Raw genomic sequence first — 53663 nt, 5'->3', positions numbered from 1 at the left:
CTCCACTTCGGCGCGGATGAATTCGGCACCGGCCCTGGTCTTCCCGAAGCCGCGCCCGGCCAGCACCAGCCAGCCGTGCCACGTTCCCTCGGGCGGCAGCTGGCTCGGCCGCGCCCAGAATTCCCAGTCGTAGAACAGCGCCTCGGCCTCACGCCGGCTCAGGCTCCTCAGGAAGTCCGCCCGCGTCTCGGCCGACAGCGAGGCGAGACAAGCGGCCCTGAAGGCGCTCGCGGATTTCGGCGCCGTCGCCATCCTGCTCCCCCGCTTGGTCGCTACGGTCGAGGCCGAAGGCCTGGCGTTCCAGGCGGATCAGCCGTTCGGCGGTGGTGCCGAGGGCGCGCACCAGGCCGGCCACGGTCTCGGCCCCGGCGGCGAAAGGCCCCTCCTCCGGCGGCCCGGTCGGTGCCGCCAGGTGATCGCGAAGGCCCTGCTGGACCTGGCCCAAAGTCTCGCGCAGGTCGGCGAGCAGGCGGCGATGCGCCCGCGCCACCTCGAAGCCGCGCCGCGCGGCGAGGTCGGCGTCACCGCCGCCCCGGATCCAGCCTTCGTCCTTCGCGCGCCGCCGCAGGGCAGCTTCCGAGAGGCCGTAACTCTCGGCGATTTCGGCCAGATAGAGCTGGCCCAGGCGATAGTCCCGCTCGACGCCGCGCCAATCGATGGGAGCGTCGCTCATCGCTATGCCTTTCGGGGACTGTAGTGATTATGTACCCATAATGTGCACAATGAGCCCAATAGTCAAGCAGATTTTGTGTCCTAAATGCGCGCGACGAGGGCATCGATGGCAGCAGCCACCTTTTCCGGCTGTTCCATCGGAATGAAATGGCTGGTCCCCGGCACCTGTTCCACCACGGCGTCCGGATGCAGCACCTTGAGCGCCCGCGCGCCGTCGGCCCGCAGGGTCGACTGATGCTCGGCATAAAGCGCGGTGATCGGGCAGGTCACCCGGGAAATGCGGCGCCAGAAGGCCAGCGAGATGGTCGAGAAGGTCCTGGCTTCCCAGGCGGGCGTGCAGGCGAGGCGCACCGTGCCGTCCTCCTGCTCGACCGTGCCGCCCTGGACATAGGCATCGAGGAAGCCGGGCGTCCAGGTCTTGAAGGCGCCGCGCCCGCGCCAAGCCTCGATCATGGCCTCGCGGCTGGCCCAGACGGCCCGGCGCCGCGCCGCCCGCTCGGCCAGCGGCATCCTGCCTGCAAGGCCGGTCGCCCGCGCCAGCGCCATGGCCGGCACGGCGGCGCGCGGCACCACGGCGGGATCGATCAGCAGGAGCCCGGCCACCAGATCGGGATGCAGCGCCGCCAGTTCGGCGCTCACCGCCCCGCCCATGGAATGGCCGGCCAGAACGGCCTTCTGCCCGAAGCCCTGGAGAATCGGCACGAGATCATGGACATAGCGGAGCCATGAGCGGAGCCGGCCCGCCTCCGCCGGCACGGTGCTCAAGCCATGACCCCGGAGATCGACCGCCCGGACCGTAAAGCGGTCGCACAATTGCGCCAGCAGCGGCGCATAGGTCTCGGCATTGAAGCCGGTCGCATGGGCGAAATGGATGAGTGGTGCCTGCCCCATCGGCGGCCCCCCGGCCAGGCAGGAAAAATGGCCGCTGCGCGCGGGGATTTCGATTCGGGCGAGTGGGGACAAGCGGCACATCCTCGTTCTGTTGCGCGCCATCCTGGAGCAAGCCATGCGCCGCCGTCCATCGACGGCGATGCTGCGATGCGATAGATTGGCCGTCACACAAGGGCCACAAAGATCGAGTCTGCTCCCGCCATGGTACGCCGTCTGACCGATGAACCCCCGATGCGCGGGCTCGAGCCCGAAGCCGTGCGCCCCGGCGCCATCGGCCGGGTCGAGCCCATAGGCCTGCGCCCGCCGCCGCAGCGCCGCCGCGGTCCCGACTGGGGCCTGGTGCTGATCACCCTGGCCTTTCTGGGCGGGGCCGGAGGCCTGCTCTATTTCGGCTACCTCAGGACCAAGGACGGCCTCCTCGAGGCGGGCGAGACCCATACGATCGCCGGCCGGCCCGACACGGTGATTCCCGACAATAACGGCACCCCGCCCGCCACCCGCCCGGGTGCGACCGGCGCCAGCGGTACCACCACCGGCACCACGGGGGGCACCGCCGCCCCGCGTGCGCCGATGCCGAGCGGCAGCGGCTATTCCCTGACCGACCAGGGTGTCCAGGGCGGCGACGTCTCGACCCGGCCCGGCGCCCATTCGGCGCCCGAGCCCCAGGGCCGCGAAGCACCCCGGCCGACCTCGTCGGCCCCGGGCACGCTCCAGGCCCCGCCGGGCGTGAAGCCGGTGAAATAGAGCTATAGACTGCTTGCGCATCGCCGCCGCCTGTGGCAGTTTCCGCGCCCTGACCGGGAACGCTGCTGTAGCTCAGTGGTAGAGCACTCCCTTGGTAAGGGAGAGGTCGACAGTTCAATCCTGTCCAGCAGCACCAGTCAGTCGAAACGGCCGCCCACCCGGGCGGCCTTTTTCATGTCTGGGCCAATAGGGCGCGAAAGCCGTCCTCGTCGATGATGCGGATGGCATGGCCCTGGGCGGCCATCGCTTCGGCGCGGAGTTGCTTCGAACTCTTGCCCCCCTCGTCGGCGCCGACCACCAGGAAGGTGGTGCGTGGCGAAACCGAGCTGTCGACCGCGCAGCCGGCCCGGGCCGCCAGGTCGGCCGCCGCCTTCCGTGCGATCGAGAGGGTGCCGGTAAAAACCACCACCTGGCCCGAGAGCGGCCCGGTGGGATCGCCCAGGCGGCGCACGTCCTCCCGCCGGCGCGATCGGATGGGAGCACTCGGCGCCGCCTGAAGCGCCAGCCATTCCTCGATCCCCCGGCCCGACTCGGCCAAGGCCGCCAGCACCACGTGGCCGGCCGCCTTGGCATCCTCCAGCGCGTGGTGATGCTCGAAGCGATAGCCGATCATGGCGGCGAGCGGCGCCAGGCCGAAGCCCCGGCGCGCGCAATGGGCCCAGGTCCGCCTCGCCATGCGGGCCGAATCGAGCCAGCGGCATTCGGGCTCCGCCACCCGCCAGCGCGCCGAGGCCCGTTCGGTGGCGACCCGGTCGAAGGCGGTATGGGTGGCGACCACCGTGCCGTCCAGCATCCGGTTCAGTTCGGGTGCCAGTTCCTCATAGGTCGGCGCGCCCCGCACCATCTCGGGCGTGATGCCGTGGATGGAGATGTTGAAGGCGTAGAAATCGTCCCGCGGGTCGATCAGCGAATAGAATTCGCCGGCCAGCTTGCCGTCCTCGAAACGGGCGATGCCGATCGAGCAGATCGAGCCCGTATCGCCATTCGCCGTCTCCACGTCCATGGCCAGGAAGTTCATCGAAGCGGTACCCCTTGGCACCCCGTGCCGACGCGAGCAGAATGCGTGAAATACTCACATAAAATAGGTGGGGGGACGCGCCATGGCCAGGGGCCTTGCGATCGACATGAAGAAGCGCCCGCGCCAGCGCCGGGCGGAAGCGACGGTCGAGGCCATGCTCCAGGCGGCGGACGAGCTGCTCTGCGCCCTGCCCTACGACAGGGTCACCACGAACCGGATCGCGGAACGGGCCGGCGTCGGCATCGGCTCGCTCTACCAATATTTCCCGAACAAGGAGGCGATCGTCGCCCGCGTCGTCACCCAATGGGTCGACGCCATGCTGGCCGAGGTCGGTGAGCGGCTGGCCGCCAGCGCCCAGCTCGAACTGGCCGCCGCGGCCCAGGCCATGGTCTCCGCCCTGTTCGAGGTCGTCGACCGGCATCGGGTCAAGGTCCGCCTGATCCTCGAGGTGATCCCCTTCGCCCTGCAGATCCCGGCGGTCGCCGAACTGCCGGCCAGCCTGATCGCCATCTCGGCCGCGACCCAGGCTTCGATCCGTGACCGGCTGAATTTCGCCAGGCCCGAAGCCGCCTCCTATGTCCTCATGGTGATGTCGCGCGCCTCGATCATCGAGACCGTGCTGCATTGTCCGCGCCACATCGACCGTGCCGACATCGAATATACGATCGCCGATTTCGTCGCCCGCATCATGCTCGGCAACGCCCCTCCCCCTCAGAACTGATAGGTCGCGGCGATGCCGATGAAGTCGCGGTCGATGAAGGGATTGCGCGAGCCGTTGGGCCCGCCGCCCGCCCCGAAGGACTTGAAATAGTTCAGGGTGACCGAGAAGCTCTGCGAGAATTCACCGCGCAAGCCGAACAGCATCGAGGTCATGCCCTTGGTGAAGCCCGGCAGCGGCGCCGGCGTGATGCCGAAGAGGCCGGTCGAAAAGGCCACCGAAGGCTGCAATTTCACCCCCGGCACCAGGTCCGGATAATCGAAGACGAAGAGGCCCTGCACCCCACCGGACCATTTGGTCGGGGTCTTGCCGGTGTTCCAGAACGGATCGCCCAGGTCGGTCACCGGCACCGGGGGCGAGATCTGATTGTCGCCCGGCAGGCCGAAGGAACGGCTGTAGAAGCCCGAAAAGCCGTTCTGGCCATAGGCACCGTAAGGATAGCCGTCGCGCAGGTCGACATGGAGCGCGCCGAATTCGACCAGGGCGATGACCGAGGTCGCCCCGATCAGCGAGGCGATCGGATCGGTGCCGCCGAAGATCTTGGTCAGGCGCAGCGCCGCCTGCCAGACGTCGTGCGGCTCGTCGGCATAGACCCGGCGGCCGGGGACATGGCTGTCGTCGAAGGTCTCGCCCGCCGGGCCGTCGGCGATCGGCGCGATGCCGAAATTATTCACATAGACAGGACCCAGCGGCAGGGTCTGGCCGCCGATCGTGGGCTGGCCGATCGGCAATTTCGCATTGGCCGTGCCCTGGTCGATCGGGATGCCGCCCACCTGGTCCAGCGACTTGGCGAAGAAGGCCGGGGCGGAGATGAAGATCGGCACGTCGTGTTTCCACGAAATCTCGCCGTTGATGGCGAGGCCGGTCCAATTCTCCGTCGTGTTGAAAGCCATGCCCAGCATCTGGAGATTGTCGGGGTAATAGACATAGAAGGCGCTGTTATCGAGATTCTTCAGCACAGTCGAGCGCGGCAGGGTGCCGATCGGCGGCTGGATCGCCGCCCCGGCCACGGGACCGATCAGCGGGTTCAACAGGTCGGAGGCGAGATTGCCGCTGGTCACGAAGCCGGGCACCAGGGCGCCGAGCGCCGTGGTGATCGCCTGTTGCTGCTGGAGCCCCAGGGTGCCGACCAGGGAACCGAGGGCACCCGCCTGGGCCTGCGCCAGGTCGACCTGGCCGGTGCCCTGGGCATAGCTCTCCGGCGCCTGGAAATAGAGCGAGGGCAGCCGGCTCCGGTACTTCACATAATAGAATTGGAACTCGGTATTGTTCAGCTCGGGCGCGAAATAGCGCATGGAGAGGCCCCAGTCGCCGGCATGGGGATCGTCCAGCCGGTGGATCGGGATGCCGACGGAAAGGGCCTGCGGCCCGCTGCCATAGGGCGGGGCCGGATTGTCGTAATCGGCGGCATTGTCGCGCCCGACCGTATATTCCCGCCGGTCGCCGAAATCGGTGAAGACCGAGGTGCCCTTCGCCCCCTCGCACAGATTGTCGTTGAAGGACAGGAAGCTGCCGCAGACCGGCAGCCGCGCCGGCTCGAAATCGAGCTGATAAAAGGCTTCGAACGACGGCCCGTCGTTCAGCTCGTAGGCGAGCTTGATCAAGGGCACCGGGATCAGCGCGTCCTTCAGCTCCGCCCCCGGGGTCAGAATCTTGGTGACGTCGATCGGATTGATCACCGAAATGCCGTTCAGGGTGAACAGCGCCTCGCCCCAGTTCAGGATCTGACTGCCGATCTTGACCTGGAGATTGTTGTCGAACAGGTTGAAATTGCCGCCGACATACCATTCGCGGAGCGTGGCGTCCCAATTCGCCTTGTCCAGGGCATTGGGCGAATAGCGGCCACGATAGGGCCGCTCGGCCGGGCCGTTGGCCGCCAGGTGATTGTTCAGCGCGACCGAATCGACGAAGGCTTCGCCGCTCACCGTGGCGAAGAAGTCGCGCCACTTCAGGCGTGCCTCGCTGCGGATCGTGGTGATCTGCGAGATCAGGTCGTATTTGTCGAAATTCAGGTTGCCGTCGTCTGAATCGGCGGGCGTGTAACTGCCACCGTTATAATAGCCGACGTTGCGCGGGTCGCGGTCGGCCATGCGCATCTGGGCGCCGATCGAGAGCGTGGTGATGACGCTGCCGGTGACCTCGTCGCCCAGTTCGAAGTCATAGGCGGCGGCGGAGGTCGCCATGGCGGTCAAGCCGGCGGCGGCGAGCAGAAAGCGGCGGCGAGCCATGGTCCGCGCCTCCTATTGCGAACCCATCCGTCGCACGGCATCGGGCGAGAAGACCGCGGAATCCAGGTCCTTCGGCTCGAAGTCGACCGGCCTTTCCTCGTTCACCATGCCGAAAGTCAGATATTTGCCCGATTGCAGGTCGTAGGAAATCTGCACGGCCGAGGAACAGAGCGGCACCTCATAGGCGCTCAGCAGCGGGCCTTCCTGCATCCGCCACAGCGCGCCATGGGTGTCGTAGGCGTCGATCATGACGATGTTCCAACTGTCCTCGTCGAGGTAGAAGCTGCGCCGCCCGTAGATGTGCCGGGTGCCCTCCTTCAGCTTCGATTCGACCACCCAGGCCCGGTGCAATTCGTAACGATTGAAGTCCTGGTTGATGTGGTTCGGGGTCAGGATCTGCTTGTATTTGTATTTGTCCGAGGCGAGCTCATAGGCGTTGTAGCCCATGTAGAGCTCGCGCTTGGGCTGGAGCGTGAAGCTGAAGCGGTCGGTCGCGCCGTTATACATGTCGAAAGTGTCGGCGGGGGCGAGGCCGTCGGTCTGCGGCGCCGGATTGTCATAGGCGATGTCGGGGGCGCGCAGCAGGCGCCTTGTGCCCGGGTTGTAGATCCAGGCCTGGCGCGGCAGTTCCTTGGCGTTGATCGTGTCGAGCACCAGGACGATGGTCCCGGCCGAACGCGGCGGATAGGTGATGAAGTTCAGGTAGGAGATGGCGATGTTGTCGAGCTGCTTGATGTCGCTCACGTCGCCGATCTTGTTCAGGCCCGGGCCGTTGTAATGGGCGATGCCCTCGTCGTGGCCGCGCACCAGGTCGTAGCTGCCGTCGCGGGCCACCAGGGCGGCGGTGAACCAGCGCCGCGCCTTGAAGCCGCGGTAGCGCAGCCGATGGTTCCAGATCGCCTCGACCCCCGATTGCGGAATCGGGAAGGGATTGCCCAGCAAGGCGTCGTTCAGGCCGTTGTCGTCCTCGGTCATGGTCGCCGTGACGGCATTCCGCTTGTTGGCGTCCAGCACCCGCTGCGGCAGGGTGCAGCTGCGCCGGCTCTGGTAGACCGGCAGCTTGTAGGTCGGATAGAGCTTCAGCAGGGCGATCTGGCCGGTGGTCAGGCGCGCCTCGTATTGCTTCAAGTTCTGGCCGGTGATGGTGAACAGCGGCTTGTCGTCGGGAAAGGGGTTCGGGTAGTGCATGCCCGGCTTGTAGCCGGCGGGCGGCGCGGTCATGCCGCCGGTCCAGGGCGGAATCGAGCCGTCGGCATTGCCGGCGCGCACGGCGCCCATCGGCGTCAGGTCCTTGTCCAGCCGGTCCGCCTCGGACTGCGCCACCTTGGCCGCCGCCCCCTCGACGGTGATCGCGCCGAGCAGGCCCGCCAAGGCCCCGACCAGGACCCACGCCTTCATCTTCATGCCCTTCCCCCCTGTGGCCGGTCTCGTGGCCTGCCCTTGCCGGGCATGGCCTTCGCCGGATTTCCGACTCCAGGTTGAACAAGCCCGCCGCCCTTGTGAATTCGCGTTCCCGCCGCCGCAGCCGCCGGTCCGCAGGCGCCGGAATCCCGGGCTTCCTGCCCGCTCGTTCCGGGCAAATGTAGAATTCGACTGCGGCTTACTCGCAAATGCCCCCGGGCCGAAGCCCGGCCGGGCGGCGAAAAACCCCTCTGATCAGAGGGGGGCGGCAAGTTGCGGGGTAGCGCACCCTTGATTCTCTCTTGCGGGCACGGGAGGCCATGGTGGCGCTGGAATTCGATCTCTCTCTTCTCTCTGCGGAACGCTCCGTCGGCCAGTGGCTGCGGGGCCTGCGCGCCGTGCGCGGCTATTCGTCGAATCTGGTCGCGGAACGCGCCGGGCTCGCCGTCGAACGCCTGGAAGCGATCGAGGCGGGAACCGCGGAACGGCCGGAACTGCGGGAAATGGCGGCCATCCTGCGCGCCATCGACGGCCGCCTGGTCGAACGCCTGGTGCAATTCGCCACCACCCTCGGCGCCTCCGCCGTCTCGATCGACGACGCCAGCGAATTGTCCCATCTGGCCAGCCGCATCGTCGCCGCCTTCGGCTGCGTGTCCTCTACCGCGACCCGCGGTGCCGTCGCCGATCTGCTCGAGGCGGTCGCCGGCTATGGCGCGGCGCACCGGCTGAACGCCTGAAGCGTCCAGAAATCTCGGAATCCCCTCTGATCAGGCAGGAGAAACGAACAAACTAAAAATTGTCTCATGAACCGTCACAACTTGGAGACGTTTCATGATCGATGTCATCGGCCCTTGGAATCGCGCCCATCATCAGGCCACCCTCGACGCCATGTTCCGCCTGCGTCACCAGGTTTTCGTCGAGGAATTGGGCTGGCACCTGCCGCTCGCCCGGGACGGCATGGAAAGCGACCAGTTCGACGGTCCACGCACGGTCTATCTGGTCTATCGCGACGCGCTCGGCCGGGTCGCCGGCTCGATGCGCCTGATCCCGACCACCGATCCCCATGTCCTGGGCGACGTCTTCCCGCAGCTCTGCTCAGGCCCGGTGCCGCGCAGCCCGGCAATCTACGAAAGCAGCCGGAGCTGTATCGCCGGCTTCGCCCGCTCGGGTGATGCCCAGGGCACGATCTGGGGAGCCCTGACCTGCGGCATGATCGAATTCGCCATGCTGCGCGACCTCGACTGCATCACCGCGGTGATGGAGCGGCGCATGGTCGCCATGGCCAAGGTGGCGAACTGGGAGCTCGAGGTGCTGGGTCCGGTGCTGGAAATCGCGGGCACCGATGTGGTCGGCGTGCGCATGCCGATCGACCCCGCCGCACTGGACACCGTGCGCCGCCAGCGCCGGGTGCCCGATCCCGTGCTGCAGCTCCGTTTCGCCGCGGCCGCCTGAACGGCCCGGACGGCGTGCCGGACCGGCGATCAGGGGGCGACTTCGCCCATCTTGATCGCCATCATCAAGGCTACCGTCCGGCTGGCGGTGCCGTATTTCTTCTTGGCGTTCTCGATGTAGTAGTGAACCGTCGCCTCGCTCAAGCCGATGATCTGGCTGATCGCCCAGTCGGACTTGCCGGCGCTCACCCATTGCAGGCATTCGCGCTCGCGCTGGGTCAGGGTCGGCAGGTCCGGGGTCTGGGCCGCCCGCACCAATTGGTGGGCGCGGCCCAGCACGGCCAGCGACAGATGGGAAATCAGGCGGCGCACCCGGGGATCGCCGTCCACCTCGGTGCCGGCGAAGGTCAATTCCGCCCGGTAACCGCCCGGCCCGTGCAGCGGCACGGTCAGGCCGTGGCGCAGGCCGAAGTCGGTCGCCTCGTTCATCACCCGGCGCGCCGAAGGCTTCACCCCCTGCGACGCCTCGGCCCAGGTGAAGGGCAGCAATTCGGTCGCCGCGCGGCGGAACACCGGGTCCACCACGGCGAAATTGCTGGCCACGTAATGGTCGACCCAGGGCTGCGGCATCCGCAGGATCATCAGGGCGTCCGCGGGCAATTGATTCACCCGCGGGATTTCCATGCAGGCGCCCGACTCGTAGCCGTAGCGCCGCGCCACTGCCGCCGCGATCTCGAACGCTGCCGTTGCCGACTGCGTCCCGTCGACCCTGGCGATCAGATCCAGTAAATCATCATTCACGTGCAAGCCCTGCCCGGCTAATGCCCGCGACGATTGTCCCTCGCTTCGCGCATTTCGCCAAGAGTGCGCACGTCGTCCAATAGTCGATTCATGGCTTCAATGCCATGGTCCCGGCGGATTCTTTCAACCAGGAATATCAGCATCGCCTCGAGATCGCCGATGGGTAGAGGGCGCAGGTTATGCCCGCGCTGGGTCGAGCGCCGCCACTCCTCCTCCAGGATCAGACGGAGGACACCGTCCCCATGGTCGGCCGCGATGGCCGAAGCCACCGCCCGCAGCCGTTCGGCGGCTGTCTTCTCTTCACCCGCCGGAGCCGTTTCGACGACCTCTCGGGGTATCGTGCCGCGGTTCATGGGACACCTACCAAAGGTTATCATTACAGATACACGATCAACCCCAGCGGGATCAAGGGATAGAAGACCAGCCCGCCGGCAGGCTGCCCGCGTCGCGCCAATAACGCAGGCAGAAACTCCAGGCCCCCCGCGCTTCGGCGGCCGCGATTTCGAACAGCAGCCGGCGCAAACCGTCCGCCACCGGGCCGAGACCGGTGAGGGCGAGACACCGCAACACCCGCGTCAGCCGCAAGTGATTGTGGTTGGCCGACCCCAACCAATGGTCGTATGGTCCCGGAAAATCGGCGCCTCGCGCGAATTCCGTTCCCTGGCGGACGATACCGTAGAGCCGCATCAGCGCATCGGTCGAAACCAGCAACGAATCCTGTAACGTGGGATCCGCGGCGATCCTGCGCGCCTCCGCCTCGCTCAGCGTAGGCGCGCCGGGATTGGCGCCGCTGACCTCGGGCAGGGGAAAGAGCCATTGGATGAAATCGTGCCGGGCTTCGAGCCAGCTCGCCGGCTTGGCGCGGATTTCGTCGATCAGGCGCCCTTCGTCGTCCGGCGCCCGGCCAGACAGGAAATCTGTGAGCAACGTCACTGTCCGAGCCCTCCCCTTGCGACAGCATCACGGAATGAACACCATGCCGACCTGATGCCACCATGCTTTCAAGGCAAAGCTGCGGCATTCGTGAACGGGGGAAACCACCATGCATTTCCGCACCACGCTCAGGGCGCTGCCGCTCCTGGCGACCGCCGCCTTCGGCGCTCCGGCCGGCCTCGGCTTCGGGGCCGCCGAAGCGGCCGACCTGACGCTCGACCGGGTCATGCTGTCGACCGGCGGCGTCGGCTATTTCGAATGGGAAGCCAAAGTCGACGGCGACGCCACCCTGACCCTCGACGTGCCGCTCGACCAGGTCGACGACGTCCTGAAGAGCCTGGTGGTGTTCGACGACAAGGGTGGCGTCGGCGGCATCGAACTGCCCGGCCAGCAGCCGGTCTCACAGCTTTTCCGCGACCTGCCCTTCGGGCCCGAGGCGCTCGAATCACCGATCGCCCTGCTCAATGCGCTCCAGGGCTCGGAAGTGACCGCGACCGGCGCCCGCACCCTGACCGGCCGCCTCCTCAAGGTCGAGCCGGAGACCACCACGCTGCCCTCCGGCGCCACCGTCACCCGCAACCGGGTCAGCCTGATGACCGCCGCCGGCCTGCAGCAACTGGTGCTGGAAGACGCCCAGTCGCTCGCCTTCACCGATCCTGCCCTGCAGGCCCAGGTCGACAAGGCGCTGGCCGCGATTTCCGCCGCCCATGCGCGCGATCGCCGCGGCCTGACCATTGCCGCCCGCGGCCAGGGCTCGCGCACCGTGCGCGTCGCCTATGTCGTCGCGACTCCGCTCTGGAAGACGTCCTACCGGGTCAGCCTGCCGGCCGATCCCGAGGCCGCCGCGGCCCGGCTCCAGGGCTGGGCGGTGGTCGAGAACATGAGTGGCCAGGACTGGAAGAATGTCGAGCTGACCCTGGTCTCGGGCAGCCCGGTGACTTTCCGCCAGGCCCTTTACGCCTCCTATTACGTCGACCGGCCGGAAGTCCCGGTCGAGGTCGTCGGCCGCATCCTGCCCAATGTCGATACTGGTGCCAGCCTCTATGTGGCTGGCGGCGGTGCCGCCCAGGACGACACGCGGAGCTACGACCGTTCCCGCGGTCTTTCCGCCGCCTCGGTCGGCGGCGCCCCGCCCTTGCCGGCAGCGGCCCCCGCCCCGATCATGGCCTCGCCCTATGCGGAAGCCGAGGCCAAGGCGGCAGAGCCGAGCGATTTCGCCCCCGCCTCGCCCGATGCCTCGGCCGCCTCGACCGAAGCCCTGACCCAGATCGTGTTCAAGCTCCAGGCGCCGGTCTCGGTCGCCGCCGGGCGCTCGCTCTCGGTCCCCATCATCGACCGCGACGTGCCGGCGGCCCGCCTCGCGCTCTATCAACCGGGTGTGCACCAGCGCCATCCGCTGGCCTCGATCAAGCTGAAGAACGACGGCGCCACCGGCCTGCCCCCGGGCATCCTGACCCTCTATGAAAAGGGCGAGGACGGCAGCTTCTCCTATGTCGGCGATGCCCGCCTGTCCGCCCTGCCGGCGGGCGAGGAGCGCATGATCTCCTACGCCCTCGACCAGAAAGTCCGCGTCGACCGCGCCGATACCGACGATTCGAGCTTCACCTCGGGTACCATCTCGCGCGGCGTCTTCACGGCGCAGAGCGTGGCGCGCCGCACCATGACCTTCAAGGTGGCCGCCCCGGCGCGCGAGAGCCGCAGCCTGATCCTGGAACTGCCCAAGCTCGCCGGCTATGCGCTGGTCGAGCCCAAGTCGGGGGTCGAGGAGACCGACCTCTACTGGCGCATCCCCGTCAAGCTCACGGCCGGCAAGACGGCCGAGGTCAAGGTGGTGGCCGAACGCCCGGGCACGACGACGATCGGCATCGCCGACCTCAGCGATGCCCAGATCGCCTATTATTCGGCGAGCCGGGCGGTCGACGCCAAGGCCAAGGACGTCTTCACCAAGCTGGCCGCCCTGAAACGGACCCAGGCCGAAGCCGAGCAGACGGCCGAGGCGCTGTCGTCCAAGCTGGGCGACCTGACCGAGGAACAGGCCCGGCTGCGCGCCAATCTCGACGCCGTGCCGCATGACAGCGATCTCTACCGCCGCTACCTGAAGAAGCTCGACGAGCAGGAAACCGCGATCGAGCAGCTCCAGTCCAAGATCGCCGACGCCAGGGACGTGGCCGAGGCGGCGGACAAGAAGCTGGCCGACTTCATCGCCGGCCTCTGAGCCGGCATCGTCCCGGGGGACCCGGCCGCGACCATTCGCCGGGTCCTTCCGCTGTTGCCCACCGCGGCCGGGCCGTGGATCATGCGACCATGTCGCCCGCCCGCCACCGTCTCCTCTCCGCCGGATTTTTCGCCCTCGGCATGGCCGGGGCGGCGGTCACGGCGGTCGCCCTGGTGGCGGCGCGGGAACACTGGACGGCGGGGGACTGGCCGGCCACCACCGCCGAAGTGGTCGACGCCGTGGCCGCCGGCCCGGCCGGCGAGACGGCCGCCTATCGCCTGCGCGTCCGCTTCCTGCCGCCCGGCCACGCCATGGTCGAGGCCGAGACGGTGGACGAGATCGGCGAACGTCAGCTCGCCCTCTTGCGCGAAGTGGCACCCAGCCCGGGCGGCACGGTGAAGAATCCGACCGCGCTGGTCTATTACAGCCCCGAACAAGTGGACGAAGTGCGCCTCGGCCCGCCCGGACGGGGCGACCGGCTGGCTGCGCTGGGCTTTGCCCTGGCCGGGCTGGCCGGCCTGACCGCGTCGGTCGCCGGCTTCCGCCGCGCCGCCGACTTCGTGGTCAGCCCCGCAGGATCCCGACCATCAGGAGGAACTGGCCGACGTAATAGCTCGCCCAGATGATGTGGTGGATGCCGCCGAAGGGGGTGCCGAAACGCGCCACCGCGATCAGCGCGTCCGAACCCATGAAGAGCAGGGCGCCGGCCGCGATCCAGGGCGTCGTCGCCGGCACCAGCAGGGCGCCGGAGACCATGACCAGGATCACCGCCATATAGACGCCGACCGGCCCCGCCAGCTCGCCCATCTGGCCCTTCAGCCCGACGAAGAGACCGACCGCCAGCAGGACCGCGACACCGATCACGGCGAAGCGCCAGAGCTCCGCCTGCATCGGGAACCTGGTCATCACCAGGGCGAAGATCGCGGCATAGGCGACATGGGCGCAGAGGAAGGAGCCGAGGCCGGGCACGAACCATTTCTTGTCGTCTTCGAGGGCCAGGAAAACGTCGCCCGCGGTCGACAGCACCAGGGCCGCCAGCAAGAGGAGGCCCAGCGGCGAATTGAGCGGGATCGAGATCAGCACCAGCACGGCCAGCAGGCCGACCGGCACCGCCTTCAGATAGGGCATCAGCGGGTACCAGCTCTCGCCCGCCCGCCCGAGATAGAAGATCGAGGCGAGCAGCGAGACGAGGAAGAGCCCGTAGCGGATCGCATCGAGATCGTCGCCCTTGGGGCCCAGCATGGGAACGGACAGCATCTCAGCCTCTTTCTTTGGTTTCGGCGCGCTTCGCCAGGGGATGGCGTGCCGCCATCCGGCGCAGCACGAAGCCCGGCAGATATTTGATCAATCCCGCCGTCGCCTTGTTGGCGGTGCCGTTGACCAGCACGCTCTCGCGCCCGGCCATGACGGCCGCGACCGCCTCTTCGGCGACGACCTCGGCACTCTGCCACTGCCAGCCGGGGATCGCCTTGGCGACTTCGGCGATGCCGGCGCTGGCGTGGAATTCGGTTCGCGTGAAGCCCGGGCAGGTGGCCAGGACATGGACGCCCTTGCCCCGGACTTCCGCGGCCAGGAATTCGGAGAAGCGGACGACGAAGGATTTCGCCCCGGCATAGAGGGTCGAACCCGGGATCGCCGGCACGAAAGCCGCCAGCGAGGCGACATTGAGGATGCGTCCCCAGCGCCGCGCGATCATGCCGGGCAGCAGGCGGTGGGTCAGTTCGGCCGGCGCCGTCACCATCACCTGGATCAGGTCGCGCTGGTCTTCCCAGGTAGTGTTCTCATAGGCCGGCGGCACGCCGAAACCGGCATTGTTGACCAGCATGTCGACCTGGATGCCGCGCGCCGCGATCGCCGCGACCAGGTCGGCCGGCGCCTTGGGATCGGCCAGATCGGCCGGGATCACCTCGACGGCGACGGCGAAGCGTTTCCGCAGATCTTCGGCCAGGGCGTCGAGGCGGTCGGCCCGCCGCGCGGTCAGCACCAGGGCGAAACCGCGTTTGGCCAGGGTTTCCGCGAAGGCGACGCCGAGCCCCGCCGACGCCCCGGTGACCAGGGCGGTACGCCCCTTGCCTTCGGCCTTCGCCATGTTTCCCCCGGGTCTGTGTTCCGCGCCCCCGGGCGGGGGCGGGGACGATGGGGGGCGGCCGAAACCGCCCCCCGGCAGTCGTTACAGGATCTCGAACAGGCCGGCCGCACCCATGCCGCCGCCGATGCACATGGTGACGACGCCGTATTTGGCGCCGCGCTTCTTGCCTTCGAGCAGGACGTGGCCGGTCATGCGGGCACCCGACATGCCGTAGGGATGGCCGATCGAGATGGCGCCGCCCGAGACGTTCAGCTTCTCCATCGGAATGCCGAGGCGGTCGCGGCAGTAGACGACCTGCACCGCGAAGGCTTCGTTCAGTTCCCAGATGCCGATGTCGTCGACCTTCAGGCCATGACGGGCGAGCAGCTTCGGCACGGCGAAGACCGGGCCGATGCCCATTTCGTCCGGCTCGCAGCCGGCGACCGCGAAGCCGCGGAACACGCCGAGGGGCTTCAGGCCGCGCTTCTCGGCGACCTTGGCTTCCATCAGGACGCAGGCCGAAGCGCCGTCCGAGAGCTGCGACGCATTACCGGCGGTGACGAAATTGTCCGGGCCCTTCACCGGCATCAGCTTGGCGAGACCTTCGATCGTGGTCTCCGGCCGGTTGCCTTCGTCCTTCACCAGTTCGACTTCGACGTCCGAAGTCTGGCCGGTCGCCTTGTCGAAGACCTTCATCACGGTCTTCAGCGGCACGATCTCGGCGTCGAAGGCGCCGGCCGCCTGGGCCGCCGCGGTGCGCTGCTGCGACGACAGGGAATATTCGTCCTGCGCCTCGCGGCTCACCTTGTAGCGGTGGGCGACATTGTCGGCGGTGTCGAGCATCGGCATCCAGAGCGAGGGCTTGTGCTCCATCAGCCAGTCTTCGGTGAAGTAATTGACGTTCAGATTGTTCTGAACCAGCGAGATCGACTCGAGGCCGCCGCCCACCATGATGTCGGCATTGCCGGCCATGATGGTCTGCGCTGCCAGCGCGATCGCGTTCAGGCCCGAGGAGCAGAAGCGGTTCAGCGTGGCGCCCGAGACGGTGACGGGCAGGCCGGCGCGGATCGCCGCATTGCGCGCCACATTGTGGCCGGTGGCACCTTCCGGCAGGCCGACGCCGAGATAGACGTCGTCCACCTCTTCACCGGCGAGGCCGGCGCGGGCGACCGCGTGTTTGATCACATGGCCACCCAGGGTGGCACCGTGGGTGGCGTTGAAGGCGCCCCGGAACGCCTTGCCGATGGGCGTACGGGCGGTCGAGACGATGACGGCTTCTCTCATGGCACTGGCTCTCCTCAGCTCGGGCGCTTGTCCGGCCCTTTGACTGCGCGGCCTTGATAGCCTGCGGCTTCGGGCGCGCAAACAGGAAATTTGGCCTCAGGCCCGCCGATCGCGGTGCAATTGCGCCATCCACGAAAACAGCTCGACCACATTCGGCGGATTGGAATCGCCCGAGAATTCGCGGTAGAGCGTCGCGACATTCACGGCGATCCGCTCCGCCTCGCCCCAGTCCGACCATTGGTCGAGGGCGATCGAGCGCGCCGCCTCGAAAGCGCCGAGGCCGGCATCGAAACGCGCCTTCGCCTCGTCCCTTATATGGCCGAGATAATCGCGCAGCCGAGCGACATGCGCCTTGGTCGCGAGCGGCCCGTGACCCGGCACCACGGTCTCGACGTCGAGGCCCAGGATATGGTCGCAGGCATCGATCCAATTGCCGACCGGCCCGGCCCACATCACCGGATGCCCGCTCGAAAACAGCAGGTCGCCGGTGAACACCGTCTTCGCATGGGGCACATGGACGATGGTGTCGCCCTTGGTATGCGCCGGCCCCAGTTCGACGCATTCGATGGCACGCCCGCCGGCCGCCAGGATGCAACGGGCGCAGAAGGTCTTGGTCGGCGGGCTCTCGACGACGCCGGCGAAATCGAAGGCGCCGAAAATCTCCTTGAGATAGTCGCCGAGGGGCCCGAGCTCATTCGCCGCCGCCATCATGGAGGCGAGCATGGCGGGCGGCACTTCGGCCATTTCCTCGGCGCTCGACCGGCTGGCCACGATCTCGGCGCCCTCGACCAGGGCATTGCCCCAGCAATGGTCGCCATTGGCATGGGTATTCACGACCGTGCCGATGCGCGCGCCCGGCACCGCATCCTTCATCGCCGCCAGCATCTCGGCGGTCAGGCGCTGGTCAAACAAAGTGTCGACCAGCACGGCCTCGCCGCCGTCGGCGATCAGCCCGGCGTTGGACCAGCCCCAGCCGCCGTCCGGTTGCAGCCAGGCATAGAGCCCGTCACCCAGTTCGTGCAGTCCCCGGCGATAGGTCGCAGCCATCGGATCCCCCCTCTTCGGCGGCGCGGATTGTCGGGGGGCTTGCGTCATGCGGCAATGCGAAATTGACTGTTCCAAACGCCGTCCGCGCTCTCTATGAAAATTGGACGAATTGTCATGTTCTGGGGTGATCGGATGTCTGTTGCGGAACCCGTCGTTGTCGATTGGCCCGGCTTCCTCGGCCTGATCGGGCCCGTGCGCACGGAAAAGCCCGACGGCGAGCGCTGGCTCTTCTCCTTCACCGTGGGCGAGCAGCATCTGAACCCGGGCAATGTCTGCCACGGCGGCATGCTGATGAGCTTCGCCGACCATGTGCTCGGCACCGTGGTCTGGGAGTCGATCGGCCACCGGCCCTGCTCCACCATCACGCTGAATTGCGACTTCGTCACCGCGGCCAAGCTCGGCGACCTGGTCGAGGGCGAGGCACGCATCACCCGCTCGACCCGCTCGCTCATTTTCGTCAACGGCTTGCTCACGGCCGGCGGCAAGGTGGTGCTGCAGGCGAACGGCATCTGGAAAGTGCTGGGGGCGTGAGCAAGCGGCCGGATAAGGGACCGCGCGGTCTCTATCCCGGCCGGCCCCCGACGGCCGACGAAAAAGCCCTGCTCGACGCCGCCATGTCCGGCGTCAAACCGATGAAGCGGGCGACGGTCACCCCCGCCCTGGCGCCCCTGCCCGGCGCCCGCCCCCGCCTCTCGGTCACCAGGATCGAGCATCCGCTCTCGGGCGAGGCGCCGGCCCCCGCCCATCGCATCCACGACATGGATGGCCTCAAGCAGCGCCGCCTGATGCGCGGCGAATTGAAGGTCGAAGCCCGCCTCGACCTCCACGGCCATACCCGCGACTACGCCCACCGCGCCCTCGACCGCTTCCTGATCGACAGCCACGCTGCCGGGCTCCGCACCGTGCTGATCATCACCGGCCGGGGCCGCGGCCCGATCGACCAGGCCCCCGACGGCGTGCTCCACCACATGGTGCCGCGCTGGCTCAACGCGCCGGAGCACAATCACCGCGTCCTCGGCTGGCACCCGGCGCAGCGCCGGGACGGCGGCGAAGGCGCCCTCTACGTCGTACTGCGCCGCGCCCGCGACTGAACCTTCTCAATCGACGATCGGCGGCGCCGTCGCCTCGGCCACGCCCTTGGCCGAGAGCCGTTCCAGCGTCGCCGCCAGCCCGGCCGTATCCGGGCAGATCAGCAGGCTGGTCGCCCGCCCCCAGGCCAGGCGAAGCACATGGCAGCCGCGGTTCCAGGTCCGGACTCCGTCCGTGCCCGAATTGCTCTCCCGCCATTCGGCCACCACCAGCGTGTTCCAGGGGCCGCCGGCGACCTGGATGCGCCCGACCTCGAAGCCGATGTCCGGCATCAGGCGATAGAGCCGCTCGTACCAGGCCCGCGTCGCCCCCAGGCTGCGCCGGACCCCGCCCAGCGCGCTCTCGCCCAGGAAGCCGTGCTCGAAACGGGGCGCGAAGGCGCGCAGCACGGGCTCCGCATCGCCCCGGCTGACCGCCTCGAAGAGCTGCCGCACCTTGCGGCGCACGATCGCGTGATACACGGCCACCTCCATTCAATGATTGAACTGACAATAGCGCCTTCAGTTCAATCAAACAACGGACTAGAGTCGCACCATGCAGAGAACCAGCTTCGCCCCCATGCATTGCTCGCTCGCCCGCGGCCTCGACCTGATCGGCGACTGGTGGACGCCGCTCATCGTGCGCGACCTCTTCCTCGGGCTCACCCGCTTCGACGAGCTGGCGGAAGACCTCGGCATTTCCCGCAATCTGCTGACCCGCCGCCTGGCCGCCCTGGTGAAGAACGGCATCGTCGAGAAACACGCCTATTCGAGCCGGCCACCCCGCTACGACTACCGCCTGTCGCCCGCCGGCCTCGACCTCGTGCCCATCATCGTGGCGCTCACCGCCTGGGGCGACCGCTGGGCCCCGCGCCCGGAAGGCCCGCCCGTCCTGTTCCGCCACATCCCCTGCGGTGCCGTGGTGGTGCCCGAGATCGCCTGCCCCGCTTGCCACGGGCGGATGGCAGCCGATACGATTCAGGCACTGCCGGGGCCGGGCGGCGCGATCGCGCCGGGCACCCGGGTTCTGGCTCGCCGGCTGGCCGGCCAACAAACAGAAGGCCGGCACACCGGCCTTGGGGGGAGTGGAAAGACGACATGAGCAACCTCGGCCCTTCCTCGCAGCGCTTCTACAGCCAGGGCCTGCGGCTCCATTACGTCGACTGGGGCAACGAGGAGGCGCCGCCGCTGATCCTGGTCCATGGCGGCAACGACCATTGCCGGAGCTGGGACTGGGTCGCCCAGCGCCTGGCCGACCGCTTCCATGTCATCGCGCCCGACCTGCGCGGCCACGGCGACAGCGACCACGCCCCGGGCAGCCATTACCCGACCCACGGCTTCATCCTCGACCTCGCGCAATTGATCGAGCAGCGCCGGCTGGCCCCGGTCAACATCCTGGCCCATTCCTGGGGTGGTGCGGTCAGCCTGCTCTATGCCGGGATCTATCCCGAGAATGTCGCCAAGCTGATGGTCATCGAGGGCTGGGGTCCCTCACCCGCGATCCTGGAAAAACACGCCAGCCTCGCCCCGCACGAGCGGCTGCGGCAATGGATCGAAGGCACCCGCGCCGTCGCCCGCAAACAGGCGCCGCGCTATGCCTCGATCGAGGATTGCATCGCCCGCATGAAGGCGGCCAACACCCGCCTCTCGGACGAACAGGCCCGACACCTCACCGTCCACGCCGCGGCCCAGAACGAAGACGGCAGCTATTCCTGGAAATACGACCCCTATGTCCGGGTGATCAGCCCGGTGTGGAATTCGCCCGAAGAACTGGGCCGCATCTGGTCGCGCATCGACTGCCCCGTGCTGCTGCTCCGCGGTACCGAGAGCTGGGCCAGCGACCCGGTGGCCGACGGCAAGACCGCCTGGTTCGACCAGGTCCAGGTCGAGACCTTCGAGAATGCCGGCCATTGGGTCCATCACGACCGGCTGGACGATGTCGTCGCCCTGGCGCGCCGGTTTTTTGACACTCGAATTTAGTAATAAGAAAATCAGCTTTTGAATTTCTTGTGGAATACTTGACCTCGCGTCGAGTCGTCCTATATTCGAGCCATCCGCCCTGAACCGGCGGCGCCTGGTCCCCGAGACGGACCCGCGGAATTTGATGGGAGCAGCTTGCGCCGCGTCATCCCTGCTAAAGCGCCACGACGACGGTCGTGGTTCCCCGATCTGGAGGAGTGAACCGATGAACTGGCCGATGACGACCGCCCGGACGATCCGAAAATCGCGGGCTCTCCGGCGAATGCACAACTTCTGTTGTCGCACCCGCTGAGCCCCCGTACCGACCCGAGATTGTCACGGTCCCGCGTTACAAGTGCGTGGGACGCCAGGAGAATGAAATGTCTTTCGTCACCAGCGAAGGCGTCGATTCGACGCCGGCCTTCACCATCGAAGTCGATGACGTCGTCGCCGGGCTCGCGCTCCGCGAACGCAGCGGCTTCAGCTTCGTCGCCGCCGATCCCCGCTTCCGCCTGCTCGACGGCAGCCGCTTCCGCCGCCTGCATCAGATCGAGGCGGCCGCCCGCAACGTGCTCCGCGCCAGCCTGCCGCACCGCCGGCTGCACGCCGCCTGATTCCCTGGAACCCTGCCGGCCGATGGTCCGGCCGGCCTGGGTTCCTTCCGCCGAATGAATTCATCCCCCATCCGGCGACTTTCGGGCGGCAGCAATGCCGCCCGATTTGTTTAGACTGCCGCGCAAGGCGCGGCCCGCGGCAGCAATGCCGCCCGATTTGTTTAGACTGCCGCGCAAGCGCAGCCCGCGGCCTCTCCGAGAGAGCAGTCACACGCGATCGGCGCGGTCCCGGTAATCGGCCGCCGACGCCCCGCTCGCGATTCCGGCGAGCGCCTCGCGTTTCGGCGCCGAACCGGAACCACCCACCCCGAAAGCCGGCGGCTTCAGCGGATTGATGCCGTCCTTGCGCAGCGCCGACCAGGTCCAGAGCGCGCCCAGGAAATCCGGCACCACGAAGGCGATGTAGAAGGGCCGCATGCCGAAGACCAGGATCAGGGCGACGAAGACCGGCACGATGAGGATGCGCATCTGCACCGACCAGCAGAAGAAGGGCACCACGCCCGCGCGCCCGAGGTTGCAGTAGTAATAGCCGACGATCAGCACGACGACGCCGAGGAAGCGGATCCAGTCCAGCCCCTCGATCGGAAGCTGGAGGAGGCCCAGCACCAGTTCCGGCGCCACCACCATGGGCAGGCCCGCCGCGAAGACATAGAAGGAAAAGAAGAAAATCGTCCGGGCCGATGCGCTCATCGGGGCCTCCCTCACAGCAGGCCGGGGATCACGGCCCGGCGCGATTTCGGATAGTCGGGGAAATGCTCGCGGTACCAGCGGTGATGGGCGAGCGCCCGCGGCATCAGATTGGCCAGGGTGAAGAAGACGAAGACGGCGAAGGCCGGCGTCCACACCATGAGCCCGAAGCCGCACCACCAGACGATCTCGCCGAAATAATTGGCGGCCGAGACCCAGCGGAAGGCGCCGCCCCGGGGGATGCGATAGCCGGTGAAGCCGTCACTCCTGAGGTTGATCAGGATGGTGTCGGCCTGGAAATTCACCACCCAGCCGGCGACCGCGATCACCAGGCCGACGACGAAACGGGGGTCCGAAAACCACGCCGCCGTCATCAGGTGCTCGGCATGGCCGACCGCATAGGCATTGGCGAAACCGTTCAGCAGGTTGAACAGGAAACCCATGACCACCGCGATCAGCGGGAACTGCCGGTGCGTGTCGCGCATCCGCAGGGGATAGATCAGCCCGCGATAGACATAGTGGCACTGCCACAGCCCGAAGACGAAGAGCATCACGGAAGAGGGCGAAGCCGCCGGCGGCGCCAGCAGCCAAAAGGTCAGCGCGAAGGAAAACCACTGCGGGCTCTCGAACAGGAGCCAGGCCGGCCGCGCCTTCATGGTGAAGCGCTGGCCCGGCGTCATGTGCCGACCGTAAGGCCCGGCCTGGCGGAGCGTGGTCGCCAGCGTGCCGATACCCATCAGCACGATCACCGCGAGTGCGGCCCAATAGGCGGTTTCCATCGACCGTCTCCCCCCGATCGGTTTACAAGGGCACGGTACTTGTGAAGACGAATTTGCACAATATCCTGAATTTGTGCAAATCGCGGGAATTGCCATGGCCGTCTCGAAGCGCGACCTGATCCTCCACCATGCCGCCGCCTGTTTCGCGGCCCAGGGGCTCGGCGCCACGATGAACGACATCGCCGAGGCCGCCGGCGTCTCGCGCCGCACGCTCTACAACCATTTCCCCTCGCGCGATGCCGTGCTCTCCGCCCTGGTCGAGCGCCAGTCGCTGGACTTCCTGGCCCATCTCGCCGCCGTGGTGCCACCCGCGGCGGATTTCCCCGGTTTCGTGCTGGAGTGCTGCTGCGCCATCATCCGCGAATCGCCGAAACAGCCGCTCGCCTTGCTCCACCTCGGCAACGAGGCGGGCCGGGCGGCCACGGCGCTGCATTTCGGCTCCCCCCGCCTGATCGAAGCCTGGCTCGGCTTCTTCGGCCCGCCCTATGTCGAGGCCTTGCGCCGGGGCGAGATCGATGCCGCGATCACCCTGCCCGAGTTGCTCGCCTGGGTCGGCCGGATCGTGACCTCGTTCCTGCAAGTCCAGCTCCCGGGCGAGGACGAGGCCGGAATCCGCGCCCAGATCGAGCGCTTCTTCATCCGCTCGCTGCGCCCCGCCGGGGCATGATATATATCGACCAGATGTATATCATCGGGAGACGACCACCATGCAGGTCTCGAAATGGGGCAACAGCCTGGCCATCCGCCTGCCGGCCGCGGTGGTCGAGGCGCTGGCCCTGAAGGAAGGCGACGACATCGAAGTCGTGGTCGAAGCCGAGCGGCGCTTCGCCATCGCCCGGAAGCCCGGGCGGGCGGAATTCCTGGCCCGGCTCCGCGCCTTCCGGGGCCGCCTGCCGGAAGATTTCGTGTTCGAGCGGGACGAGATCGTTGAGCGCTGACTTCCTCGACAGCAATATCCTCGCCTATACCGCCTCGGCCGATCCGGCCAAGGCCGCCCGGGCGGAAGCGCTGCTGGCGGCCGGCGGCACGATCAGCGTTCAGGTCCTGAACGAGGTCGCCCATGTCGCGCGCCGCAAGATGGGCCTGAGCTGGGCCGAGACGCGGGATTTCCTGGAAGCGCTGCGCGGCCTCCTGGGCCCGGTTGTCCCGCTCGACCTGGCGACCCATGCCGAGGCCCTGGCGCTCGGCGAGCGCTACGGCTTTTCGGTCTATGACGCCTTGATCGTGGCGGCAGCGCTCCGCGCCGGCTGCGACCGCCTGTGGACCGAGGACATGCAGGACGGCCTTCTGGTCGAAGGCCGCCTGCGCATCGCCAATCCGTTCAGAGAATGAACTTGGAGAGGTCGGTATCGGCCGCCAGCGCGCCGACATTCTTCGCCACATAGGCGGCGTCGACGGTCACGCTCTGGCCGGCGCGGTCGCTCGCGGAGAAGCTGATCTCGTCCAGCACCCGCTCCAGGATCGTGTGCAGCCGCCGGGCGCCGATATTCTCGACCGCGGCATTGACATCCGCCGCCACCTTGGCGATCTCGGCGATGCCGTCCGGGGTGAAGTCCAGCGTCACCCCCTCGGTCGCCATCAGCGCCACATATTGCCGGATCAGGCTGGTCTCGGGTTCGGTCAGGATGCGCTCGAAATCCTCCCGGCTCAGCGCCTTCAGCTCGACCCGGATGGGCAGCCGGCCCTGCAATTCGGGCAGCAGGTCCGAGGGCTTGGCGATATGGAAGGCGCCCGAAGCGATGAAGAGCACGTGGTCGGTCTTCACCGCGCCATGCTTGGTCGAGACCGTGGTGCCCTCGATCAGGGGCAGCAGGTCGCGCTGCACGCCTTCGCGGCTGACGTCGGCGCCCTGGCGCTCCGAGCGGGCACAGATCTTGTCGATTTCATCGATGAAGACGATGCCGGCGTTTTCGGTGATGCGGATCGCTTCCTGGGTGACCGATTCCTGGTCCAGGAGCTTGTCCGACTCCTCGGCCAACAGGATGGCGTGGCTGTCGTGCACGGTCATGCGCTTCGGCTTGGTGCGCCCGCCGAAGGCCTTGCCCAGCATATCCGAGAGATTGAGCATGCCGACCGAGGCCCCCGGCATCCCGGGAATATCCATCGAGCCCAAGGGCGAGGCATTGTCCGCGACCTGGACCTCGATCTCCTTGTCGTCCAATTCGCCGGTGCGGAGCTTGGCGCGGAACTTCTCCCGCGTGTCCTTCGAGGCGGTCTCGCCCACCAGGGCGTCGAGCACCCGGTTCTCGGCATTGAGTTCGGCTTTGGCGCTGACGTCGCGGCGGCGCTTTTCCCGCGTCATGGCGATCGCCACTTCGACGAGGTCGCGCACGATCTGCTCGACGTCGCGGCCGACATAGCCGACCTCGGTGAATTTGGTCGCCTCGACCTTGAGGAAGGGCGCATTGGCGAGCTTGGCCAGGCGGCGTGAAATCTCGGTCTTGCCGACGCCGGTCGGCCCGATCATCAGGATGTTCTTCGGCAGGACCTCGTCGCGCAGGTCGTCGGGGAGCTGCTGCCGGCGCCAGCGGTTGCGCAGCGCGATGGCGACGGCCCGCTTGGCCTCGTGCTGGCCGACGATGTGGCGGTCGAGTTCGGAGACGATCTCGCGCGGGGAAAATTCGCTCATGATTCGATGACTTCGACGGTGAGATTGCGGTTGGTGTAGACGCAGATGTCGGCCGCGATTTCCAGCGCCTTGCGGGCGATCACTTCCGGGTCCTGCTCGTAGGGCATCATGGCGCGCGCGGCCGAAAGGGCGTAATTGCCGCCCGAGCCGATCGCGGTGATGCCGTCCTCGGGCTCCAGCACGTCGCCGGTACCGGTCAGCACCAGGATGGTCGTGGCATCGGCGACGATCAGCATGGCTTCGAGCCGGCGCAGATAGCGGTCGGTGCGCCAGTCCTTGGCCAGTTCGACGCAGGCCCTGGTGAGCTGGTCCGGGAAGCGTTCCAGCTTGTTCTCGAGCCGCTCGAACAGGGTGAAGGCATCGGCAGTGGCGCCTGCAAAGCCGGCGATCACCTTGCCGTTGCCGATGCGGCGCACCTTGCGGGCATTGCCCTTGATCACGGTCTGGCCCAGGCTGACCTGACCGTCGCCCGCCACCACCACCTTGTTGCCCTTGCGCACGCCCAGGATGGTAGTGCCGTGCCAGGTCGGAATCTCATCGCTCAAGGGAAGATCCTTCGCGTTTTCTGTCGGCTCTTATGTAGCGATCCGGGTCGCCGCCACAAGTGACCCCTGCATAAGCCCCCTGTACAGGCCGCCGTTTGCCCGCCAGCGCGGCTCTGGCAGACTGCCGCCATGTTGACCGAGATTCTACCCGGCCCTCGCGGCCCCTTCATGACCATCGCTTACGCGACGCCGGACAATATCACCGGCCGGCCGATCTATGCCCGCGCCGCCTGCTTCCTGCATCCGAAAGCGGCCGAAGCCTTCCTGCGCGCCCAGGCGGCGGCCCGGGCGATCGGCCTCGAGCTGCTGATCTTCGACGGCTTCCGCCCGACCGAGGCGCAATGGGCACTGTGGGACGCCCTGCCGGACCCGACCTTCATCGCCGATCCCCGCCTGGGCTCGACCCATGGCCGCGGGGTCGCCCTCGACCTCACCCTGGCGACGGCGGCGGGCGAGGCGCTCGACATGGGCACCGGCTTCGACGACATGACGCCGCTCTCCTATCACGCCGCCCCGGTACCGGCGGCGGCACGGCGAAACCGGCTCACCCTGCTCGGCCTCATGGTCGAATCGGGCTTCGTGCACAATGAATTCGAATGGTGGCACTACAATCTGCCGCGGCCGGAGCGCTTTCCCCTGCTCTCCGATGCCGCGGCCGGCACCGCGATGATGCCGTAACGACAAGAGGAGACCGTCCATGCGCCTCGCCCCCCTCGCGGGCCTCGCCCTGCTGCTCGCCCCAACCCTCGCCCTTGCCGAGGAGGCGCCGCCGCGCGAAATCGCCACCGGCGCCGATTTCATGGCCGTCTGCACCGATGCCGGCCGCGCCCTGTCCAACCCGCCGGGCGACGGCAACCGCGCCGCCGCCCGCCAGTGCAAGGATTGGATGCGCAATTTCTTCCAGATCGAGGCAGCCCGGCCGACCGTGCCCAACGACCAGGTCATGTGCATCAACGGCAGCCTGAAATGGCAGGAGATCGCCGACGAAGTGCTGGGCTGGGGCAAGGGCCGCAGTGATTTCGACGCCCGGCCGGCCGATGCCCTGGTGCGCGCCGCCATGCGCGCCCGCCACCCCTGCCCCGGCGGCAACTGACCACGATGAGCGGCGCGGTTCTGGCCCTCGACCCGGCCGCCGCCCCGGCGATCGTCGACCGCGCCATCACCGCCTATGTCGCCGGCTGCCATGCCCGGGTGCCCGATTTCGTCGAGCGGCATTTTTCCGTCCGCGGCAGCCTCGCCCTGCATCGCCATGCGCTCGGCTGGGATCTCGCCCGGGCGCCGGCCAATCTCCTGCTCGCGGTGCCGCAGCTCGGCGTCCAGGCCGCCGCCGCGGGATTGCGCGGCCTGGGCGGGCGGGGGGCCGCGCGCCGCCTGGCCAAGCTCTCCCTGGTGCGGGAAACTGCGGTCGCCCGCGCCTTGGCCCGGGCGATCGAGCACGAACTCCTGCTGCTCGACCCCGACGATCCGACCCGGCCGGACGGCATGGCCCAGGCGCTCGCCGCCGATCCGACCGTGGCCGCCGCCTTCGACCTGATCGAGGCGGCCGCCGCGCGCAGCGCCGCCGACGGCGCCTTCCGCCGGCAGCTCGAACTCGCCCTGTCGCGCTATGCCGGCACCAGGGCGGCGGCGGCCGACATCGCCACTGCCCTGACCAGCATCGGCATCGGGGCGCTCGCGTTCAAGCAATTGACCCCCAGTCTGATTTCCCTCGGCCCCCTGCTGGCGGCGGCGATCGCGCAGAATGCCGCGGTCGCCGGCTTCCCGCTCGGCAGCGGGCTCGGCGGCCTCTGGTACGGCTGGTTTCCGGTCGCGCCGGGCACCGCCCTGGTCGCCGGGATCACCGGCAGCCTGTTGCTCGGGGCGGCCGTGCTGACCGCCTTTTCCGGCGTCCTGACCGATCCCGCGCAGAAGGCGCTCGGCCTGCACCGCCGCCGGCTCGACCGCCTGGTCGAAGCGGTCGGCCACGGTATCCGGACGGGCGAGGGCCTGGCCTTCAACCCGCGCGACCAGCTCGTCGCCCGCCTGGTCGACCTGATCGACATCGCCCGCACCGCGCACCGCCTGCTGAACGGCGCCTAACGCTTCTTCTTCGGCTTCTGCACGGCCCGTGCCGCCGCCAGCGCCCGTTCGGCCCAGGTGGCCAGCTCGTCGTCGTCGTCCAGGATCTCGACCGGGACCTCGTAATAGCTCGCCACCGTGACCTGGCGGAGCTTGGTCGAATAGCGGAAGGGTTCCGCGCCCCGGGCGGCGAAATCCGCGCGCATGGCATCGTCGACCCGGAAGTGCAGCACGCCGCGCAGCACCAGGGCGAAGGTGACACCGCCGAGCGACAGGCCGGCGCCCCCGAACAGGCGCTTCACCATCACATCCGCGAAGCGGCGGGGCGCCGTCCCCACCAGCCGGTCGGCGACTTCGAGCGCGAAGTCGCTGGATTCCCCGGGCGTCACGGCAGGCTCAGGGCGACCGGCGTCGGCTTGCCGGCCTCGACCGTGACCTCCGTCTCCGCCGTCTGTTCGCCGCTGGTGACCGTGACGGCATAGGTCCCGGCGGGCAGGATCCATAGCGGTTCGGCCTCGTAGGAACTGGTGACCTCCTGCTTCTCCTTGCCGGTCATGGCGTCGACCACCCGCGCCACGCTCCAATAGACGTCGGCCGTCGCCTTGATGCCGCCCCGGGTGACGCTGGCCCGGATCGCACCGGCGTTCAGATTCACCTGGGGCGTCATCGCCTTGCCGGCGCCGAGCTCGACCTCGACCCCCGCCTTGGCTTCGCCGGCCTGGGCTTCGACGTAATATTTGCCGGCCGGGACGCGCAGCACCGGCTCGAGATCGTAGCTGTCGGTCACCGGCTCGCCCCGCGCCCCGGAAAGATCGACAGCGGCCGGATAGACCGTCCAATGCAGGCCCTGGGTCGGCTTGGGCGCGCCGGGCGCGAAGATCGCGGTCGGCTTCAACACGCCGATGCCGACCACGAAGGTGAGCTTCTGCTGTGCCCCCGGCTTCACCTCGACCACCTGTTCCGCCCGGCCTTCGCCGAGCTCGGCGCGGATCCGGTAGGTGCCGGCGTTCAGGCGGAAGGTCGCGGTCGCGTCATAGGAATAGGCCACCATCTCTTCGCCTTCGAGGGGCAGGACTTTCCAGGCCACACCTTCGGTCGCGACCGGTTCCGTCTCGCTCGGCCGGGCCTCGACCGTGACCGAACCCGCGGCCAGGACGACCGAGACCTGCGTGGTCTCGCCCGCTTTCACGCTCGCCGTCGCCTCGCCCTTGGCGTCGCCGTGCTCGACCGTGATCCGGTAGCCGGCCCCGGCGGGCAGGACGAATTTCGGCTCGGCGTCATAGCTGTAGCCATGATCCTTGCCCTGGCCGTCGACGATCTTCCAGCCGAGCCCGTCCTTCAGCTTGGGTCCCCCCTCGCTCTCGCTGGCGGAGAGGGCGACGATGCCGGCCTGGAGGTCGACCACCACTTCCTGCTTCTCGGCGGTGACCTTCACCGGCTTCAGCACCACGGCGGCCCCCAGCGTGGCGCGCAGGATATAGTCGCCGGGCGACACCCGTTCCCCCGGGGTCCAGGTGGCGCCATAGAAATAATCGAGCGAATCGCCCAATTCCTCGCCCTCGCTGCCCGGCACGTCGGGGAAGAGTTCCCACATCAGGTGGTCGTCGGCGACCGGCTTGCCCGGCGCATAGACCGCCTTGAAGCTGGTCCTTGCCCGCACCGCAGGCGCGGGCGGCGGGGACGGCGGTGGTGCCGGCGGGGCCGCCGCCGGGGCAGACCCGGCCGCCGCGGCGACTGTCGTCAGGGCCGATTGCAGGCTGCCGGCGTCGCCCGCCTGGACGAATTTGCCGCCGGTCGCATCGGCGATGCATTGCAGTTGGTCGCGGGTCGCCTGGTCGCGGATGTCGAAGCCGACGACATGGGCGGTGAAGCCGACCCCCGCCGCCTCCAGTTCCTTGGCTACGGCGCAGGGATCTTCGCCGCAAGTCTCCATGCCGTCGGAGACCAGGATCACGGTCGCCTTTTCCTCGGCATATTTCAGCTCTTCGGCGGCCCGGCGGAGGCTCGCCGCGATCGGCGTCTTGCCTTTCGGGCTCAGCTTGGCGATCAGGTCGCGGATATGGGCGGCGTCGACCGGGCCGACCGGGACGACATCCTCGATGTCGTCGCAGGCGCCCTTGGTGCGGTGGCCATAGACCGTGAGACCGAGGGCGATCTTGCTGTCCCAGCCGGCCATCAGCCGGGCCACCGCATCCTTGGCGATGTCCCATTTGCTGCGGCCATCGATCTGCGCCCACATGCTGCCGGAAGCATCGAGCACCAGGATGGCCCGGCCTTGCGAATCGGCCCCGGCGCTGCCGGCACCGGCCGCCACGGCGAGGCCGAGAACGGCCGCCCCCGTCAGACGTCGCAATGCACTCATGTCATCCCCCCTCTGTTTCCCCAGGGGCTCGAAGCCTGCCACTCCGGGAAAGCCGCCGCAATCGGCCGTCGCCCGCCCTGTGACCACCGTCACGCCCCGAGCATCCGCCATGACAGGGCAACTTGCGGGCGCTAGCATCCCTCCGCCATCAGGCCAACGCCGACAGGGAGATCACCATGAGCAGCAAGTCCCTCACCATCCAGGCCAAGGACGGCGGCAGCTTCCAGGCCTATGTCGCCCGCCCCGCCTCGGCCGCTCCGGCGCCCGCGATCGTCGTGATCCAGGAAATCTTCGGCGTGAACGCGGTGATGCGTGGCGTCTGCGACTGGCTGGCCGGCGAAGGCTATGTCGCGATCTGCCCGGACCTGTTCTGGCGGATCGAGCCCGGCATCGACATCACCGACCAGAGCAAGGCCGAATGGGACCGCGCCTTCGCCCTCTTCTCCGCCTTCGACCGCGAGGCCGGCATCGCCGACATCGAGGCGACCCGGGCGGTCGCCGCGACGCTGCCCGGCACCACCGGCAAGGTCGGCGCGGTCGGCTATTGCCTGGGCGGCCACATGGCCTATCGCACCGCCTGCGAGACCGCGGTGGATGCCGCCGTCGGCTATTACGGCGTCGGCATCAACGAGGTGCTGGGCAAGGCCGCCGGCCTCCGCAAGCCGCTGATGCTCCATATCGCCGGCAAGGACGGTTTCGTGCCGCCCGAAGCCCAGGCCAAGATCAGGGAAGGCCTGGGCGCGAACCCCCTGGTCACGCTGCATACCTATGCCGAGCAGGACCACGCCTTCGCCCGCATCGGCGGCGCCCATTACGACAAGGCGGCAGCCGATCTCGCCAATGGCCGGACGCTCGCCTTCTTCGCCACCCATCTGGCCTGAGGCGGCGGCGATGGCCCAGGCGATCCGCCTCCACGGCTTCGGCGGCCCCGAAGTCCTCGCCCTCGAAGAGGTCGATCTGGCGCCGCCCGGCCCGGGCGAGGTGCGCCTGCGCCAGACCGCGATCGGCCTCAATTTCATCGACTGCTACCACCGCAGCGGCCTCTATCCCCAGCCCCTGCCGGCCGGGATCGGGCTCGAAGCGGCGGCGGTGGTCGAAGCGCTGGGACCGGGCGTCGCCGGCCTCGCCCCGGGCGACCGGGTGGCCTATTGCCTGGCCCCGATCGGCGCCTATGCGACCCATCGCAACTATCCGGCCGATCATCTGGTCAAGGTGCCGGACGGGGTTTCGGACCAGCAGGCCGCCTCGCTCATGCTCCAGGGCCTGACCGCCTGGTACCTGCTGCACCGGACCTACCCGGTGAAGGCGGGCGAGACCGTGCTGTTCCACGCCGCCGCGGGCGGTGTCGGCCTGATCGCCTGCCAATGGGCGCGGCATCTCGGCGTCCGCCTGATCGGCACCGCCGGCAGCCCGGAAAAGGCCGAACTGGCCAAGGCCCATGGCGCCGCCGAAGTGATCCTCTACCGCGCGGAAGACGTGCCGAAACGGGTCCGTGAACTGACCGGCGGCAAGGGCGTGCCCGTGGTCTATGATTCGGTCGGCAAGGACACCTGGGAAGGCTCGCTCGACAGTCTCGCCGTGCGCGGCCTGATGGTCACTTTCGGCAATGCTTCCGGCCCGGTACCGCCGGTCAGCCCCGGCGTGCTCTCGGCCAAGGGCTCGCTCTATCTGACCCGGCCGACTCTGTTCCACTATATCGGCGAGAAATCAGAACGCGACGACGCCGCCGCCAGCCTGTTCGACCTGGTCGCCCGCGGCGTGATCAAGACCAACGTGCGCCAGAGCTTCCCCCTCGCCGAAGCCGCCGCCGCCCACCGCGCCCTCGAAGCCCGGCAGACGGTAGGCTCGACCGTGCTGCTGCCGTAGGCCCTGGACTCGACCCGCACCCGCATCCATAGTCGCATCATTCGATGCATAGTTTGATGCGGGTGCGGCATGCGAACGACCATCACCCTTGATGACGACCTTCTGGCGGAGGCGCAGCGGCTCAGCGGCGTCGCCGATCGCGGGCAGTTGCTGCGCACCGCCCTCCAGGCCCTGATCGAGCGCGAGAGCGCACGCCGCCTGGCCCGTCTCGGCGGCACGGAACCCACACTCGAAGCGGTCCCCCGGCGGCGGGACGTCCCGGCGTGATCCTGGTCGACACCTCCGTCTGGGTCGACCATTTGCGGGCGGGCGACGCGCGACTGGTGGACCTGCTCGGACAGGGCCTCGTCGCCACCCATGATTTCATCATCGGCGAGATCGCCTGCGGCAGCCTGCGCAACCGGCGGGAGATCATCGCCCTGCTGTCCGGCCTGCCACGGCTCGACCCGATCACCGCCGCCGAAGCCCTGGCCTTCGTCGACTCCCACGCCCTGATGGGGCGCGGCATCGGCTATGTCGACGTCTGCCTGCTCGGCGCCGCCGTCCTCGCCGGCACCCGCCTGTGGTCCCGCGACCGACGCCTCGCCACCGTGGCGGAAAACCTGGGTTGCGGTTGGGCGCCCGATTGATCGCTTACCGCCGCCCGCTCCGGGCGGCGACGCCGGCGATGCGCATCAGGGCGCGGGCGGTCAGGGCGTCGGCCGGGTTGCCCGTTGTCTTGCTGTCCAGTTCCGCCTCGACCAGGAGGTCGACGGCATCGGCCAGGCGGTGGCCGGACCAGCGGTTGAGCTGGGCCTTGAAGGCGCGGTCGCGCGGGAAGCGCACCGGCGGCTTCAGCAGGCTGAGCGCCCGCTCGACCGAGGCGCCATTGTCGACCAGGCCGCGCGCCAATTGGAGCTGGAGCACCTGGCGGCTCACTGCGCGGAGCACGGTGATGGCATTCTCCCCCGCCTGGCGGCAGCGCTCCAGGCTCCGTTCGAGCCGCGCCATGTCGCCGCCGAGGCAGGCTTCGACGACATCGTCGATGCCGATGTCCGAGGCATCGCCGACCGCGTTCCGCACGTCTTCGAGGTTCACCCGCGTCGCCCCGGCGCCCATGTAGAGCACCAGCTTGTCGAGTTCGCTGCGGCTGAGCGCGCGGTCGGCGCCGAGCCTCTCGGCCAGCCAATGCTTGGCGTCGGGATCGATGCCGAGGCCGGCCTTGGCCAGCACCTGGTCGATCAGGTCGTCCAGGCTGCCGGCGTCGTCGGCATAACAGGCGATGGCGGCGCCATTGGCCGCCTCTTCCACGGCGCTGCGCAGCGTGCTGCGCCGGTTCGGCAGGTCACCCGCCTCGGCGACCACCAGGGCGTCGCCCGCCGGCGCCTCGAGGAAGGCCTGGATCAGCTTGGCGTGCTTGTCGGCGAGGTCGCGGAGCCGGACCACGCGGCGCCCGCCGATCATGGAGATGGCGGCCGCCTCGTCGGCCAGGCGGGCCGGATCGTCGTCGAGCGCGGCGCCGCTCAACTCGACCACGCGGAAGGGATCGTTCAGGTCCGGCACCACGCTTTTCGCCGCCAGGGCGGCGCGCTCGCGCACCAAGCCGCCGTCCGGCCCGAAGACGAGGACAAGGCGGACGGCCGGATCGGGCCGGGCCAGGAAACGGTCGATGGAGGCGCCGGCGAGCTTCATGCGAAGCCGCCGTCAGCGCCCACGGTTGGCTTCGAGGAAACTCGCCACGCGGGAGCGGATTTCGTCGGCGAGCTGGGTCGAGGCGCGGCGATAGGCGTCCTGCTGGGCGCTGATCGCGGCATATTCGGAAACCGGAATATTGTAGGCGGTGGTCGCCCGCGCCAATTCGTCCATCACACCCTGGCCGCTGGCGACATCGACCAGATGGATCTTGGCGCGCAGGGTGACGGTATAGCGGGTCACCGTGGCGTCGCTCTGGATCAGGCCGCCGAGCTCGTAAGTCTCCAGCGTGACGTCCAGGCGATAGCGCGGGTTCTGCGCCGAACGGCCGGCCGAGATGCGGTCGATCAGGTCGTTGCGCAAGACCTGGCCGGTGCGGTCCTTGCCGATCGGCGAGACCGCGACCGAGCCGAGCAGGGCCTCCGCCTCGGCCGAGGTCGATTCGCTGCCGTACATCGGCCGGAAGCCGCAGCCGGCGAGCGCCAGCACCGTGCCCAGCACGACGGCCGTCAGCAGCCGGGCGAGCGTGACCCGCCCGGGCTTGACCGGAACCGTCGAAGGAAGCGTCATGACTCAGACCACCAGGTTGACGATGCGACCGGGCACCACGATGACCTTGCGCACCGGGCGTCCGTCAATCGCTTTCTGCACCTGGTCCAACGCGAGGGCAAGCCGCTCCAGTTCTTCCTTGGGCAGATCCTTGGCCACGTTCAGCGTGCCGCGCAGCTTGCCCTGGACCTGGACGGCGATGGTCACCTCGTCGTCGGCGGCCAGCGCCGGATCGGCCTTGGGCCAGGGCGTCGCCACCAGCATGGTGCCGTGACCGAGCGCCAGCCACAGTTCCTCGGCCAGATGGGGCATCATCGGGGCGACGAGCTGGACCATCACTTCGAGCGCCTCGCGAATCGCCGCCGCACTCGCCCCGGTCTTGCCGAGGGCGGCGTCCTGCACCGCATTGGCGTATTCGTAGAGGCGGGCGACCGCCTTGTTGAAGTGGAATTCGTCGATGTCGGCGGTGACGCCGGCGATCGTCTTGTGGGTGGCACGGCGGAGCGGGCCGTCCTCGGCGCCATAAGCCGAATCACCCACGGGGCCGATTCGGGTCAGCCCTTCCGTGACCATGCGCCACAGGCGCTGGGTGAAGCGCCAGGCGCCCTCGATGCCGCCCTCGGTCCATTCCAGGTCGCGCTCCGGCGGGCTGTCGGACAGCATGAACCAGCGCGCCGTATCGGCGCCGTAACGTTCGATGATGTCGTCGGGGTCGACCACGTTCTTCTTCGACTTGGACATCTTCTCGACCCGGCCCTGGGTCACCGCTTCGCCGGTCTCGATCCGCACCAGCGCGCCCGAAGCGTCGGTCGTCACGTCGGCCGGGTTCAGCCACTCGCCGCCGGCCGACTTGTAGGTCGCGTGATTGACCATGCCCTGGGTGAACAGGCCGGCGAAGGGTTCGTCGATGCCGATATGGCCGGTCGCCCTCATCGCCCGCGTGTAGAAGCGCGAATAGAGCAGATGCAGGATCGCATGCTCGACACCGCCGATATATTGGTCGACCGGCAGCCAATAGTCGACCGCCTCGCGGTCGAAAGGCTGGTCGCTGCGGGGCGAGCAGAAGCGCGCGAAATACCAGGACGAATCGATGAAGGTGTCGAACGTGTCGGTCTCGCGCCGGGCCGGAGCGCCGCATTTCGGGCAGTTCACGTGCTTCCAGATCGGATGGCGGTCGAGCGGGTTGCCCGGCTGGTCGAAGCTGACGTCGTCCGGCAGGGTGACGGGAAGCTGGTCGTCCGGCACCGGCACCACGTCGCAGCGCTCGCAATGGATGACCGGGATCGGCGCGCCCCAATAGCGCTGGCGCGACACGCCCCAGTCGCGCAGGCGATAGGTCACCGTGCCCTGGCCGGCGCCCAGCTCGACGATCTTCGCGATCGCCGCCGCCTTGCCCTCGACCACGCCGAGACCGTCCAGGAAGCCCGAATGATAGAGCGTACCGTCGCCGGTATAGGCTTCGGTACCGACCGCGAATGTGGCCGGATCGGCGCCCGGCGGCAGCACCACCGGGGTCACTTCGAGGCCGTATTTCCGCGCGAAGTCGAGGTCGCGCTGGTCATGCGCCGGGCAGCCGAAAATGGCGCCGGTGCCATAATCCATCAGGACGAAATTGGCGATATAGACCGGCAGGGTCTCGTCCGCCAGGAACGGATGCTGGACCTCGAGCCCGGTATCGAAGCCGAGCTTCTCCGCCCGCTCGATCTCTTCTTCCGAGGTGCCGCCCTTGCGGCACTGGTCGCAGAAGGCGGCCAGCACGGGATCGGCCTTGGCCAGGGAAGCCGCGATCGGATGATCGGCCGCGATCGCCAGGAAGGCGGCACCGAACAGCGTGTCGGGCCGCGTCGTATAGACGTCGACCGATTCGGCCGGCGCGCCGCCCTTGAACTTGAAGGAAAGGCGCGCGCCCTCGGACTTGCCGATCCAGTTCTCCTGCATCAGGCGGACCTTGCCGGGCCAGCGCTCCAGCGTCTTCAGGCCCTCGATCAGCTCGTCGGCGAAATGGGTGATCTTCAGGAACCATTGGACCAGCTTGCGCCGTTCCACGAGCGCGCCGGAGCGCCAGCCGCGGCCGTCGATCACCTGCTCGTTGGCGAGCACCGTATGGTCGACCGGGTCCCAATTGACCATGGCTTCCTTGCGGTAGACGAGGCCGGCCTTCAGGAAGTCGAGGAACAGCTTCTGCTCGTGCCGGTAATATTCCGGATGGCAGGTCGCGATCTCGCGGCTCCAGTCGAGCGACAGGCCCATCGATTTGAGCTGGGCGCGCATGGCCGCGATGTTCTTGTAGGTCCATTCGCCGGGATGGACCTTGCGCTCCATCGCGGCATTCTCTGCCGGCATGCCGAAGGCGTCCCAGCCCATCGGGTGCAGCACGTTGAAGCCCTGCGCCCGCTTGTAGCGCGCCACGACGTCGCCCATCGCATAATTGCGGACATGGCCCATATGGATGCGCCCCGAGGGATAGGGGAACATCTCGAGGACGTAGTATTTCGGTCGGCTGCGGTCTTCGCCGGCGCGGAAGGCGTCGGCGGCTTCCCAGGCGGCCTGCCACTTCGATTCGGCGGCGCGCGGGTTGTAACGCTCGTTCGACATGGGGAAGATCGGCTCTCTGACGCTGCCCTGCAGCGATGACGCGAAGGTGCCAGAGATATAGGGCGAGGCCTTCGCGCCTGGCAAGCGATCCGTCCGCCGCCCGCCGATTCCCCCTCCTCCGGCCGGACGGCCGAAGGAGAGAGGGCGATCCGACGATTACTGCCCGATGCTCTGGATACGGAGCTGGCGGGCGCGGGTCAGAATGGCGTTTTCGAGCTGGCCCACGGTCTCGGCCGACACGGGCACGTCGATCCACTGGCGCTCGGGGCCGATCTGCTGGCGGAACAGCGCGACCTTCAGGCCGTCGGCGCGGAGCCGGCGGTCGAGGATGTAGACGGTCGCCTTCATGCGCTCCGACGGCCGGTCGGGCGAGGAATACCAGTCGGTGATGATGACGCCGCCGAAGGGATCGGCCGAAGCCAGCGGCATGAACGACAGGGTGTCGAGCGAGGCGCGCCACAGCAGGGCGTTGACACCGATGCCGCTCGCCCCCGGGTCCTCGTTCTTCTTGTCACCGCCGAACAGGACGACGCCGTCGGGCCCGAACAGGCCGCCTTCAGGCGGCGCATTGGGATCGGGGTTGGGGTTGCTCTTACCGGATGCCGTGGTGGTCGGATAGGTGGCCTCGGTCTCGATCGGCCCGCAGGCCGCGGCCGCGAGCGCCATCGTCATGGAAGCGAGCGCCGCGCCCCAACGCAGTCGGTTCATCAAAATGTCCTCATCGTCACTTTGCCGCATCGCCCGGCCCAGCCCTTCATTAAGGGATGCCCGGCGCCAAGGCAATGGCACTACTGGGCGAAAGCGGCCTGAATCCGCCGCAACCGGGCCGCGGACCACGCCCCGGCCACTGTTACGCATCTGCAACAGAGACTTTTCAATGTCAGCTTCCCGTAAGCCAGAGGGCGCCTTTTGCTTGACCCGGCGAGGGTGGTGGAAATTCTATCTCCAGTCAGATCCAAGTTCGGATCGCCCGGGGACCACTCCCGGCAACCTCGCTGACTAATTGAGGGGATGATGAAAAAGCTTCTTCTGGGCACGACGGCCCTTGCCACTGCCGCCCTGCTCTCCGCCGGCGCTTCCGCCGCCGAGGGCCCGAAGGTGACCGTGTCCGGCTTCTACACCGGCGTCCTGATGGCCGGCGACGACGGCATTCCCAGCGACCGCAACGTCTCGCTCGACACCTGGAACACCGAAGTCCACTTCAACGCCGAAGGCACCGCCGCCAACGGCCTGACCTACGGCGCGCACATCGAGCTGGAAGGCACCTCCACCAACGACCAGATCGACGAGAGCTTCATGTACCTGAAGGGCGGCTTCGGCCAGCTCATCATCGGTAACGACGATCCGGTCGGCGAAAAGATGGGCTACATCTCGCCCGCTCCGGACGCCTACGGCATCCTGTCGGTGAACTCGCCGAACTACAACTTCTCGGGCGCGACCGTCACGACCGTGAACGAATTCGGTGGCGACGCCTCGAAGGTCATCTACATCTCGCCGCAGCTCTCGGGCTTCCAGTTCGGCCTGTCCTACTCGCCGGACAGCTGCGAGGACAACAACGCGGCCGCCGGGAGCCCCTGCAACAACGGCGGCTTCGAGGCGGACAACAACGCGGGCGCCGGCAATGGCCAGCAGTTCGCTGCTGCCCTGGCGTTCTCGAAGGAGTTCTCGGGCGTGAACCTCGGCCTGTCGGCGACCTACTCGTGGAACGAGTCGGAAGGCGCCGGCCTGAAGGACGTCACCCTGTACGGCTTCGGCGCCAATGTCGGCGCTCCGGTCGGTGCGGGCACGGTGACCCTCGGCGGCTCCTACCTGGCGACCAAGAACCTCGGTGGCTTTAAGGACGTGGACGCCGACGCCTTTGACGCCGGTCTCCAGTACGCTCAGGGCCCGTGGACCGTCGGCGTGCAGTCGGCCTGGTACAGCGATGACGGCACCAACGACGACATCTACGCGGTGTCGTTCGGCGGCGGCTACGAAGTGGCCACTGGCCTCGGCGTGTCGGCCGGTATGATCCACTACGACCGTCAGCGGAACGTCGGCTCCGACGCCAACGTGTTCCTGGTCGGCACCAAGCTGTCCTTCTGATCCCTCTCGGATCCGAAGAGAGAGGGCGGGGGTTTCCCCCGCCCTCTTTTTTTGTTTCGCTCTAGCGATCGAACGGCGGTTCATGACGCCGACTGTGGAGGATGACATGGGTGGTCTGGTCTGGCTGGCGTCCTATCCGAAGTCGGGCAACACTTGGCTGCGTACCTTCCTGCACCACCTGCTGCTGAACCCGAGCCAACCCCTGCCGCCGGACGAATTGATCCGCTTCACCCTCGGTGACCACCACCGCGCTTGGTACGACAAGGCGGCCGGGGCCTCGACCTGGGGCTGGCCCGAGAGCGAGATCTCGAAACTGCGTCCGCGGGCCCAGGCCCTCATGACCGGCGCCTTCCCGGATTCGGTCTTCGTGAAGACCCATTCGATTCTATCTGCCGTCGACGACGTGCCGCTGATCTGCCCGGAGGTCACCACCGGCGCCATCTATGTGGTGCGCGATCCGCGCGACGTGGTGATCTCCGCCGCCGACCACTACGGCCTGACCATCGACGAAATGATCGACCGGATGAATTCGCCGACCTCCACCACCGGCGGCACACGGGATTCGGTGGTCACCTATCACGGCACCTGGTCGGCCCATGTCCGCAGTTGGACCCATGCGCCGATGCCCGGTTTCCTCGCCCTGCGTTACGAAGACATGGAGCAGAAGCCGCTGAAGACTTTCGGCGGCATCGCCCAATTCCTGGGCCTGAAACCCCCGCGTGAGCGGCTGGAGCGGGCGATCCGCTTTTCCTCCTTCAAGGTCGTGCAGAATCAGGAAGCCCGTCACGGCTTCCGGGAGCGCAGCGAGCATTCGCAGCGCTTCTTCCGCGTCGGCAAGTCCGGCCAGTGGAAAAACAAGCTGACACCCGAGCAGGTCGCCCGCATCGAGCACGACCATGGCACCCAGATGCAGCGCTTCGGCTACCTCGATGCGGAGTCGCTGGCTGCCAATGCCGGCTGACCGCTGCGGATCGGAATACCGACAATCCGTCAATTACTGCAGTGCCGCAGGAATGCTTATGAATTTCCCGCCTCGAATATTACGCAGTTGCGAAACATAAATGTAAAAATTTGGTCATTTCGACCTTAGTAGTGTGGCTTCCCTGGCACACAGCATTGCCCTCTTGCAGGCTCGATTGCTTAGCTATTGATGGCCCGGCCCGCCTCGGTCTATCCACGTCGCAGGGCACGACCACAACATGCCTTCATGAGGGGTGAGAGATGAACAACAAGCTTCTTTTCGGCACCACGGCCCTTGCCGCCGTGCTGCTGGCCGGTGCGGCCCAGGCGGCCGACCCCGGCGTGACCGTGAAGGTCGCCGGTTTCGCCAAGGCCTTCTTCCAGGTCGGCGGCATCAGCAGCAATCAGTCGAATGGCGCGGGCAACCTGCGCAGCACCACGCTCGACACCTGGAACAACGAAGTCTGGTTCATCGCCGAAGGCACGGCCGCCAACGGCCTGAAGTACGGCGCCCGGATCGAGCTGGAAGGCACCAGCCAGGACGACCAGATCGACGAATCCTACATGTGGCTGCAGGGCGACTGGGGCAAGCTCGAACTCGGTAACGACGACAACGCCGTCAACCAGATCGCCTATTTCATCCCGGCTGTGACCGCCGACAAGGCGATCGGCATCGAAGATCCGGACTATTACCCGAACTTCCCGGCGGGCGCGGGCAGCACCTTCCGCAACTTCAACAGCCCGAGCCATTACGATGGCGATGCTTCGAAGTTGGTCTACTTCAGCCCGCGTCTGGCCGGCTTCCAGGCCGCCGTCTCCTACGCGCCGTCGGCTTGCGAAGACAACAACACCGCGGCCGGCGCCGGCGGCTGCAACAACGGCGGTTTCGAGCAGGATAACGCGGCCGGCAGCGGCGGCGCCTTCGGCGATGCCATTGCCTTCGCGCTGAACTACACCCAGAAGTACGGCGACCTCGGCGTGACCGCGGCTGTCGGCTACTACCACGACAGCGGTGACCTGGCGACCGCCGGCGACCGTAGCAGCATCACCGTCGGTGCCGGCATCTCCTACAAGGGCTTCGACCTCGGCGCCAACTGGATGCAGACCAGCCACTACGCCCGTCAGGCCTATACCCTGGCCGGTTCGGACAATCCGGATGCGACCCTGAACCAGTATCTGGTCGGTGCTCGCTACACCACCGGTGCCTGGTCGTTCGGCGGCCAGTTCGGCTATGGCAAGATCACCGACGCTGCCGGCACGCTCGGCCGCGACGACAAGCTGGTCGCCGGCATGATCGGCGCCGGCTACACCATCGCCACCGGCCTCTCGGTCGACGCCGGCGTGATGTACTACGACTGGAGCTCGGACACCAACGGCGTCACCAACCTGGGCGCCAACCAGACCGCCACCGTCGGTCTGATCGGTACCGTGCTGAGCTTCTGATCCTCCGGGATCGATGCCATGGGGGCGGCCTTCGGGCCGCCCCCTTTTCTTTTGTCTCTACAACCTTCGGGCAGCTTGCGCCCCCGGGGCACCCCTCCCATAATCCGCGCCAAACAACGCCAATATGGGAGGGCAGACGATGAGCCAGGAGATCTATCCGGTTCCGGCCGGTTTCGCGGCGAAGGCGCATGTCGATGCCGCGGGTTACGCTTCGGGTTACCGCCGGTCGGTGGAAGACCCGGTGGGTTTCTGGGGCGAGGCGGGCAAGCGGCTTTCCTGGATCAAGCCCTATTCGGCCGCTGCGGTGAAGGACGTCTCCTTCGGCCCCGGTAACGTGCACATCCGCTGGTTCCACGACGGCGTGCTCAATGTCGCCGCCAACTGCCTCGACCGCCACCTCGAGACCAGGGCCGACAAGGTCGCCATCCTGTGGGAGGGCGACAGCCCGGCCGATAGCCGCGCCATCACCTACCGCGAACTTCATGCCGAGGTTTCGCGCTTCGCCAATGTCCTGAAGGCCAAGGGCGTTCAGAAGGGCGACCGCGTCACCCTCTATCTGCCCATGATCCCGGAAGCCGCGGTCGCCATGCTGGCCTGCGCCCGGATCGGCGCCATCCATTCGATCGTCTTCGGCGGCTTCTCGCCCGACAGCCTGGCCGGCCGCATCGTCGACTGCGGCTCCAAGGTCGTCATCACCTCGGACGAGGGCCTGCGCGGCGGCAAGCCCGTGCCCCTCAAGGGCAATACCGACAAGGCCCTGGAACAGGCGCCCGAGGTCGAATGCGTGATCGTGGTCCGCCGCACCGGCGGCAAGGTGAACATGGTTCCCGGCCGCGACGTCTGGTACGACGAGGAACTGGCCAAGGCCGATCCCGTCTGCGAACCGGCGCCGATGAATGCCGAGGATCCCCTCTTCATCCTCTATACCTCGGGCTCGACCGGCAAGCCCAAGGGCGTGCTGCACACGACGGGCGGCTATCTCGTCTATGCCAGCATGACCCACGAGCTGATCTTCGATTACCACGAAGACGACATCTATTGGTGCACCGCCGACGTCGGCTGGGTCACCGGGCACAGCTACATCGTCTATGGCCCGCTCGCCAATGGCGCCACCACCCTGATGTTCGAGGGCGTGCCGAGCTATCCCGACGCCTCGCGCTTCTGGCAGGTCGTCGACAAGCACAAGGTGACGATCTTCTATACCGCCCCGACCGCGATCCGCAGCCTGATGCGCGAAGGCGAGGCCCTGGTGAAGAGCACCTCCCGCGCCAGCCTCCGCCTGCTGGGCTCGGTCGGCGAGCCGATCAACCCGGAAGCCTGGAACTGGTACCACAAGGTCGTCGGCGACGAGCGCTGCCCGATCGTCGACACCTGGTGGCAGACCGAGACCGGCGGCATCCTGATCAGCCCGCTGCCCGGCGCCACCGCGCTGAAGCCCGGCTCCGCCACCCTGCCCTTCTTCGGCGTGGTACCCGAAGTGGTCGATGCCGACGGCAAGGTGCTGACCGGCGCCACCGAAGGCAATCTCTGCATCGCCGACTCTTGGCCGGGCCAGATGCGCACCGTGTTCGGCGATCACGAGCGCTTCGTGCAGACCTATTTCTCGACCTACCCGGGGAAATATTTCACGGGCGACGGCTGCCGCCGCGACGAGGACGGCTACTATTGGATCACCGGCCGGGTCGACGACGTGATCAACGTCTCCGGCCACCGCATGGGCACGGCCGAGGTGGAGAGCGCCCTGGTCGCCCATCCCAAGGTGGCCGAGGCCGCCGTGGTGGGCTATCCCCACGACCTCAAGGGCCAGGGCATCTATGCCTATGTGACGCTGAACGCCGGCGAGGAACCGAGCGACGCGCTGAAGAAGGAACTGGTCGCCTGGGTGCGCCGCGAGATCGGCCCGATCGCCAGCCCCGACCTGATCCAGTTCGCCCCCGGCCTGCCCAAGACCCGCTCCGGCAAGATCATGCGCCGCATCCTCCGCAAGATCGCCGAAAACGAGTTCGGCGCCCTCGGCGACACCTCCACCCTCGCCGATCCCTCCGTCGTCACCGACCTCATCGATAATCGGCAGAACAAGTAGTGAGGAAGCCCACAGGGCAAAAGGAAGGGGCGGCCGCGCAAACGGCCGCCCCTTCCGGCTTTCGGCGTGCTTACTTCAGCAGGAAGCCGAGCAGGCGGTCGATCGTCTTGCCGTAAGGCGGACGCATGAACTTGAGGCCGTTCAGTTTGGGCTGCACCATGACCGACTTCTTGTGGCTGAAGGTCATGAAGCCCTCGCGCCCGTGGTAGGAACCCATGCCCGACGGGCCGACGCCGCCGAAAGGCATGTCTTCCTGGGCGACATGCATCACCGTCTCGTTGACGCAGGCACCGCCCGACGTGGTGCGGGTCAGCACCTTGTCCTGCGCCGCCTTGTCGTCCGAGAAGACGTAGAGGGCGAGCGGACGCGGGTGGTCGTTCACATAGTCGATCGCCTCGTCGAGTTGGCGATAGGTCTTGATCGGCAGGATCGGGCCGAAGATCTCGTCCTGCATCACCTTCATGTCATCCGTCGGATCGAGGATGATGGTGGGCGGGATCTTGTGGGTCGGTTGCTGCTCGAAATTCTCCTTGGCCGGATTGACCTCGACCACGGTGGCGCCCTTCGACTTGGCGTCGGCGATCAGGCCGCGCAGGCGGTCGTAATGGCGCTGGTTAACGACCGAGGTGTAATCCGGATTGTCCTTCAGGGTCGGATAGGACTTGGTCACCTGGGCCGAGAGAAGGTCGACGAATTCCTTCCTCTTGTCGTCCGGCACGAAGACATAGTCGGGCGCCACGCAGGTCTGGCCGGCGTTCAGGAACTTGCCCTGCACGATCGAACCCGCGGCATCGGCGAGGCGCGCATTGCGGTCGACGATGGTGGGCGACTTGCCGCCCAACTCCAGGGTGACCGGCACCAGATTCTCGGCCGCGGCACGCATCACATGGCGGCCGATCGAGGTCGCCCCGGTGAACAGCATGTGGTCGAAGGGCAGGCGCGAGAAGGGCTCACCCACTTCCGGTCCGCCGGTGGCGACGGCGATTTCGAGCTCGTCGAAGGCCTTGCCCAAGACTTTGGCCATCAGCTCGGAGGTGCGCGGCGTATATTCGGAGGGCTTCAGCATCACCCGGTTGCCGGCCGCAATGGCCGCCGCCATCGGCCCGAAGGCGAGCTGGATCGGATAGTTCCAGGGCGAGATCACGCCCACGACGCCGAGCGGCTGGAACAGGATCTTGTTTCGGGCCGGGAAATAGGTGATCGCAGTCGGCCGCTTCTCCGGCTTCATCCACTTGGCGAGGTGCTTCTGCATGTGCTTGATGCCCTCGACCGTGACCACAAAATCGGTCAGCAGGGTCTCGTGCTTCGAGCGATGGCCGAAGTCGGCCGAGACCGCTTCGAGGAAGGCATCCTTGTTGTCCATCAGCGCGGCCTTCAGGCGGCCCAGGCGCTCACGCCGAAGCTCGGCCGAGGGCGGCCCCATCTTGATGAAGTCGCGGCGCTGCCGCTCGAGAATATCCTTCAGCCGCGCGCCGACATCCCCGCCGCCCGCAGCCTCGACCCGCACTTCCGCCAAACTCATGTTTCCTCTCCCCGGGCTCATGGCCTTTTCAATCCGATAATTTATCAGATTGTGCGCCTGGGACCAGTCCGGCGTGAAACAGCGTTTCAGGGCATTTCGATGAATTTTTGTGCAGTGCGGCAATATTCCCGTTGACGGCGCAAAGTGTCGGACTTATCTACTTCTCATGTTGCGCCGCACAACGACCTTTGTCCGGTGCGGCGGCCAGTACCTGCGTAGCCAATTCAACCATTCCATAAGCGAAGCTCAGGAGAGCGAAGATGGCCACCAAGAAGAAAGCCGCCGCTGACGTGGCGGGCGAAGTGATGGAGACCGTTGTCGAGTCCGTGGAAACCGTCGAAGGCGCGACCGAGAAGGCCACCGAGGCCGTGGAAACCGCGCTGGACAATGCCTCGTCCCAGCTCGAGAAGGCCGTGGCCTGGAGCCGCGACCATGTGAACGAAGTCTCGGCCAAGGTCGAAGAGAACGCCAAGAAGGCCCTCGCCGACGCGAAGGACAACTTCGCCAAGGCTACCGACTGGAGCCGCAGCCGCTACCAGACCCTGAAGACCAACTACAGCGAAGCCGTGACCTTCAGCAAGGCCTCGCTGCAGGACGTCGTTGCCTCGGGCAAGGCCGCCGCCGAAGGCCTGAAGTCGGTCGGTGAAGCGGTTGCGGAAGCCGTGAAGGTCGCGACCGAAGAGAACGTCGACGCCGCCAAGAAGCTGTGGGCCGTGAAGTCGGTCGGCGAAGCGGTCGAGCTGCAGGACAAGTTCACCAAGACTGCCCTGGACCTCTACCTCGCCCATTCGCAGAAAATTGCCGAGACCACCGCTTCGGCGATCCGCGCGACGATCGAGCCGCTGCACGCCCGTCTGGCCGCCTTCGCGACCGAGATCGAGAAGCGCCGCACCGCCGCTTAATTTCCCCGGCGGGGCGTGTTATCAGGGGGCGGCTTCGGCCGCCCCTTTCGCTTTCCCGGATAGCACCTCATGACCTATGCCGTCGGCCTTCTTCTCGACGCGGGCCTCGTCTTCGCCTCCGACACCCGGACCAACGCCGGGGTCGACCATGTCTCCACCTTCAAGAAGATGACGGTGTTCGAGGTCCCGGGCGAACGGGTCATCGTGCTCATGGCATCGGGCAACCTGGCCGTCACCCAGTCGGTGGTGAGCCAGCTCAAGGCCTGGAACACGGCGACGCCGCGCACCGGCGCCGGCAGGGCGCGCGCCAACCGCTCGATCCTGAAGGCGGAGACGATGTTCGAGGCGGCCCGCATCGTCGGCGCGGCGCTGCGCGAAGTCCACGCCCTGGACGGCGACTACATGAAGGCCCACGGCCACGACTTCAACGCGATGTTCATCCTGGGCGGCCAGATCGGCCAGGAACGGCCGCGCCTGTTCCAGGTCTATTCCGCCGGCAATTTCATCGAGGCGGGCAAAGACACGCCCTATTTCCAGATCGGCGAGACGAAATACGGCAAGCCCATCATCGACCGCATCGTGCGGCCGGAGACCCCGCTCTCGGTGGCGGCGAAATGCACCCTGATCTCCTTCGATTCGACCATGCGCTCGAACGTCTCGGTCGCCATGCCGCTCGACCTGCTGACCTACGAGAAGGATGAACTCCGGGTCGGCGACTATCGCCGCATCCCGCGCAACGATCCCTATATGACCGCCCTCTCCGACGGCTGGTCGAAGGGCATCCTGGCCGCCTTCGAAGCCCTGCCCGATCCCGATTGGCCGGTCGCCAAGCCCGAGTCCTCCCCGGCGAAGCGTAAGCGCAAGGGCTAATTGCCGTCGCGGCTTCCTGGCCCAAAGTGAACGGGGTTCACAAAGCCCCGCAGGCCGTCATAATCCCCGGGTCCGCGCCAGGAGGACCCATGACATACGAAACGCTGCTGGTCGAGCGCCGGGGAGGCGTCGCCCAGATCACCCTGAACCGGCCCCAGGTGCTGAACGCCCTGAACGAGCCGATGTACGAAGAACTGACCGCCGCCTTCGCCGCGGCGGAAGCGGATCCGGCCGTGCGCGCCGTGCTGCTGACCGGGGCCGGTCGCGCCTTCTGTTCGGGCGCCGACCTCGCCCGGCCGCGCCCGATCCCCGAGGGCGGCACGCTGGGCGACGGCGTGGCCGAGACCATGCATGCCCTGATCAACCCGATGGTCGCCCGCATCGCCCGCCTGAAGAAGCCGGTGATCGCGGCGGTGAACGGCGTCGTCGCCGGCGGCGGGGTCGGCGTGGCGCTGGCCTGCGACATCGTGGTGGCGGCGAAATCGGCCACTTTCATCCAGGTCTTCGGCCCGAACCTCGGCATCGTGCCGGACATCGGCTGCACCTGGATGGTGCCGCGCCTGGTCGGACGGGCGCGCGCCCTCGGCCTCGCCCTGCTGGGCGACCGCCTGCCGGCGGAGACGGCGGCGGACTGGGGCCTGATCTGGGCCGCGGTCGAGGACGAACGCCTGATGATCGAAGCCAATGCCCTGGCCGAGAGGCTGGCCGCCGGGCCGACCGTCGGCTTCGGCCTGATCAAGCGCGCCCTGATGGCGTCCGAGCAGAACGATTTCGAGGCCCAGCTCGCGCTCGAAGCGGAATCGCAGCGGATCGCCTTCACCACCAATGACACGGTCGAAGGCATCACCGCCTTCCTGACCAAGCGCAAGCCGGCCTTCACGGGAACCTGACATGACCACGAGCTTCACCCGCGTGACCACCGCCATCGAAGACGGCGTGATGGTGCTGACCTTCAACCAGCCGGAAGCGCTGAACGCCGTCTCCCAGGCCATGATCAAGGAGATCGGCGAGGCCGTGAAACTGGCCGAGGATCCGGCCGGCGGTGTCCGCTGCCTGGTGATCACCGGGGCCGGCCGCGGCTTCTGCGCCGGTGCCAACCTGGCCGATCCCGAGGGGCTTTCGATGGACGGCGGCGTTCCCGACGTCGGCCGCATCCTCGAAGACTATTACAACCCGCTGTTCAAGCGCCTGCGCGACCTCCGCGTGCCCATCGTCACCGCGGTGAACGGCCCGGCCGCCGGTGTCGGCATGAGCTTCGCCCTGATGGGCGACATCGTGGTGGCGGCCAAATCGGCGAGCTTCCTCCAGGCCTTTGCCAAGATCGGCCTGGTGCCGGACGGCGGCTCGTCCTGGCTGCTGCCCCGCCTGGTCGGGCGGGCGCGCGCCCTCGAACTCGCCCTGATGGCGGAGAAGCTGCCGGCCGAAAAGGCCCTCGAATGGGGACTGATCAACCGCGTGGTCGAGGACGCCGAACTGATGCCGACCGCCCTCGGCATCGCCAGGAAATTCGCCGCCGGCCCGACCCTGGCACTCGGCTATATCCGCAAGATGATGCAGGCGAGTTTCGAGGCGAGCTACGACCAGCAGCTCGACCTCGAGCGCCAGCTCCAGCGCGCCGCCGGTCAGAGCCAGGATTTCCAGGAAGGTGTGGCGGCCTTCCTGGCCAAGCGTCCGCCCCAATACAAGGGCAAGTGACGGCATCGGGGCCGGACCTGTCGGTCCGGCCCCGCGCGCTCAGGACCGGAAGCCGGTCGCGACCACATACATTTCGGAAGAATCGCTCCGGCTCGCCGGCGGCTTCATGTGTTTCACCAGGGCGAAATGCTTGCGCATGGTCGCCATCAACTGGTTCTCGGAGCCGCCCTGCAGCACCTTGGCGATGAAGGCGCCGCCCGGCTTCAGCACGTCGCGGGCGAAATCCAGCGCCGCCTCGCAGAGCGCCATGATCTTCAGATGGTCGGTCGCCTTGTGCCCGGTGGACGAGGCCGCCATGTCGGACAGGACGACGTCGGCCGGTCCGCCCAGCAGGGCGCGCAGCCGCTCCGGCGCGTCTTCGGCGAAGAAGTCGAGCTGGATCACTTCGGCACCCGGCATGGGAGCGACTTCGGTCAGGTCGATGCCCACCACCTTGCCGTTGGGGGCGGAATCACCGGGGCGGGAACGGACCCGCTGGCTCGCCACCTGGCACCAGCCGCCGGGGGCCGCGCCCAAGTCGACGACGAAGGCGCCGGGCCGCAGCACATGCAGCTTGTCGTCCATCTCGATCAGCTTGTAGGCCGCCCGGCTGCGGTAGCCGTCACGCTTGGCTGCCGCCACATAGGGGTCGTTCAACTGGCGTTCGAGCCAGCGCGCCGAAGAGGCGGTGCGTTTCTTCGCGGTCTTCACCCGCACATGCAACCCGTGGGCGGGGCCGATACCGGCGCCCGACTTCTTGCCACCCGATTTTCCAGTCATGGCTTCGTGCTCGCCATCAATCCCATCAAAACGCCTTCGCGAAGGCCCCGGTCGGCGATGCGCAGCCGCTGTTCCGGCCAGGCATCGAGGATCGCCTCGAGAATGGCGCAGCCGGCCAGCACCAGATCCGCCCGGTCACGCCCGATGCAGGGATTGGCCGCCCGCCCCTCGAAAGGCAGCGCGCGGATGCCGGCGATCACCCGGTCGACTTCCGCCCTGGTCATCCAGGAACCGTCGACCCGGCTGCGATCGTAGCGCGGCAGGTCCATGCGTACCGCCGCCAGCGTGGTGACGGTGCCCGACGTGCCGAGGAGTTGGAAACCGTGTTCGAGGGCTGCCTGCGCCGGATCATGCTTCTCCGCGAAGGGGACCAGGGCGTCCCGCACCTCGGCCACCATACGGGCATAGAGCGTGTCGTCGACCTGGACGCCGCCGAAACGCTCCGCCAGGGTGACGACGCCGAGACGGAGCGAGGTCCAGTCCAGCATCTCCGCCCGGTCGGGCCCGGTCACGGAGAGCCAGGCGAGTTCGGTCGAGCCGCCGCCGATATCGAAGACCAGCGCCCGGCGCCGGTCGGGATCGAGCAGCGGCGTGCAGCCGGCGACCGCCAGCCGCGCCTCTTCCTGGGGCGAGATCACTTCGAGGGCGATGCCCGTCTCGTCCTTGGCGCGGTCGAGGAATTCGGGGCCGTTGGCGGCGCGGCGGCAGGCTTCGGTGGCGATCGCCCGGATATGGGTCACCTTGCGCCGGCGCATCCGCCCGGCGCAGACCTGCAGGGCCTCGATCGTGCGCTCGATCGCGGCATCGGCGATCCGCCCGTGGGAGGCGAGGCCTTCGCCCAGGCGGACGATGCGCGAAAAGGCATCGACGATGCGGAAAGTGCCGTGACGGGAGGGTTCCGCGATCAGCAGGCGGCAGTTGTTGGTGCCGAGATCCAGCGCCGCATAGATGGGTGGATCATTCCTGCCCCGCTGCGGCAGGGGCACCGCCCGAGTGCCGCCACCCGGGGAGTCTTGGCCCGAAGGGCTCACATCCGACACGATCGACCTCAAACCATCGGAGCAGCCCGCGCCGCCCCACTTGCCGCCATGATAGCAGTTTTACCGCTGATGGGTAGAATTCCGCCATGTCACCGGCGAATACTGGAGCGTCATGCTGAAAACCCTCTGCCGTCGCGGACTCCTGGCCCTGGGCCTGATTCTGGCCCTCGGAACGGAGGCTGCCAGGGCGGCGGAGACACCGCTCGATGCCGGCGACCGGCTCTTCGTCCAGGCCAATGTGCAATGGACCGTGGGGCACGAGATCGGCCACGCGCTGATCGACCAGCTCGACCTCCCCGTCTTCGGCCGGGAGGAGGATGCGGCCGACATGCTGGGCGCCATGCTCCTGGTGCTGCGCCGGGACATCGGATTGCAGCCGGATTTCCGCGCCCGCCTGAAGGCGATCGCCGACGGCTGGCTGCTCGAATGGATCGACGACGTCGAGCTGCAGAACGCGATCCCCTATTGGGACAGCCATTCGCTGGACATCCAGCGCCTCTTCACCTTCACCTGCCTGATCTACGGCAGCGACCCGAGCCACCTGGAAGACCTCGCCGATACCGCCACCCTGCCGGTCGAACGCGCCCTCTACTGCCCGGACGAATATGCGCTGGCGGCCCGCTCGATCGACTGGGTGGCGCGCAACTACGGCCGGCCGGAAGGCGCCGCGATCGAACCCGGCGCGGGCCGCTTCAAGGTCGTCTTCGACAAGGTCGGATCGGAGGATTACGCCGACCTGATCGAGATCGTGAAAGCCGATCCCTTCCTGGAGGAATCCGCCGAGCACCTGTCGCGCCGCCTGCGCCTGCCGCGCGACATCACCATCGTCTTCACCGACTGCGGCAATGCCGAAGCCTTCTACAACGAGCGCACGGTCGAAATCGTCATGTGCTACAGCCTGCTCCGCCATTTCGCCGACTACGCCCGCCGCCGCCACCAGCAGGACCCCGGCCGCAGCCTCTGCTCGGTCCCGGTCCCCGGCCTGCCGGCGGGGCGGCGTTTCGGGTGCCCTTGACGGTCTTGTTCCCGTCTCGGGAACAATCTATCACGCGCCATGCACATCATCGCCAAGGCGCCGCTTCGGGAATTCTGGGCCCGGCATCCGCCGGCAGAGAAGCCGCTGCGGATCTGGTTCGCCCAGGTTCAGGCGGCATCCTGGCAGGGGCCGGCCGAGGGCAGCGCCGAGGCCGCGCGCTTCGACGTGTTGACCACCCTGATCGAAGCCTATGAGGCGGTGTACTGGCCGATCGAGGCTCTCGACCCGATCGACATGATCGAGGCCCACATGGCCGCCAGCGGGCGGTCCCAGGCGGATCTAGCCGCCCTCTTCGGCTCGCGCTCCAGGGCTTCGGAAGTACTGGGCCGGAAACGCGGCCTGACCCTCGCCATGGTCGACAAGCTGACGCGCGAATGGGGTATCCCGGCCGAGGCCCTGGTCCGCCCCTACAAGCTGACCTCGGCCGCCTGACCCTATTCGTGCCGGAGGGCGTCGATCGGGTCGAGCCGTGCCGCGCGGCGGGCCGGGAAATAGCCGAAGCCGACGCCGACCAGGCCGGAAAAGACGGTCGCCAGCAGGACGACGCCGGGGTCGATCAGCAGCGGCAGGCCCAGGGCCGCGGTGCCGATCGCCGAAAGGCTCAGGCCCAGGACCACGCCGATCAAGCCGCCGAACAGGGAGAGCAGCACGGCTTCGGCCAGGAACTGGGCCAGGACTTCGCGTTCGAGCGCGCCGATGGCCAGCCGGATGCCGATCTCGCGCGTCCGCTCGGTCACCGCGACCAGCATGATGTTCATAATGCCGATGCCGCCGACGATGAGGGAAATCGCCGCGATGGCGCCCAGGAAGGCGGTCAGGATCACGGTGACGCCGCCGATGATCTTGGCGATCTCGGAGACGTCGTTGACCTGGAAATCGTCGGTCTTGTTCGCCGTGATATGGCGGCGCTCGCGCATGATGCCCTGGATGTCTTCCTTCACCTTGGCCGTCGCCTCGGCCGAGACGGCGGAGATCAGCATCAGGCTGACGTCCTGATTGCCCGAGATGCGGCGCTGGAAGGTCTTCAGCGGCATGATCACGACATCGTCCTGGTCGGTGCCCAGGATCGAGCGGCCTTTGCCTTCGAGCGTGCCGATCACGTTGCAGGGAAAGCCGCCGACGCGAAGGGGCGCGCCGATCGGGTCCTGGGCGCCGAAGATCTCGCGCACCACGGTCTGGCCGATGACGCAGACGGTGCGGCCGGAGCGGATCTCGCCCTCGTCGAAGGCGCGGCCCGAAACCACGGTCCATTCGCGCACGGCGAAATAATTGGCGTCCGCCCCGATCACGGTGGTCGACCAGGACTTGGCCCCCAGCACCACCGGCGCCGCCGCGGTCGAGACCGCGGCGACCGCGTTGAGGCCGGCGACGTCGCGCTGGATCACGCGGACATCGGCCAGCTTGAAGGGCGCCGCCGCCTGGGGCGGGCCGCCCTTGCCGGCGTTGCCGGGCGCGACCACGATCAGATTGCGGCCGAGCGAGGAGATTTCGTTGGTGATGCTGGCCGTCGCCCCCTGCCCCAGGGTCACCAGCGCGATCACCGCCGCGATACCGATGACGATGCCGAGGGTGGTGAGGACGGAGCGCATCAGGTTCCGGCGCAGTTCCTGGAACGCCATGCGGAGGGTGAGGCTGAGGCTCAGCATTTCGCCGTCACCTCGTCCGCGACGATGCGGCCGTCCTTGAAGCGGATCTGACGCCGGGCATAGGCCGCCATGTCCGGCTCGTGCGTCACCATCATCACGGTGATGCCATGGGCCCGGTTCAGGTCGACCAGCAATTCCATGATCTCGCGGCTGCGCTCGCTGTCGAGATTGCCGGTCGGCTCGTCCGCGAGCAGCAACTCCGGTGCCGTCACGATGGCGCGGGCGATCGCCACGCGCTGCTGCTGCCCGCCCGAGAGTTCGGCCTGGGTATGGTTCTCGCGCCCGGCGAGGCCGACCTGGGCCAGCGCCTCGACCGCGCGGCGGCGCCGCTCCGCCTTGGCCAAGCCGCGGTAGACCAGCGGCAGTTCGACGTTTTCGAGCGCCGAGGTGCGCTTCAGCAGGTTGAAGCCCTGGAAGACGAAGCCGAGGTGATTCCGGCGCAGCAGGGCGCGACCGTTCCGGTCGAGCGCCGTGACCTCGGTCCCGTTGAAGCGGTAGGTGCCGGCGGTCGGCGTATCCAGGCAACCGATGATGTTCATCGTGGTCGACTTGCCGGAGCCGCTGGGTCCCATCACGGCGACGAATTCGCCGGACTCGATCACCATGTCGATGCCGGCCAGGGCCACCACCTGGGCCTCGCCCTCGCCATAGACCTTGCGGATGCCGGCCAGCTCGATCAACGCCATGTCGGGGCCTAGCGGCTCGTCGTGGTGCGCGCGATATCGACGATGACGGCGGTGCCGGGCTCCAGCCCGTCGGCCGTGACCTCGGTCAGGCGGCCGTCGTTCAGGCCGATGACGACCACCACCGGCTTCGGCTTGCCGTCCTCG

60 protein-coding genes and 1 tRNA gene (1 of these 61 running past the window's edge) are annotated in these 53663 nt (G+C 67.7%); 32 read left to right on the top strand and 29 right to left on the bottom strand.

Annotation, left to right across the window (positions count from 1 at the left end):
• The 3 genes from WC493_RS02455 to WC493_RS02445 form a co-directional block, all read right to left on the bottom strand.
• Positions 1-252: the start of a DNA-packaging protein gene (locus WC493_RS02455; RefSeq protein WP_373062156.1), read on the bottom strand. It extends 1071 nt beyond the left edge of the window; only the first 252 of its 1323 coding nucleotides appear in the window; it begins with the start codon at positions 250-252; its stop codon lies off the left edge, out of view.
• Complete coding sequence (locus WC493_RS02450; RefSeq protein WP_373062154.1) at positions 149-673, bottom strand: hypothetical protein; 525 nt, start codon at positions 671-673, stop codon at positions 149-151. Before WC493_RS02450 ends, WC493_RS02455 begins: the two co-directional genes overlap by 104 nt.
• Positions 674-753: 80 nt before the next feature.
• Positions 754-1563: an alpha/beta fold hydrolase gene (locus WC493_RS02445; protein WP_373062152.1), complete on the bottom strand. Its 810-nt coding sequence runs from the start codon at positions 1561-1563 to the stop codon at positions 754-756.
• Between the two features lie 231 nt (positions 1564-1794).
• On the opposite strand from WC493_RS02445, the gene WC493_RS02440 reads away from it, so the two are divergent.
• Together WC493_RS02440 and WC493_RS02435 are read left to right on the top strand one after the other, a co-directional pair.
• Positions 1795-2307 carry a hypothetical protein gene (locus WC493_RS02440; RefSeq protein WP_373062150.1) on the top strand — a complete coding sequence of 171 codons (513 nt, stop codon included), beginning with the start codon at positions 1795-1797 and terminating at the stop codon, positions 2305-2307.
• Between the two features lie 61 nt (positions 2308-2368).
• Positions 2369-2443 (top strand) — tRNA-Thr (locus tag WC493_RS02435).
• A 36-nt stretch (positions 2444-2479) separates the two neighbouring features.
• Here WC493_RS02435 and WC493_RS02430 read toward each other — a convergent pair.
• Complete coding sequence (locus WC493_RS02430) at positions 2480-3325, bottom strand: exonuclease domain-containing protein (RefSeq protein ID WP_373062148.1); 846 nt, start codon at positions 3323-3325, stop codon at positions 2480-2482.
• 82 nt (positions 3326-3407) lie between these two features.
• Between WC493_RS02430 and WC493_RS02425 the strand changes: the two genes are divergently transcribed.
• Positions 3408-4046 (top strand): TetR/AcrR family transcriptional regulator, encoded by a 639-nt coding sequence (locus tag WC493_RS02425; RefSeq protein WP_373062146.1) that lies wholly within the window; start codon positions 3408-3410, stop codon positions 4044-4046.
• On the opposite strand, the gene WC493_RS02420 is transcribed toward WC493_RS02425, so the two are convergent.
• Positions 4037-6271, bottom strand: coding sequence for a DUF1302 family protein (locus tag WC493_RS02420; RefSeq protein WP_373062144.1), 2235 nt, complete (start codon positions 6269-6271; stop codon positions 4037-4039). The genes WC493_RS02425 and WC493_RS02420 overlap by 10 nt on opposite strands.
• 12 nt (positions 6272-6283) lie before the next feature.
• Positions 6284-7675, bottom strand: coding sequence for a DUF1329 domain-containing protein (locus WC493_RS02415; RefSeq protein WP_373062142.1), 1392 nt, complete (start codon positions 7673-7675; stop codon positions 6284-6286).
• Between the two features lie 317 nt (positions 7676-7992).
• Here WC493_RS02415 and WC493_RS02410 point away from each other — a divergent pair, with 317 nt between their 5' ends.
• Together WC493_RS02410 and WC493_RS02405 are read left to right on the top strand one after the other, a co-directional pair.
• Positions 7993-8409 (top strand): helix-turn-helix domain-containing protein, encoded by a 417-nt coding sequence (locus tag WC493_RS02410; protein ID WP_373062140.1) that lies wholly within the window; start codon positions 7993-7995, stop codon positions 8407-8409.
• Positions 8410-8503: 94 nt separating this feature from the next.
• Positions 8504-9124: an acyl-homoserine-lactone synthase gene (locus WC493_RS02405; protein ID WP_373062138.1), complete on the top strand. Its 621-nt coding sequence runs from the start codon at positions 8504-8506 to the stop codon at positions 9122-9124.
• A 29-nt stretch (positions 9125-9153) separates the two neighbouring features.
• Here WC493_RS02405 and WC493_RS02400 read toward each other — a convergent pair whose 3' ends face one another.
• From WC493_RS02400 to WC493_RS02390, 3 genes are read right to left on the bottom strand one after another with little or no spacing between them, the layout of a single operon-like run.
• Positions 9154-9864 carry a LuxR family transcriptional regulator gene (locus WC493_RS02400; protein WP_373062136.1) on the bottom strand — a complete coding sequence of 237 codons (711 nt, stop codon included), beginning with the start codon at positions 9862-9864 and terminating at the stop codon, positions 9154-9156.
• A 17-nt stretch (positions 9865-9881) separates the two neighbouring features.
• Positions 9882-10217, bottom strand: a complete 336-nt coding sequence (locus WC493_RS02395; protein WP_373062134.1) for a hypothetical protein — start codon at positions 10215-10217, stop codon at positions 9882-9884.
• Between the two features lie 52 nt (positions 10218-10269).
• Positions 10270-10797: an opioid growth factor receptor-related protein gene (locus tag WC493_RS02390; RefSeq protein WP_373062132.1), complete on the bottom strand. Its 528-nt coding sequence runs from the start codon at positions 10795-10797 to the stop codon at positions 10270-10272.
• A 109-nt stretch (positions 10798-10906) separates the two neighbouring features.
• Between WC493_RS02390 and WC493_RS02385 the strand changes: the two genes are divergently transcribed.
• Together WC493_RS02385 and WC493_RS02380 are read left to right on the top strand one after the other, a co-directional pair.
• Positions 10907-13012 (top strand): DUF4139 domain-containing protein, encoded by a 2106-nt coding sequence (locus WC493_RS02385; protein WP_373062130.1) that lies wholly within the window; start codon positions 10907-10909, stop codon positions 13010-13012.
• Between the two features lie 89 nt (positions 13013-13101).
• Positions 13102-13638 carry a hypothetical protein gene (locus WC493_RS02380; RefSeq protein WP_373062128.1) on the top strand — a complete coding sequence of 179 codons (537 nt, stop codon included), beginning with the start codon at positions 13102-13104 and terminating at the stop codon, positions 13636-13638.
• On the opposite strand, the gene WC493_RS02375 is transcribed toward WC493_RS02380, so the two are convergent.
• The 4 genes from WC493_RS02375 to WC493_RS02360 all read right to left on the bottom strand — a co-directional run bounded on the left by WC493_RS02375 (position 13577) and on the right by WC493_RS02360 (position 17411).
• On the bottom strand, positions 13577-14269 hold the full coding sequence (locus WC493_RS02375; protein ID WP_373062126.1) for a lysoplasmalogenase: 693 nt from the start codon (positions 14267-14269) through the stop codon (positions 13577-13579). The genes WC493_RS02380 and WC493_RS02375 overlap by 62 nt on opposite strands.
• Before the next feature lies 1 nt (position 14270).
• A complete protein-coding gene (locus tag WC493_RS02370; RefSeq protein ID WP_373062124.1) occupies positions 14271-15101 on the bottom strand; it encodes an SDR family NAD(P)-dependent oxidoreductase in 831 nt (276 codons plus the stop codon).
• Between the two features lie 81 nt (positions 15102-15182).
• On the bottom strand, positions 15183-16364 hold the full coding sequence (locus tag WC493_RS02365; RefSeq protein ID WP_373062122.1) for an acetyl-CoA C-acyltransferase: 1182 nt from the start codon (positions 16362-16364) through the stop codon (positions 15183-15185).
• Positions 16365-16460: 96 nt separating this feature from the next.
• Positions 16461-17411 (bottom strand): MBL fold metallo-hydrolase, encoded by a 951-nt coding sequence (locus tag WC493_RS02360; protein WP_373062120.1) that lies wholly within the window; start codon positions 17409-17411, stop codon positions 16461-16463.
• Positions 17412-17543: 132 nt separating this feature from the next.
• Here WC493_RS02360 and WC493_RS02355 point away from each other — a divergent pair, with 132 nt between their 5' ends.
• Complete coding sequence (locus tag WC493_RS02355) at positions 17544-17942, top strand: PaaI family thioesterase (RefSeq protein WP_373062118.1); 399 nt, start codon at positions 17544-17546, stop codon at positions 17940-17942.
• A complete protein-coding gene (locus tag WC493_RS02350; RefSeq protein WP_373062116.1) occupies positions 17939-18502 on the top strand; it encodes a Smr/MutS family protein in 564 nt (187 codons plus the stop codon). Before WC493_RS02355 ends, WC493_RS02350 begins: the two co-directional genes overlap by 4 nt.
• 6 nt (positions 18503-18508) lie before the next feature.
• Here the strand turns inward: WC493_RS02350 and WC493_RS02345 are convergent, their stop codons facing one another.
• Positions 18509-18961, bottom strand: coding sequence for a nuclear transport factor 2 family protein (locus tag WC493_RS02345; RefSeq protein WP_373062114.1), 453 nt, complete (start codon positions 18959-18961; stop codon positions 18509-18511).
• Between the two features lie 73 nt (positions 18962-19034).
• Between WC493_RS02345 and WC493_RS02340 the strand changes: the two genes are divergently transcribed.
• From WC493_RS02340 to WC493_RS02330, 3 genes are all read left to right on the top strand, one after another.
• Positions 19035-19580, top strand: a complete 546-nt coding sequence (locus WC493_RS02340; RefSeq protein WP_373062112.1) for a winged helix-turn-helix transcriptional regulator — start codon at positions 19035-19037, stop codon at positions 19578-19580.
• Complete coding sequence (locus tag WC493_RS02335) at positions 19577-20458, top strand: alpha/beta fold hydrolase (RefSeq protein ID WP_373062110.1); 882 nt, start codon at positions 19577-19579, stop codon at positions 20456-20458. The genes WC493_RS02340 and WC493_RS02335 overlap by 4 nt, the downstream gene beginning before the upstream one ends.
• 359 nt (positions 20459-20817) lie before the next feature.
• Positions 20818-21051 carry a hypothetical protein gene (locus WC493_RS02330; RefSeq protein WP_373062108.1) on the top strand — a complete coding sequence of 78 codons (234 nt, stop codon included), beginning with the start codon at positions 20818-20820 and terminating at the stop codon, positions 21049-21051.
• Positions 21052-21258: 207 nt separating this feature from the next.
• Here WC493_RS02330 and WC493_RS02325 read toward each other — a convergent pair whose 3' ends face one another.
• Positions 21259-21741, bottom strand: coding sequence for a hypothetical protein (locus tag WC493_RS02325; protein ID WP_373062106.1), 483 nt, complete (start codon positions 21739-21741; stop codon positions 21259-21261).
• 11 nt (positions 21742-21752) lie between these two features.
• Positions 21753-22517, bottom strand: coding sequence for a DUF1295 domain-containing protein (locus WC493_RS02320; RefSeq protein ID WP_373062104.1), 765 nt, complete (start codon positions 22515-22517; stop codon positions 21753-21755).
• 94 nt (positions 22518-22611) lie between these two features.
• Here WC493_RS02320 and WC493_RS02315 point away from each other — a divergent pair, with 94 nt between their 5' ends.
• From WC493_RS02315 to WC493_RS02305, 3 genes are read left to right on the top strand one after another with little or no spacing between them, the layout of a single operon-like run.
• The gene (locus WC493_RS02315; RefSeq protein WP_373062102.1) at positions 22612-23184 is read left to right on the top strand and encodes a TetR/AcrR family transcriptional regulator; all 573 of its coding nucleotides are present in this window, start codon (positions 22612-22614) and stop codon (positions 23182-23184) included.
• Positions 23185-23224: 40 nt separating this feature from the next.
• Positions 23225-23455: an AbrB/MazE/SpoVT family DNA-binding domain-containing protein gene (locus WC493_RS02310; RefSeq protein WP_373062100.1), complete on the top strand. Its 231-nt coding sequence runs from the start codon at positions 23225-23227 to the stop codon at positions 23453-23455.
• Entirely contained in the window at positions 23445-23849 is a 405-nt protein-coding gene (locus WC493_RS02305) for a PIN domain-containing protein (RefSeq protein WP_373062098.1), read from the top strand. The genes WC493_RS02310 and WC493_RS02305 overlap by 11 nt, the downstream gene beginning before the upstream one ends.
• Here the strand turns inward: WC493_RS02305 and hslU are convergent.
• On the bottom strand, positions 23839-25146 hold the full coding sequence (hslU, locus tag WC493_RS02300) for an ATP-dependent protease ATPase subunit HslU (protein ID WP_373062096.1): 1308 nt from the start codon (positions 25144-25146) through the stop codon (positions 23839-23841). The genes WC493_RS02305 and hslU overlap by 11 nt on opposite strands.
• Entirely contained in the window at positions 25143-25691 is a 549-nt protein-coding gene (gene hslV, locus WC493_RS02295) for an ATP-dependent protease subunit HslV (RefSeq protein ID WP_373062094.1), read from the bottom strand. Before hslV ends, hslU begins: the two co-directional genes overlap by 4 nt.
• A 168-nt stretch (positions 25692-25859) precedes the next feature.
• Here hslV and ddpX point away from each other — a divergent pair, with 168 nt between their 5' ends.
• From ddpX to WC493_RS02280, 3 genes are read left to right on the top strand one after another with little or no spacing between them, the layout of a single operon-like run.
• Positions 25860-26369 (top strand): D-alanyl-D-alanine dipeptidase, encoded by a 510-nt coding sequence (gene ddpX, locus WC493_RS02290; RefSeq protein ID WP_373062092.1) that lies wholly within the window; start codon positions 25860-25862, stop codon positions 26367-26369.
• A gap of 19 nt (positions 26370-26388) precedes the next feature.
• Complete coding sequence (locus WC493_RS02285; RefSeq protein WP_373062090.1) at positions 26389-26784, top strand: Rap1a/Tai family immunity protein; 396 nt, start codon at positions 26389-26391, stop codon at positions 26782-26784.
• A gap of 5 nt (positions 26785-26789) precedes the next feature.
• Entirely contained in the window at positions 26790-27770 is a 981-nt protein-coding gene (locus WC493_RS02280) for a DUF6635 family protein (RefSeq protein ID WP_373062088.1), read from the top strand.
• On the opposite strand, the gene WC493_RS02275 is transcribed toward WC493_RS02280, so the two are convergent.
• Both WC493_RS02275 and WC493_RS02270 read right to left on the bottom strand, forming a co-directional pair.
• Positions 27767-28138, bottom strand: coding sequence for a TfoX/Sxy family protein (locus tag WC493_RS02275; protein ID WP_373062086.1), 372 nt, complete (start codon positions 28136-28138; stop codon positions 27767-27769). The genes WC493_RS02280 and WC493_RS02275 overlap by 4 nt on opposite strands.
• The gene (locus tag WC493_RS02270; RefSeq protein ID WP_373062084.1) at positions 28135-30111 is read right to left on the bottom strand and encodes a VWA domain-containing protein; all 1977 of its coding nucleotides are present in this window, start codon (positions 30109-30111) and stop codon (positions 28135-28137) included. Before WC493_RS02270 ends, WC493_RS02275 begins: the two co-directional genes overlap by 4 nt.
• 176 nt (positions 30112-30287) lie before the next feature.
• Between WC493_RS02270 and WC493_RS02265 the strand changes: the two genes are divergently transcribed.
• From WC493_RS02265 to WC493_RS02250, 4 genes are all read left to right on the top strand, one after another.
• The gene (locus WC493_RS02265; protein WP_373062082.1) at positions 30288-30992 is read left to right on the top strand and encodes a dienelactone hydrolase family protein; all 705 of its coding nucleotides are present in this window, start codon (positions 30288-30290) and stop codon (positions 30990-30992) included.
• Between the two features lie 10 nt (positions 30993-31002).
• Positions 31003-31977 (top strand): quinone oxidoreductase, encoded by a 975-nt coding sequence (locus WC493_RS02260; protein WP_373062080.1) that lies wholly within the window; start codon positions 31003-31005, stop codon positions 31975-31977.
• A 69-nt stretch (positions 31978-32046) separates the two neighbouring features.
• Positions 32047-32244 carry a type II toxin-antitoxin system VapB family antitoxin gene (locus WC493_RS02255; protein WP_373062078.1) on the top strand — a complete coding sequence of 66 codons (198 nt, stop codon included), beginning with the start codon at positions 32047-32049 and terminating at the stop codon, positions 32242-32244.
• The gene (locus WC493_RS02250; protein WP_373062076.1) at positions 32241-32606 is read left to right on the top strand and encodes a type II toxin-antitoxin system VapC family toxin; all 366 of its coding nucleotides are present in this window, start codon (positions 32241-32243) and stop codon (positions 32604-32606) included. Before WC493_RS02255 ends, WC493_RS02250 begins: the two co-directional genes overlap by 4 nt.
• 4 nt (positions 32607-32610) lie before the next feature.
• On the opposite strand, the gene holA is transcribed toward WC493_RS02250, so the two are convergent.
• The 4 genes from holA to WC493_RS02230 form a co-directional block, all read right to left on the bottom strand.
• Positions 32611-33648, bottom strand: coding sequence for a DNA polymerase III subunit delta (gene holA, locus WC493_RS02245; RefSeq protein WP_373062074.1), 1038 nt, complete (start codon positions 33646-33648; stop codon positions 32611-32613).
• Positions 33649-33660: 12 nt separating this feature from the next.
• Complete coding sequence (gene lptE / locus WC493_RS02240; protein WP_373062072.1) at positions 33661-34218, bottom strand: LPS assembly lipoprotein LptE; 558 nt, start codon at positions 34216-34218, stop codon at positions 33661-33663.
• Positions 34219-34221: 3 nt separating this feature from the next.
• Complete coding sequence (leuS, locus tag WC493_RS02235; protein WP_373062191.1) at positions 34222-36792, bottom strand: leucine--tRNA ligase; 2571 nt, start codon at positions 36790-36792, stop codon at positions 34222-34224.
• Positions 36793-36948: 156 nt separating this feature from the next.
• Positions 36949-37500: a DUF3576 domain-containing protein gene (locus WC493_RS02230; protein ID WP_373062070.1), complete on the bottom strand. Its 552-nt coding sequence runs from the start codon at positions 37498-37500 to the stop codon at positions 36949-36951.
• A gap of 306 nt (positions 37501-37806) precedes the next feature.
• On the opposite strand from WC493_RS02230, the gene WC493_RS02225 reads away from it, so the two are divergent.
• The 4 genes from WC493_RS02225 to acs all read left to right on the top strand — a co-directional run bounded on the left by WC493_RS02225 (position 37807) and on the right by acs (position 43363).
• Positions 37807-38877: a porin gene (locus tag WC493_RS02225; RefSeq protein WP_373062068.1), complete on the top strand. Its 1071-nt coding sequence runs from the start codon at positions 37807-37809 to the stop codon at positions 38875-38877.
• Between the two features lie 106 nt (positions 38878-38983).
• Positions 38984-39838, top strand: a complete 855-nt coding sequence (locus WC493_RS02220) for a sulfotransferase domain-containing protein (RefSeq protein WP_373062066.1) — start codon at positions 38984-38986, stop codon at positions 39836-39838.
• Between the two features lie 260 nt (positions 39839-40098).
• The gene (locus tag WC493_RS02215; protein ID WP_373062064.1) at positions 40099-41280 is read left to right on the top strand and encodes a porin; all 1182 of its coding nucleotides are present in this window, start codon (positions 40099-40101) and stop codon (positions 41278-41280) included.
• A gap of 139 nt (positions 41281-41419) precedes the next feature.
• On the top strand, positions 41420-43363 hold the full coding sequence (gene acs / locus WC493_RS02210; RefSeq protein WP_373062062.1) for an acetate--CoA ligase: 1944 nt from the start codon (positions 41420-41422) through the stop codon (positions 43361-43363).
• 70 nt (positions 43364-43433) lie between these two features.
• Here acs and WC493_RS02205 read toward each other — a convergent pair whose 3' ends face one another.
• The gene (locus WC493_RS02205) at positions 43434-44885 is read right to left on the bottom strand and encodes a coniferyl aldehyde dehydrogenase (RefSeq protein ID WP_373062060.1); all 1452 of its coding nucleotides are present in this window, start codon (positions 44883-44885) and stop codon (positions 43434-43436) included.
• 260 nt (positions 44886-45145) lie between these two features.
• Here WC493_RS02205 and WC493_RS02200 point away from each other — a divergent pair, with 260 nt between their 5' ends.
• The 4 genes from WC493_RS02200 to WC493_RS02185 all read left to right on the top strand — a co-directional run bounded on the left by WC493_RS02200 (position 45146) and on the right by WC493_RS02185 (position 48352).
• A complete protein-coding gene (locus tag WC493_RS02200; protein ID WP_373062058.1) occupies positions 45146-45787 on the top strand; it encodes a phasin family protein in 642 nt (213 codons plus the stop codon).
• Between the two features lie 69 nt (positions 45788-45856).
• Positions 45857-46657 carry a peptidase gene (locus WC493_RS02195; protein ID WP_373062056.1) on the top strand — a complete coding sequence of 267 codons (801 nt, stop codon included), beginning with the start codon at positions 45857-45859 and terminating at the stop codon, positions 46655-46657.
• An 89-nt stretch (positions 46658-46746) separates the two neighbouring features.
• Positions 46747-47547: an enoyl-CoA hydratase-related protein gene (locus tag WC493_RS02190; RefSeq protein ID WP_373062054.1), complete on the top strand. Its 801-nt coding sequence runs from the start codon at positions 46747-46749 to the stop codon at positions 47545-47547.
• Position 47548: 1 nt separating this feature from the next.
• The gene (locus WC493_RS02185) at positions 47549-48352 is read left to right on the top strand and encodes an enoyl-CoA hydratase/isomerase (RefSeq protein WP_373062052.1); all 804 of its coding nucleotides are present in this window, start codon (positions 47549-47551) and stop codon (positions 48350-48352) included.
• Between the two features lie 39 nt (positions 48353-48391).
• Here the strand turns inward: WC493_RS02185 and WC493_RS02180 are convergent, their stop codons facing one another.
• Together WC493_RS02180 and WC493_RS02175 are read right to left on the bottom strand one after the other, a co-directional pair.
• Positions 48392-49111 carry an RlmE family RNA methyltransferase gene (locus tag WC493_RS02180; RefSeq protein WP_373062050.1) on the bottom strand — a complete coding sequence of 240 codons (720 nt, stop codon included), beginning with the start codon at positions 49109-49111 and terminating at the stop codon, positions 48392-48394.
• Positions 49108-50097 (bottom strand): Ppx/GppA phosphatase family protein, encoded by a 990-nt coding sequence (locus tag WC493_RS02175; RefSeq protein WP_373062048.1) that lies wholly within the window; start codon positions 50095-50097, stop codon positions 49108-49110. The genes WC493_RS02180 and WC493_RS02175 overlap by 4 nt, the downstream gene beginning before the upstream one ends.
• A gap of 166 nt (positions 50098-50263) precedes the next feature.
• Between WC493_RS02175 and WC493_RS02170 the strand changes: the two genes are divergently transcribed.
• Together WC493_RS02170 and WC493_RS02165 are read left to right on the top strand one after the other, a co-directional pair.
• Entirely contained in the window at positions 50264-51166 is a 903-nt protein-coding gene (locus WC493_RS02170; protein WP_373062046.1) for a DUF4344 domain-containing metallopeptidase, read from the top strand.
• 39 nt (positions 51167-51205) lie between these two features.
• The gene (locus tag WC493_RS02165; RefSeq protein ID WP_373062043.1) at positions 51206-51619 is read left to right on the top strand and encodes a transcriptional regulator; all 414 of its coding nucleotides are present in this window, start codon (positions 51206-51208) and stop codon (positions 51617-51619) included.
• Between the two features lie 2 nt (positions 51620-51621).
• Here the strand turns inward: WC493_RS02165 and WC493_RS02160 are convergent, their stop codons facing one another.
• Together WC493_RS02160 and WC493_RS02155 are read right to left on the bottom strand one after the other, a co-directional pair.
• On the bottom strand, positions 51622-52833 hold the full coding sequence (locus tag WC493_RS02160; RefSeq protein ID WP_373062041.1) for an ABC transporter permease: 1212 nt from the start codon (positions 52831-52833) through the stop codon (positions 51622-51624).
• Positions 52827-53519 carry an ABC transporter ATP-binding protein gene (locus WC493_RS02155; protein WP_373062039.1) on the bottom strand — a complete coding sequence of 231 codons (693 nt, stop codon included), beginning with the start codon at positions 53517-53519 and terminating at the stop codon, positions 52827-52829. Before WC493_RS02155 ends, WC493_RS02160 begins: the two co-directional genes overlap by 7 nt.
• Positions 53520-53663 lie beyond the last annotated feature (144 nt).

It is taken from the genome of Zavarzinia sp. (assembly GCF_041650655.1).
In the GTDB taxonomy this organism is placed as follows: Bacteria; Pseudomonadota; Alphaproteobacteria; order Zavarziniales; family Zavarziniaceae; genus Zavarzinia.
Note: the sequence above shows the minus strand (reverse complement) of the source record. Positions and strands in the feature narration are given on the sequence as shown.

Excerpts from the sequence above, each read along its gene's own strand:
- WC493_RS02450 (WP_373062154.1), bottom strand. The coding sequence starts at position 673 with ATGAGCGACGCTCCCATCGATTGGCGCGGCGTCGAGCGGGACTATCGC.
- WC493_RS02445 (WP_373062152.1), bottom strand. The coding sequence starts at position 1,563 with ATGGGGCAGGCACCACTCATCCATTTCGCCCATGCGACCGGCTTCAAT.
- WC493_RS02440 (WP_373062150.1), top strand. The coding sequence starts at position 1,795 with ATGCGCGGGCTCGAGCCCGAAGCCGTGCGCCCCGGCGCCATCGGCCGG.
- WC493_RS02430 (WP_373062148.1), bottom strand. The coding sequence starts at position 3,325 with ATGAACTTCCTGGCCATGGACGTGGAGACGGCGAATGGCGATACGGGC.
- WC493_RS02425 (WP_373062146.1), top strand. The coding sequence starts at position 3,408 with ATGGCCAGGGGCCTTGCGATCGACATGAAGAAGCGCCCGCGCCAGCGC.
- WC493_RS02420 (WP_373062144.1), bottom strand. The coding sequence starts at position 6,271 with ATGGCTCGCCGCCGCTTTCTGCTCGCCGCCGCCGGCTTGACCGCCATG.
- WC493_RS02415 (WP_373062142.1), bottom strand. The coding sequence starts at position 7,675 with ATGAAGATGAAGGCGTGGGTCCTGGTCGGGGCCTTGGCGGGCCTGCTC.
- WC493_RS02410 (WP_373062140.1), top strand. The coding sequence starts at position 7,993 with ATGGTGGCGCTGGAATTCGATCTCTCTCTTCTCTCTGCGGAACGCTCC.
- WC493_RS02405 (WP_373062138.1), top strand. The coding sequence starts at position 8,504 with ATGATCGATGTCATCGGCCCTTGGAATCGCGCCCATCATCAGGCCACC.
- WC493_RS02395 (WP_373062134.1), bottom strand. The coding sequence starts at position 10,217 with ATGAACCGCGGCACGATACCCCGAGAGGTCGTCGAAACGGCTCCGGCG.
- WC493_RS02385 (WP_373062130.1), top strand. The coding sequence starts at position 10,907 with ATGCATTTCCGCACCACGCTCAGGGCGCTGCCGCTCCTGGCGACCGCC.
- WC493_RS02380 (WP_373062128.1), top strand. The coding sequence starts at position 13,102 with ATGTCGCCCGCCCGCCACCGTCTCCTCTCCGCCGGATTTTTCGCCCTC.
- WC493_RS02375 (WP_373062126.1), bottom strand. The coding sequence starts at position 14,269 with ATGCTGTCCGTTCCCATGCTGGGCCCCAAGGGCGACGATCTCGATGCG.
- WC493_RS02370 (WP_373062124.1), bottom strand. The coding sequence starts at position 15,101 with ATGGCGAAGGCCGAAGGCAAGGGGCGTACCGCCCTGGTCACCGGGGCG.
- WC493_RS02365 (WP_373062122.1), bottom strand. The coding sequence starts at position 16,364 with ATGAGAGAAGCCGTCATCGTCTCGACCGCCCGTACGCCCATCGGCAAG.
- WC493_RS02360 (WP_373062120.1), bottom strand. The coding sequence starts at position 17,411 with ATGGCTGCGACCTATCGCCGGGGACTGCACGAACTGGGTGACGGGCTC.
- WC493_RS02355 (WP_373062118.1), top strand. The coding sequence starts at position 17,544 with ATGTCTGTTGCGGAACCCGTCGTTGTCGATTGGCCCGGCTTCCTCGGC.
- WC493_RS02340 (WP_373062112.1), top strand. The coding sequence starts at position 19,035 with ATGCAGAGAACCAGCTTCGCCCCCATGCATTGCTCGCTCGCCCGCGGC.
- WC493_RS02335 (WP_373062110.1), top strand. The coding sequence starts at position 19,577 with ATGAGCAACCTCGGCCCTTCCTCGCAGCGCTTCTACAGCCAGGGCCTG.
- WC493_RS02330 (WP_373062108.1), top strand. The coding sequence starts at position 20,818 with ATGTCTTTCGTCACCAGCGAAGGCGTCGATTCGACGCCGGCCTTCACC.
- WC493_RS02325 (WP_373062106.1), bottom strand. The coding sequence starts at position 21,741 with ATGAGCGCATCGGCCCGGACGATTTTCTTCTTTTCCTTCTATGTCTTC.
- WC493_RS02320 (WP_373062104.1), bottom strand. The coding sequence starts at position 22,517 with ATGGAAACCGCCTATTGGGCCGCACTCGCGGTGATCGTGCTGATGGGT.
- WC493_RS02315 (WP_373062102.1), top strand. The coding sequence starts at position 22,612 with ATGGCCGTCTCGAAGCGCGACCTGATCCTCCACCATGCCGCCGCCTGT.
- WC493_RS02310 (WP_373062100.1), top strand. The coding sequence starts at position 23,225 with ATGCAGGTCTCGAAATGGGGCAACAGCCTGGCCATCCGCCTGCCGGCC.
- hslU (WP_373062096.1), bottom strand. The coding sequence starts at position 25,146 with ATGAGCGAATTTTCCCCGCGCGAGATCGTCTCCGAACTCGACCGCCAC.
- ddpX (WP_373062092.1), top strand. The coding sequence starts at position 25,860 with ATGACCATCGCTTACGCGACGCCGGACAATATCACCGGCCGGCCGATC.
- WC493_RS02285 (WP_373062090.1), top strand. The coding sequence starts at position 26,389 with ATGCGCCTCGCCCCCCTCGCGGGCCTCGCCCTGCTGCTCGCCCCAACC.
- WC493_RS02280 (WP_373062088.1), top strand. The coding sequence starts at position 26,790 with ATGAGCGGCGCGGTTCTGGCCCTCGACCCGGCCGCCGCCCCGGCGATC.
- WC493_RS02270 (WP_373062084.1), bottom strand. The coding sequence starts at position 30,111 with ATGAGTGCATTGCGACGTCTGACGGGGGCGGCCGTTCTCGGCCTCGCC.
- WC493_RS02265 (WP_373062082.1), top strand. The coding sequence starts at position 30,288 with ATGAGCAGCAAGTCCCTCACCATCCAGGCCAAGGACGGCGGCAGCTTC.
- WC493_RS02260 (WP_373062080.1), top strand. The coding sequence starts at position 31,003 with ATGGCCCAGGCGATCCGCCTCCACGGCTTCGGCGGCCCCGAAGTCCTC.
- WC493_RS02255 (WP_373062078.1), top strand. The coding sequence starts at position 32,047 with ATGCGAACGACCATCACCCTTGATGACGACCTTCTGGCGGAGGCGCAG.
- holA (WP_373062074.1), bottom strand. The coding sequence starts at position 33,648 with ATGAAGCTCGCCGGCGCCTCCATCGACCGTTTCCTGGCCCGGCCCGAT.
- lptE (WP_373062072.1), bottom strand. The coding sequence starts at position 34,218 with ATGACGCTTCCTTCGACGGTTCCGGTCAAGCCCGGGCGGGTCACGCTC.
- leuS (WP_373062191.1), bottom strand. The coding sequence starts at position 36,792 with ATGTCGAACGAGCGTTACAACCCGCGCGCCGCCGAATCGAAGTGGCAG.
- WC493_RS02230 (WP_373062070.1), bottom strand. The coding sequence starts at position 37,500 with ATGAACCGACTGCGTTGGGGCGCGGCGCTCGCTTCCATGACGATGGCG.
- WC493_RS02225 (WP_373062068.1), top strand. The coding sequence starts at position 37,807 with ATGAAAAAGCTTCTTCTGGGCACGACGGCCCTTGCCACTGCCGCCCTG.
- WC493_RS02220 (WP_373062066.1), top strand. The coding sequence starts at position 38,984 with ATGGGTGGTCTGGTCTGGCTGGCGTCCTATCCGAAGTCGGGCAACACT.
- WC493_RS02215 (WP_373062064.1), top strand. The coding sequence starts at position 40,099 with ATGAACAACAAGCTTCTTTTCGGCACCACGGCCCTTGCCGCCGTGCTG.
- acs (WP_373062062.1), top strand. The coding sequence starts at position 41,420 with ATGAGCCAGGAGATCTATCCGGTTCCGGCCGGTTTCGCGGCGAAGGCG.
- WC493_RS02205 (WP_373062060.1), bottom strand. The coding sequence starts at position 44,885 with ATGAGTTTGGCGGAAGTGCGGGTCGAGGCTGCGGGCGGCGGGGATGTC.
- WC493_RS02200 (WP_373062058.1), top strand. The coding sequence starts at position 45,146 with ATGGCCACCAAGAAGAAAGCCGCCGCTGACGTGGCGGGCGAAGTGATG.
- WC493_RS02195 (WP_373062056.1), top strand. The coding sequence starts at position 45,857 with ATGACCTATGCCGTCGGCCTTCTTCTCGACGCGGGCCTCGTCTTCGCC.
- WC493_RS02190 (WP_373062054.1), top strand. The coding sequence starts at position 46,747 with ATGACATACGAAACGCTGCTGGTCGAGCGCCGGGGAGGCGTCGCCCAG.
- WC493_RS02185 (WP_373062052.1), top strand. The coding sequence starts at position 47,549 with ATGACCACGAGCTTCACCCGCGTGACCACCGCCATCGAAGACGGCGTG.
- WC493_RS02180 (WP_373062050.1), bottom strand. The coding sequence starts at position 49,111 with ATGACTGGAAAATCGGGTGGCAAGAAGTCGGGCGCCGGTATCGGCCCC.
- WC493_RS02170 (WP_373062046.1), top strand. The coding sequence starts at position 50,264 with ATGCTGAAAACCCTCTGCCGTCGCGGACTCCTGGCCCTGGGCCTGATT.
- WC493_RS02165 (WP_373062043.1), top strand. The coding sequence starts at position 51,206 with ATGCACATCATCGCCAAGGCGCCGCTTCGGGAATTCTGGGCCCGGCAT.
- WC493_RS02160 (WP_373062041.1), bottom strand. The coding sequence starts at position 52,833 with ATGCTGAGCCTCAGCCTCACCCTCCGCATGGCGTTCCAGGAACTGCGC.
- WC493_RS02155 (WP_373062039.1), bottom strand. The coding sequence starts at position 53,519 with ATGGCGTTGATCGAGCTGGCCGGCATCCGCAAGGTCTATGGCGAGGGC.